The organism is Dyella sp., assembly GCF_036746095.1.
Lineage (GTDB): Bacteria > Pseudomonadota > Gammaproteobacteria > Xanthomonadales > Rhodanobacteraceae > Dyella_B.
Window position 1 is genome coordinate 57,672 of sequence record NZ_DAIOEU010000009.1, and the last position, 55,554, is coordinate 113,225.

General features: G+C 62.2%; 55 protein-coding genes (1 of these 55 cut by a window edge). 22 read left to right on the forward strand and 33 right to left on the reverse strand.

Annotated features, from left to right (window positions below):
* Positions 1-200, forward strand: partial view of a GNAT family N-acetyltransferase gene (locus V7M64_RS06300; protein ID WP_333677858.1) — the end only. It extends 343 nt beyond the left edge of the window; 200 of the gene's 543 nt are visible here — the last part of the coding sequence; its start codon lies beyond the left edge, outside the window; its stop codon occupies positions 198-200.
* Between the two features lie 96 nt (positions 201-296).
* Here V7M64_RS06300 and V7M64_RS06305 read toward each other — a convergent pair whose 3' ends face one another.
* Entirely contained in the window at positions 297-1,178 is an 882-nt protein-coding gene (locus V7M64_RS06305; RefSeq protein WP_333677859.1) for a hypothetical protein, read from the reverse strand.
* Positions 1,179-1,189: 11 nt separating this feature from the next.
* The gene (locus tag V7M64_RS06310) at positions 1,190-3,400 is read right to left on the reverse strand and encodes a M1 family metallopeptidase (protein WP_333677861.1); all 2,211 of its coding nucleotides are present in this window, start codon (positions 3,398-3,400) and stop codon (positions 1,190-1,192) included.
* 230 nt (positions 3,401-3,630) lie between these two features.
* Here V7M64_RS06310 and V7M64_RS06315 point away from each other — a divergent pair, with 230 nt between their 5' ends.
* Positions 3,631-4,314: a response regulator transcription factor gene (locus tag V7M64_RS06315; RefSeq protein ID WP_333677862.1), complete on the forward strand. Its 684-nt coding sequence runs from the start codon at positions 3,631-3,633 to the stop codon at positions 4,312-4,314.
* The gene (locus tag V7M64_RS06320; RefSeq protein ID WP_333677864.1) at positions 4,304-5,689 is read left to right on the forward strand and encodes an ATP-binding protein; all 1,386 of its coding nucleotides are present in this window, start codon (positions 4,304-4,306) and stop codon (positions 5,687-5,689) included. The genes V7M64_RS06315 and V7M64_RS06320 overlap by 11 nt, the downstream gene beginning before the upstream one ends.
* A gap of 178 nt (positions 5,690-5,867) precedes the next feature.
* On the opposite strand, the gene V7M64_RS06325 is transcribed toward V7M64_RS06320, so the two are convergent.
* Complete coding sequence (locus tag V7M64_RS06325; protein ID WP_333677866.1) at positions 5,868-7,277, reverse strand: aminotransferase class III-fold pyridoxal phosphate-dependent enzyme; 1,410 nt, start codon at positions 7,275-7,277, stop codon at positions 5,868-5,870.
* Between the two features lie 133 nt (positions 7,278-7,410).
* Positions 7,411-8,112, reverse strand: coding sequence for an HAD-IB family phosphatase (locus V7M64_RS06330; RefSeq protein ID WP_333677868.1), 702 nt, complete (start codon positions 8,110-8,112; stop codon positions 7,411-7,413).
* A 214-nt stretch (positions 8,113-8,326) separates the two neighbouring features.
* Between V7M64_RS06330 and V7M64_RS06335 the strand changes: the two genes are divergently transcribed.
* The 4 genes from V7M64_RS06335 to V7M64_RS06350 are packed head-to-tail and all read left to right on the forward strand — an operon-like array spanning position 8,327 to position 12,596.
* Positions 8,327-9,772 carry an efflux transporter outer membrane subunit gene (locus V7M64_RS06335; RefSeq protein ID WP_333677870.1) on the forward strand — a complete coding sequence of 482 codons (1,446 nt, stop codon included), beginning with the start codon at positions 8,327-8,329 and terminating at the stop codon, positions 9,770-9,772.
* Positions 9,772-10,905 carry an ABC transporter permease gene (locus tag V7M64_RS06340; RefSeq protein WP_333677961.1) on the forward strand — a complete coding sequence of 378 codons (1,134 nt, stop codon included), beginning with the start codon at positions 9,772-9,774 and terminating at the stop codon, positions 10,903-10,905. Before V7M64_RS06335 ends, V7M64_RS06340 begins: the two co-directional genes overlap by 1 nt.
* A gap of 7 nt (positions 10,906-10,912) precedes the next feature.
* On the forward strand, positions 10,913-11,659 hold the full coding sequence (locus V7M64_RS06345; protein ID WP_333677871.1) for an ABC transporter ATP-binding protein: 747 nt from the start codon (positions 10,913-10,915) through the stop codon (positions 11,657-11,659).
* A gap of 10 nt (positions 11,660-11,669) precedes the next feature.
* Positions 11,670-12,596: an HlyD family efflux transporter periplasmic adaptor subunit gene (locus V7M64_RS06350; protein WP_333677873.1), complete on the forward strand. Its 927-nt coding sequence runs from the start codon at positions 11,670-11,672 to the stop codon at positions 12,594-12,596.
* 132 nt (positions 12,597-12,728) lie between these two features.
* Here the strand turns inward: V7M64_RS06350 and V7M64_RS06355 are convergent, their stop codons facing one another.
* Positions 12,729-12,953, reverse strand: coding sequence for a hypothetical protein (locus V7M64_RS06355; protein WP_333677875.1), 225 nt, complete (start codon positions 12,951-12,953; stop codon positions 12,729-12,731).
* 21 nt (positions 12,954-12,974) lie between these two features.
* The gene (locus tag V7M64_RS06360) at positions 12,975-13,361 is read right to left on the reverse strand and encodes a hypothetical protein (RefSeq protein ID WP_333677876.1); all 387 of its coding nucleotides are present in this window, start codon (positions 13,359-13,361) and stop codon (positions 12,975-12,977) included.
* Positions 13,362-13,486: 125 nt separating this feature from the next.
* On the opposite strand from V7M64_RS06360, the gene V7M64_RS06365 reads away from it, so the two are divergent.
* Genes V7M64_RS06365 through V7M64_RS06375 form a run of 3 tightly spaced genes read left to right on the forward strand, consistent with a single transcriptional unit; the run spans position 13,487 to position 17,321 of the window.
* On the forward strand, positions 13,487-14,788 hold the full coding sequence (locus tag V7M64_RS06365) for a dicarboxylate/amino acid:cation symporter (protein WP_333677878.1): 1,302 nt from the start codon (positions 13,487-13,489) through the stop codon (positions 14,786-14,788).
* Positions 14,789-14,817: 29 nt separating this feature from the next.
* Positions 14,818-15,990: a porin gene (locus V7M64_RS06370; protein WP_333677879.1), complete on the forward strand. Its 1,173-nt coding sequence runs from the start codon at positions 14,818-14,820 to the stop codon at positions 15,988-15,990.
* A 23-nt stretch (positions 15,991-16,013) separates the two neighbouring features.
* Entirely contained in the window at positions 16,014-17,321 is a 1,308-nt protein-coding gene (locus V7M64_RS06375) for an MFS transporter (RefSeq protein ID WP_333677880.1), read from the forward strand.
* A gap of 59 nt (positions 17,322-17,380) precedes the next feature.
* Here the strand turns inward: V7M64_RS06375 and V7M64_RS06380 are convergent, their stop codons facing one another.
* From V7M64_RS06380 to V7M64_RS06405, 6 genes are all read right to left on the reverse strand, one after another.
* Positions 17,381-18,367, reverse strand: a complete 987-nt coding sequence (locus tag V7M64_RS06380; protein WP_333677881.1) for a hypothetical protein — start codon at positions 18,365-18,367, stop codon at positions 17,381-17,383.
* A gap of 140 nt (positions 18,368-18,507) precedes the next feature.
* A complete protein-coding gene (locus V7M64_RS06385) occupies positions 18,508-19,488 on the reverse strand; it encodes a hypothetical protein (RefSeq protein WP_333677883.1) in 981 nt (326 codons plus the stop codon).
* A gap of 518 nt (positions 19,489-20,006) precedes the next feature.
* Complete coding sequence (gene acpA / locus V7M64_RS06390) at positions 20,007-21,761, reverse strand: acid phosphatase (protein ID WP_333677885.1); 1,755 nt, start codon at positions 21,759-21,761, stop codon at positions 20,007-20,009.
* A 27-nt stretch (positions 21,762-21,788) separates the two neighbouring features.
* Positions 21,789-22,106, reverse strand: a complete 318-nt coding sequence (locus tag V7M64_RS06395; protein WP_333677887.1) for a non-heme iron oxygenase ferredoxin subunit — start codon at positions 22,104-22,106, stop codon at positions 21,789-21,791.
* The gene (locus V7M64_RS06400; RefSeq protein WP_333677888.1) at positions 22,103-22,642 is read right to left on the reverse strand and encodes a GNAT family N-acetyltransferase; all 540 of its coding nucleotides are present in this window, start codon (positions 22,640-22,642) and stop codon (positions 22,103-22,105) included. Before V7M64_RS06400 ends, V7M64_RS06395 begins: the two co-directional genes overlap by 4 nt.
* A gap of 46 nt (positions 22,643-22,688) precedes the next feature.
* The gene (locus V7M64_RS06405; protein ID WP_333677890.1) at positions 22,689-23,060 is read right to left on the reverse strand and encodes a hypothetical protein; all 372 of its coding nucleotides are present in this window, start codon (positions 23,058-23,060) and stop codon (positions 22,689-22,691) included.
* A 210-nt stretch (positions 23,061-23,270) separates the two neighbouring features.
* Here V7M64_RS06405 and V7M64_RS06410 point away from each other — a divergent pair, with 210 nt between their 5' ends.
* The 3 genes from V7M64_RS06410 to V7M64_RS06420 are packed head-to-tail and all read left to right on the forward strand — an operon-like array spanning position 23,271 to position 24,607.
* Positions 23,271-23,609: a hypothetical protein gene (locus tag V7M64_RS06410; protein ID WP_333677892.1), complete on the forward strand. Its 339-nt coding sequence runs from the start codon at positions 23,271-23,273 to the stop codon at positions 23,607-23,609.
* A 12-nt stretch (positions 23,610-23,621) separates the two neighbouring features.
* A complete protein-coding gene (locus V7M64_RS06415) occupies positions 23,622-24,191 on the forward strand; it encodes an RNA polymerase sigma factor (RefSeq protein WP_333677893.1) in 570 nt (189 codons plus the stop codon).
* Positions 24,188-24,607, forward strand: coding sequence for a hypothetical protein (locus V7M64_RS06420; protein ID WP_333677896.1), 420 nt, complete (start codon positions 24,188-24,190; stop codon positions 24,605-24,607). The genes V7M64_RS06415 and V7M64_RS06420 overlap by 4 nt, the downstream gene beginning before the upstream one ends.
* A 67-nt stretch (positions 24,608-24,674) precedes the next feature.
* Here the strand turns inward: V7M64_RS06420 and V7M64_RS06425 are convergent, their stop codons facing one another.
* The 8 genes from V7M64_RS06425 to V7M64_RS06460 are packed head-to-tail and all read right to left on the reverse strand — an operon-like array spanning position 24,675 to position 30,928.
* Positions 24,675-25,922 carry a cysteine desulfurase gene (locus V7M64_RS06425; protein ID WP_333677898.1) on the reverse strand — a complete coding sequence of 416 codons (1,248 nt, stop codon included), beginning with the start codon at positions 25,920-25,922 and terminating at the stop codon, positions 24,675-24,677.
* Positions 25,919-27,235, reverse strand: coding sequence for a Fe-S cluster assembly protein SufD (sufD, locus tag V7M64_RS06430; protein ID WP_333677900.1), 1,317 nt, complete (start codon positions 27,233-27,235; stop codon positions 25,919-25,921). Before sufD ends, V7M64_RS06425 begins: the two co-directional genes overlap by 4 nt.
* Positions 27,232-28,005 carry a Fe-S cluster assembly ATPase SufC gene (gene sufC, locus V7M64_RS06435; RefSeq protein WP_333677902.1) on the reverse strand — a complete coding sequence of 258 codons (774 nt, stop codon included), beginning with the start codon at positions 28,003-28,005 and terminating at the stop codon, positions 27,232-27,234. The genes sufD and sufC overlap by 4 nt, the downstream gene beginning before the upstream one ends.
* A gap of 1 nt (position 28,006) precedes the next feature.
* Positions 28,007-28,456 carry a lysozyme inhibitor LprI family protein gene (locus V7M64_RS06440; RefSeq protein WP_333677904.1) on the reverse strand — a complete coding sequence of 150 codons (450 nt, stop codon included), beginning with the start codon at positions 28,454-28,456 and terminating at the stop codon, positions 28,007-28,009.
* The gene (locus tag V7M64_RS06445; RefSeq protein WP_333677905.1) at positions 28,453-28,833 is read right to left on the reverse strand and encodes a DUF2442 domain-containing protein; all 381 of its coding nucleotides are present in this window, start codon (positions 28,831-28,833) and stop codon (positions 28,453-28,455) included. Before V7M64_RS06445 ends, V7M64_RS06440 begins: the two co-directional genes overlap by 4 nt.
* A complete protein-coding gene (locus tag V7M64_RS06450) occupies positions 28,743-28,961 on the reverse strand; it encodes a DUF4160 domain-containing protein (protein WP_333677963.1) in 219 nt (72 codons plus the stop codon). Before V7M64_RS06450 ends, V7M64_RS06445 begins: the two co-directional genes overlap by 91 nt.
* Positions 28,962-29,006: 45 nt before the next feature.
* A complete protein-coding gene (gene sufB / locus V7M64_RS06455) occupies positions 29,007-30,473 on the reverse strand; it encodes a Fe-S cluster assembly protein SufB (protein WP_333677906.1) in 1,467 nt (488 codons plus the stop codon).
* Positions 30,470-30,928 (reverse strand): SUF system Fe-S cluster assembly regulator, encoded by a 459-nt coding sequence (locus V7M64_RS06460; protein WP_333677907.1) that lies wholly within the window; start codon positions 30,926-30,928, stop codon positions 30,470-30,472. The genes sufB and V7M64_RS06460 overlap by 4 nt, the downstream gene beginning before the upstream one ends.
* A gap of 320 nt (positions 30,929-31,248) precedes the next feature.
* On the opposite strand from V7M64_RS06460, the gene V7M64_RS06465 reads away from it, so the two are divergent.
* The 4 genes from V7M64_RS06465 (at position 31,249) to murU (ending at position 34,859) form a co-directional block, all read left to right on the forward strand.
* Entirely contained in the window at positions 31,249-31,587 is a 339-nt protein-coding gene (locus V7M64_RS06465) for a P-II family nitrogen regulator (protein WP_188794688.1), read from the forward strand.
* A 25-nt stretch (positions 31,588-31,612) separates the two neighbouring features.
* Positions 31,613-32,950 (forward strand): ammonium transporter, encoded by a 1,338-nt coding sequence (locus V7M64_RS06470; RefSeq protein WP_333677913.1) that lies wholly within the window; start codon positions 31,613-31,615, stop codon positions 32,948-32,950.
* 176 nt (positions 32,951-33,126) lie between these two features.
* Positions 33,127-34,170: a phosphotransferase gene (locus V7M64_RS06475; protein WP_333677914.1), complete on the forward strand. Its 1,044-nt coding sequence runs from the start codon at positions 33,127-33,129 to the stop codon at positions 34,168-34,170.
* Positions 34,167-34,859 (forward strand): N-acetylmuramate alpha-1-phosphate uridylyltransferase MurU, encoded by a 693-nt coding sequence (murU, locus tag V7M64_RS06480; protein WP_333677915.1) that lies wholly within the window; start codon positions 34,167-34,169, stop codon positions 34,857-34,859. The genes V7M64_RS06475 and murU overlap by 4 nt, the downstream gene beginning before the upstream one ends.
* A 162-nt stretch (positions 34,860-35,021) precedes the next feature.
* On the opposite strand, the gene motB is transcribed toward murU, so the two are convergent.
* The 7 genes from motB to queA form a co-directional block, all read right to left on the reverse strand.
* Positions 35,022-35,948 carry a flagellar motor protein MotB gene (motB, locus tag V7M64_RS06485; protein ID WP_333677964.1) on the reverse strand — a complete coding sequence of 309 codons (927 nt, stop codon included), beginning with the start codon at positions 35,946-35,948 and terminating at the stop codon, positions 35,022-35,024.
* A 17-nt stretch (positions 35,949-35,965) separates the two neighbouring features.
* Positions 35,966-36,838 carry a flagellar motor stator protein MotA gene (gene motA / locus V7M64_RS06490; protein ID WP_333677917.1) on the reverse strand — a complete coding sequence of 291 codons (873 nt, stop codon included), beginning with the start codon at positions 36,836-36,838 and terminating at the stop codon, positions 35,966-35,968.
* 284 nt (positions 36,839-37,122) lie between these two features.
* On the reverse strand, positions 37,123-38,088 hold the full coding sequence (gene secF / locus V7M64_RS06495; RefSeq protein ID WP_333677918.1) for a protein translocase subunit SecF: 966 nt from the start codon (positions 38,086-38,088) through the stop codon (positions 37,123-37,125).
* A gap of 277 nt (positions 38,089-38,365) precedes the next feature.
* Complete coding sequence (gene secD / locus V7M64_RS06500) at positions 38,366-40,285, reverse strand: protein translocase subunit SecD (RefSeq protein WP_333677920.1); 1,920 nt, start codon at positions 40,283-40,285, stop codon at positions 38,366-38,368.
* A gap of 76 nt (positions 40,286-40,361) precedes the next feature.
* Positions 40,362-40,691, reverse strand: a complete 330-nt coding sequence (yajC, locus tag V7M64_RS06505) for a preprotein translocase subunit YajC (RefSeq protein ID WP_333677922.1) — start codon at positions 40,689-40,691, stop codon at positions 40,362-40,364.
* A 198-nt stretch (positions 40,692-40,889) separates the two neighbouring features.
* Positions 40,890-42,017, reverse strand: a complete 1,128-nt coding sequence (gene tgt, locus V7M64_RS06510; RefSeq protein ID WP_333677923.1) for a tRNA guanosine(34) transglycosylase Tgt — start codon at positions 42,015-42,017, stop codon at positions 40,890-40,892.
* A gap of 153 nt (positions 42,018-42,170) precedes the next feature.
* Entirely contained in the window at positions 42,171-43,202 is a 1,032-nt protein-coding gene (gene queA, locus V7M64_RS06515) for a tRNA preQ1(34) S-adenosylmethionine ribosyltransferase-isomerase QueA (protein WP_333677925.1), read from the reverse strand.
* Positions 43,203-43,345: 143 nt separating this feature from the next.
* Between queA and V7M64_RS06520 the strand changes: the two genes are divergently transcribed.
* Entirely contained in the window at positions 43,346-44,725 is a 1,380-nt protein-coding gene (locus V7M64_RS06520; RefSeq protein WP_333677926.1) for a M28 family metallopeptidase, read from the forward strand.
* 134 nt (positions 44,726-44,859) lie between these two features.
* Here V7M64_RS06520 and V7M64_RS06525 read toward each other — a convergent pair whose 3' ends face one another.
* From V7M64_RS06525 to V7M64_RS06540, 4 genes are read right to left on the reverse strand one after another with little or no spacing between them, the layout of a single operon-like run.
* Positions 44,860-45,462 carry a response regulator transcription factor gene (locus tag V7M64_RS06525; RefSeq protein WP_333677927.1) on the reverse strand — a complete coding sequence of 201 codons (603 nt, stop codon included), beginning with the start codon at positions 45,460-45,462 and terminating at the stop codon, positions 44,860-44,862.
* Positions 45,459-46,655, reverse strand: a complete 1,197-nt coding sequence (locus V7M64_RS06530; protein ID WP_333677928.1) for a sensor histidine kinase — start codon at positions 46,653-46,655, stop codon at positions 45,459-45,461. Before V7M64_RS06530 ends, V7M64_RS06525 begins: the two co-directional genes overlap by 4 nt.
* A 44-nt stretch (positions 46,656-46,699) precedes the next feature.
* Positions 46,700-47,497, reverse strand: coding sequence for an ABC transporter permease (locus V7M64_RS06535; RefSeq protein ID WP_333677929.1), 798 nt, complete (start codon positions 47,495-47,497; stop codon positions 46,700-46,702).
* Positions 47,497-48,411 carry an ABC transporter ATP-binding protein gene (locus V7M64_RS06540; protein WP_333677930.1) on the reverse strand — a complete coding sequence of 305 codons (915 nt, stop codon included), beginning with the start codon at positions 48,409-48,411 and terminating at the stop codon, positions 47,497-47,499. The genes V7M64_RS06535 and V7M64_RS06540 overlap by 1 nt, the downstream gene beginning before the upstream one ends.
* A gap of 274 nt (positions 48,412-48,685) precedes the next feature.
* Here V7M64_RS06540 and V7M64_RS06545 point away from each other — a divergent pair, with 274 nt between their 5' ends.
* The 3 genes from V7M64_RS06545 (at position 48,686) to upp (ending at position 51,436) form a co-directional block, all read left to right on the forward strand.
* A complete protein-coding gene (locus V7M64_RS06545; RefSeq protein ID WP_333677931.1) occupies positions 48,686-50,182 on the forward strand; it encodes an aminotransferase class III-fold pyridoxal phosphate-dependent enzyme in 1,497 nt (498 codons plus the stop codon).
* Between the two features lie 193 nt (positions 50,183-50,375).
* Positions 50,376-50,690: a PsiF family protein gene (locus V7M64_RS06550; RefSeq protein WP_333677933.1), complete on the forward strand. Its 315-nt coding sequence runs from the start codon at positions 50,376-50,378 to the stop codon at positions 50,688-50,690.
* Between the two features lie 107 nt (positions 50,691-50,797).
* On the forward strand, positions 50,798-51,436 hold the full coding sequence (gene upp, locus V7M64_RS06555; RefSeq protein ID WP_333677934.1) for a uracil phosphoribosyltransferase: 639 nt from the start codon (positions 50,798-50,800) through the stop codon (positions 51,434-51,436).
* Between the two features lie 126 nt (positions 51,437-51,562).
* On the opposite strand, the gene pip is transcribed toward upp, so the two are convergent.
* Positions 51,563-52,525: a prolyl aminopeptidase gene (gene pip, locus V7M64_RS06560; protein ID WP_333677936.1), complete on the reverse strand. Its 963-nt coding sequence runs from the start codon at positions 52,523-52,525 to the stop codon at positions 51,563-51,565.
* A gap of 124 nt (positions 52,526-52,649) precedes the next feature.
* Positions 52,650-54,035, reverse strand: coding sequence for an FAD-binding oxidoreductase (locus V7M64_RS06565; protein ID WP_333677938.1), 1,386 nt, complete (start codon positions 54,033-54,035; stop codon positions 52,650-52,652).
* A 110-nt stretch (positions 54,036-54,145) separates the two neighbouring features.
* On the opposite strand from V7M64_RS06565, the gene serA reads away from it, so the two are divergent.
* A complete protein-coding gene (gene serA, locus V7M64_RS06570) occupies positions 54,146-55,378 on the forward strand; it encodes a phosphoglycerate dehydrogenase (RefSeq protein WP_333677940.1) in 1,233 nt (410 codons plus the stop codon).
* Positions 55,379-55,554 lie beyond the last annotated feature (176 nt).

A 55,554-nucleotide genomic window follows, 5' to 3' on the forward strand; every position in this document is an offset into this window, starting at 1 on the left:
TCATCCTCGATTACGCCTGGAATCAGCTGCAGTTGCAGCGCGTGATCAGCCTGGTACGCGTCGGTAACGAAGCCTCCGACCGCGTCGCCGAACGGCTTGGCGGCGAACACATCGAGGACATCGATTTCTTCGGCAGCGACAACCACGTTTTTGCGTATTACCCGCCGCATCGCGAATTGCGGCGCCACGCGTTTGCGTGACGTCACGGTTGTAATCGCAGGTTGGGTTGGCGCAGCGTAACCCAACATTTTCGAGCGACATTGGCGGGTTACGCTGCGCTGACCCCACCTACATCGTCATGCACGCGTAGGCATGACCATCCGGGCCACCTCCGCTAGCGCAAACAGCCGCGCCGTACGCATCCAGCCGGCCGCCAGCACGATCAACTGGCTCAGCAACAAAGCCAATATCACACCACCCAGGCCGACGGCAGTCACCTGGATGCGCAGCACACCGAACGCGAATGCCAGCGCCAGGCCGATCAGCGTGACTACCAGATAGAACAGCAAGGTCTTCACCGGCTGCTTGAACAACTGCGTGATGCCGCGCCACATCGCGCGCGTCGCCGAACGCAGGGATGTGTCGGCAATAAACGCCGCACGCGCCGATTCCACGATCGACTGCATCAGCACCAGCACGATCAACAGCACCCAGCGCGCGATGGCTTCGTACCGGTCCGCCTGTGATTCCAGCACGGCCTGCTCCGCGTGCTTGCCTGCCAGATGCATACCGAGAAAGTGCACACCGAACACCACACCGTAGGGAATCAGCGACCACAGCAACAAACGGAACATGCGGCCGTATTCCACCACGCCGCTCTGCAGCAAGGCGCCAAAGCCCAGCGCTCGCCCTGCGCGTCCGCTGCCGATCACCATGCCGGCAAGGAATGGCGACAACAGCAACGTGCACACCAGCGCGACGGCAAAGCCCGTCATCAGCCATTCCGGATGATTGAAAGAACTGGTGATCACATCACCGAACATGACCGCATTGAACTGTTGCGCCCATTCGGTCGAATGCACTGAGTTATCGAGCAGACCACCCAGCATGGTCCACAACGGGAAGGCGACCAGCGCGGTGGGAATCAACATGATCAGCAGCCATAGCAACAGCAACCGCCACTGCACAGCAGCGCGCATGCCGGACAACAGGGCTCCAATATTGACGGAACGAGACATGGTTGCAGCCCTCACAGGGTGGTCAGCAAGGCAGAGATGCTCTGCATCAATGCAGAGACGTCGAGGGTCCAGCGTCGTGATGCGGCGCCATTGGGTTCGGTGGTCAGGCTGTTGTTGAGCCGGTCGCGATCGAGCAGATTGTGCCGGTCCGGATCGAGTTCGGCCGACACCACCTTGCTGGGTTTGACGAATTCGAAGCGTGCCCAGCGGCGGTCGTCATCCCAGGTCATGTCCTGGTGCGTGCCATCTTCGAACGTCACCCGCAGCAACTCCGGTGCGGCAACGCCATCGCGGCGCACGGTGACGGTGCTATGCCAGGGGAACGGTCCGGGCGCGCCAGGCTTGGCATCCTTGTGGGCCTTTTCCCAATCGCTGCGCTGCTTGTCCACCTGCTTGTCGATATCTTTGGCATCGACTTCGGTCTGCTTGCCGTCCTTCCACGTAACGCCCGCCTGCGGCAGTACCTCATAGCTATCGATGTCCGCCACTTTGTCATCGATGAACGCCGTGCCGTAGACGTACTCGTTGAAGATCGCATCGACCTCCCTCGCGTTGCCCGAGCTGTCGATCAGCGCGGCCCGGAAATCCGCAACGGACGGATGACGGAATTTCCAGCGCTGGTAGTAAAGCTTGAAAGCCTTTTCCAGCGCCGGTCGGCCAAGACGCTCTTCCAGGTCATGCATGGCGGTGGCCGTGCGTGAATACACAGTGCCGTAACTGGTGCCGGAAAGGCGATCCCAGCTGTTCTGCGCCAGCGGATCGGCGGGATGGAACAGTGTGGCAGTCAAGCGCTCGAAGTCGAATCCGCCCATATGCGGCGTAATGCCCAGCGATTTGGTGAAATGGGTTGCCAGTACCAGATCCTGCTTGCGCTCACGCAGCATGCGGTTGTCCCAATATTCGTTGAGCCCTTCATCCAGGATCGGCTCCTCGAATTCATCGGAAGCCAGGATGCCGTAGAAATAGCCGTGGCCGAATTCGTGGATGTTCACGAAATCACAGAACATCTGATCCACGGTATCAGGCTCGACCTGCTTGAATCCTTCCGACGTGAAAAAGGTGGGATATTCCATGCCGCCCGCTTCCGACGCGTTGTACGGCGGAACGACCGCTGTCACGGTTTCATACGGATAAGCTCCCAGCGTGCGCGAGAAATAAGCGAGCGAATCGATGGTCGATTTCAGCGTCGGCGCGGCGCTGGCTTCGTATTCCGGCGGATAGATCACGCGCACCGCCACCTTCGGGCTGCCTGGCCCTTCGTACGTGCCGTCCAGGGTCTTGAAACCCTTCGCGGCGACCCACGCAAAATCGTGCACGTCGCCCTGCACGAAGTGATAGGTGGTCTTGCCGTTTTTCTGCTCCGGCGTGCCCTGCAACTTGCCGACGGCACCCACGGTGTAATCGCTAGGCACGGTCAGGTGCACATCGTACAGGCCAAAGTCCGCGTAGAACTCGCTGAGGAAATGAAATTCGTGTACGTTCCAGCGCACGGCGGTTGCACCGCGCTCACCGGGCAGCTCGAGCACGCCGATCTTCGGGAACCACTGCCCAACCAGGTTGAAATCGCCCCACCATCCGGTGCGTTCCACCACGCGCGGCAGCTGGCTGAGAAAATCGATATCCAGCGCCAGCGTGCCGCCCGCCGGTACCGGCTGGGCCAGGTCGATGCGCACCACCGTTTCATCCGTAGCCGGACCGCCGTCCGGATGCACGAAGCTCCATGTGAGTGGCGTGCCGCCCTGTTGCACGCTCTGCAGGCGAATCCAGCCCCACTGGCCTTTCTCCAGCACCGCGTTGCCGCGCGAGCTGCCGTGCGCGGTAAGCACCTTGCGCTCGGTGAAGAACGTGCTGCCTTCGTTCTGGAAGGCATTCAAATAAAGATGAAAATAGACGCTGTGCACCTCGCGATCGCTGCGATTGCGCCAGGTCATGTGTTCCTTGCCGGTCACGGCATGCTTGCCGGCATCCAGATCCGCATCGATGGTGTAGCTGACCACGCGATCGGACAGCGTCGGCTCATTGCTGGTGCGCTCGCCGCCCCAGGCATTGGGTGCGCTCTGCGTGCGAATGATGGTGTCGTGCGCGGGCGCAAAGGGAATCTCTTGCACCGCAGCCGCCGACGCTGCGCTGGCAGGCGCCGCGACCTGTGCCATCGCCTGGCATGACCACATCATCACGCAAGCCGCGAGCCATCGCCCGCCGTTGCCCATTGCAAAGCTCATGGATATCTCCCCTTCGCGAATTGATCGAGCGTGCGCTAAAGGCGACGGCAAGGGCATCAGCCAAACGTCATGCCGCGGGCCGTCAGCCCAGCGTAACCGAGCGTGTTCGATGCCGCATGGTTGGGTTACGCTGCGCAAACCCACCACCCGACGTTCAGACACCGCGACCGGAACTTGCTGAAAATCATGGCCATACTGCAACACCCAAGGACCGCCGGAGCCCTTCGACCATGCGCATCCTGATTGCCGAAGACGACCCCTCCATTGCCGCCGGCGTCAGCGCGGCGCTGCGCCAGGGCGGCCATGCGGTCGATCACGTGGTCGATGGCATCCGCGCCGATGCCGCGCTGAAAGACACGCCCTATGACCTGCTCGTGCTCGATCTCGGCCTGCCGGGCGTGGACGGCAGCGAAGTGCTGCAACGCGTACGCAAGCGTGGCAGCGGCTTGCCGGTGCTGGTGATCACTGCCCGCGAAGGCCTGCGCGAACGCGTACGCGTGCTCGATCTGGGCGCGGACGATTACCTGGTCAAACCCTTCGCGCTGGCCGAATTCGAAGCACGCGTGCGCGCCTTGTTGCGTCGCTATACGACCCAAGGCGCGCCGGAAATCACCATCGGTCGCTTGCGCCTGGACCTGCCCGGCCACCGTGCATGGGTGGACGACAAGCCGCTGGAACTCACCGCCCGCGAGTTCGGCCTGCTCGAAGCCTTGGCCGCACGCCCCGACCGCGTCACCAGCCGCGCCCAGCTGATCGAAGCCTTGTGCAGCTGGGACCAGGAACTCACCGACAACGGCCTCGATATCGCCATCTATCGCCTGCGCCGCAAGCTCACCGATTCGGGCACCCACGTGCGCACCATCCGTGGACTGGGCTATCTGCTGGAAGAGGTCAAGGAAGCCGATGCAGGCTAGGCGCCAAAGCCTGCGCAGGCGCCTGCTCACGACCTTGCTGGTGCCACTCACCGCACTGTTGTTGTTGAACAGCCTGATCACCTACATCGGCGCGCTGATCTACGCCAACCACGTGCACGACGTGAACCTGGTCAACGACACGCTGACCCTGGTGAAATTGATGGCCGACAAAAGCCCGGACGGCCGCATCACGATGCAAGCGCAATTCCTGCTGGAATACGAGCCGGAAGGGCGCAACTACTTCAGCGTATTCAGCGAGCGGCATGGCTTCATCGCCGGCAATCCGGCGGTGAAACCGCCGCGCGGCCTGTTTGCGGATGGCCGTGCGCCGCAGCTGTACGACATCCAGATCGAAAAACATGCCTTGCGCGCCGCCAGCATCCAGATGTCCAACCCGCACGAGCCGGATGACCAGCTTGAGGTCACCATCGCCGAAACCCTGCACGACCGGCACCAGGAAGCACGGCAAATCCTGCTGCTCAGCATTCCCGCGCAGGCCTTGCTGATCGTCGCCGCGTTTCTGCTGGTATGGGTTGGCGTCAGCACCGGCTTGCGTCAGCTCGAACCATTGACCAACCAACTGGCCAGCCGCGAGCACGACCTGGCGCCTATCGGCGATGCCGAGGTGCCGGTGGAAATCCTTCCGCTGACGCGCACCATCGATGGCCTGTTCGCACGCCTGCGCGGCATGCTGTCCTTGCACGAACGCTTCATAGCGGACGCCGCACATCAGCTGCGCACGCCCTTGGCCGGCCTGAGCGTGCATGCCGAACGCGCGCAAGCCAGCTCCGATCCGGCCACGATCAAGGACGCACTCAATCACATCCAGCGCCTGATCCTGCGCGCCAATCGCACTTCCAGCCAATTGCTCGCCCTCACACGCGCACAGACGGCACAGCACGAAGCGGGCGATACGGAGCGATTGAATCTCGCCACGCTGATTCCCGAACTGGTCGGCCAGCGTGTACACGAAGCGCTAGCCGCCGACATCGATCTCGGCTACGAAGGCCCTGCCGGCCCGCTGCTGATCGAAGGCGATCGCCATCGCCTGCAGGAATTGCTCGACAACCTGATCGACAACGGCCTGCGCTATGCCGGCCGCGGCAGCGTCATGACCGTATCGCTCGATCGCGAAAACAAGCACATCTGCGTTGCCGTGGAAGACAACGGCCCCGGCGTGCCGCTTGCGTGGATCGAACGTCTGGGCGAGCGTTTTTTCCGCGTGCCCGGCAGCGAAGAACAGGGCAGCGGACTGGGGCTGGCGATCGTGCAGCGCATTGCGGAATGGCACGAGGCGCGCGTGCGCTATCGCAGTGGCAGCAACGGGCGCGGCTTGCGCGTGGAAATCGTTTTCCCGCAAGCGCGGGATGTATGAAACCACGGCGGAATATCTCGTACGCCGGGATGGCAATCCAGCCTCGGCACACCATGACGAATGCCGGAATTCTCATCCGGGCCTGGAACGAGGGCCGAAAAAAAAGCGGCGCTGAGCGCCGCCGTGTTTGTCAGCTTCCCCTGCATGGGAACAACGACAAAAACTTGTATCGAAGAAGTCACATCGCCTTCTTTGCCTTCGTCAGCAACTGATCCAGCAACGCCATCGCCAGATCGATCTCTTCGTAACTGATATCCAGCGACGGCGCGAACGTGATCACGTTCTTGTACCAGCCGCCCACGTCCAGCACGAGGCCGATCTTCTTGCCGTTGTGTTCGAGATCCCCAGCGAGGCCGATGTCGACCATCTTGTCCAACAGTGCCTTGTTCGGCGTGAAGCCATCGTCAGTGCAAATCTCGGCGCGCAACGCCAGCCCCAAGCCGTCCACGTCGCCGATTTCCTTGTGGCGTTTCTGCAAATCCTTCAAGCCCTCGAGGAAGTAGGCACCCTTTTCCGGCACGGTCTTTTCGTAGTCCAGCTCGTAGCCCATCTTGATCACTTCCAGACCCAGCGACGTGCCGAGCGGGTTGGAATTGAAGGTGGAGTGGGTGGAACCGGGCGGGAAGATGGTCGGGTTGATCATTTCTTCGCGCGCCCACAAACCGGAGAGCGGATTCAGGCCGTTGGTAAGCGCCTTGCCGAACACGATGATGTCCGGCGTAACGCCGAAATGCTCGATCGACCACAGCTTGCCGGTGCGCCAGAAACCCATCTGGATCTCGTCCACCACCATCAAGATGCCGTATTGATCCAGCACCTTCTTCAGATCCTTGAAGAAATTGCGCGGCGGCACGACGTAGCCGCCCGTGCCCTGGATGGGCTCCACGTAGAAGGCGGCATATTCAGCCTGGTTGACCTTGGGATCCCACACGCCGTTGTATTCGGTTTCGAACAGGCGCGCGAACTGGCGCACGCAATGATCGGAATACTCCTCCGGCGTCATGCCCTTCGGGCGGCGGAACGGATACGGGAACGGAATGAACATCGCGCGCTCGCCGAAGTGGCCGAAGCGGCGGCGATAGCGATAGCTGGAGGTGATCGAGGAAGCGCCCAGCGTGCGGCCGTGATAACCGCCCTCGAAGGCGAACATCAGGCTCTTGCCGTTCTTGTAGTTGCGCACCAGCTTGAGCGAATCCTCCACCGCCTGCGCGCCGCCAACGTTGAAATGCACGCGACCCTTCAAGCCGAATTTCTTCTGCGCATCGACCGCAATGGTCTTGGCCAGCTCGATGCGCGTCTGGTGCAGGTACTGGCTGGCGACTTGCGGCAACACGTCGATCTGATGCTTCAACGTGTCATTGAGGCGCTTGTTGCTGTAGCCGAAGTTGACCGCCGAATACCACATCTGCAGATCGAGGAACGGCACGCCGGCGGTGTCGTACATGTAGCTGCCCTGGCCGTGGCGGAAGATCTTCGGCGGATCGACGTAGTGCACGGTATCGCCGAAGGAGCTGTATTGCGCTTCGTCGGCGAGCAGTTGTTCGTCAGGGATGACGTAGTTGGCGGCGTTGGAGTCGTATGTGTTCATGGAAAGCGAAATAGAAAGGACGAAAGGTGTGATGGCGCGGCGTTGCCTTAGTCGTCATTCCGACGCAGGCCGGAATGACGGCACGGAGAAGTCGAACATCACGAAGATGGTGCAGATACGCTTCGAGCAAAGGCTAAAAATTAGAAACGGCCGGCAACACTCGCGGCGCGTGTTCTTCCAGCAGGCTGCCATCCAGCAGGCGCGGCAGCAGTTCCAGCGCATCCTCGAAACCGGTGATCGGCACATAAGGAATGCCGGACGTACGGCAATGCTCGATCAGGCGGTGCTTGGCGAACACGAAATCCACCCGATCGGCGGCGCAGAAATCCGAAGCGCCATCGCCGATCAGCAGCGTCTTGCCGCCACCTTGGCGCGCCTGCGCCACGCACGCGCATTTGCAGGTGCCGCTGCGGCAACCTTCACTTTGGAACGGCGAAGTGAGCTGCCATTGGCGCGGCGGTATGCCCGGCGCCAGATGATTGGCGGCCAGCGGGAGGTGATCCAGATCGTAACGCCCAAGAATGCGATGGATGGCGTAATCGAGGCCATCACTGACGATGCGCATCGGTGTGCCGAGTTCAACGGTGCGCGCGACGAAGGCAGGAAACGCGTGGTCGATCCACAAGCCGTCCAGATGCGCATCCAGATCGTCGCGGCCCACGTCGAGCAAGGCCACCTGGCCGCTCATGCATTCGCGCGAACCGATGCGGCCGGCACGCCAATCCTGCTCCAACGCTTCCCAGCCAGGGCGGCCGAAACGATCCAGCAGCGAATCGATCACGTCCTCGACGGAGATGGTGCCGTCGAAGTCGCACAGGATGTTCCAAGCAGCCACTCGCGCCCACTCCCACACAAGATGACGTACATCTTGACGAGGCACCCCTTTCGGTCTCCTTTCCGTGATTTTTGGCTTCCTTGCGTTGCCCGTGCTGGCGAATCATGCAAAGAACAAACACGAAAGACAAACCGACGCGTACAGAAATAAGCCAAATCCGAGGCTGAACCGCTATGCTTAGCTTTTGCGCGCCTTTCATCGACGGTTCCAGCCCGTGCACCATCCCGCACCGCGTCATACCCTTCCCGCTCTGCTTGCCGCCCTGGTGCTGACCGTGCTGGCAGGCTGCACCGCGGCCCCCTTGCCGGACCTGAAGCCACCGGTACCGCAGGCATGGCGCAACGCGCCGGCGACGAGTGCGCCAAATCCGGTGCGCCCCGACCTTACCAACTGGTGGCAAGCGTTCCACGATCCGGAGCTGGATGCGCTGGTCAAGCGCGCGCTGGACAACAACCTGGACGTAAAGGCCGCGACCGAGCGGTTGATTGCGGTGCGCACGCTGTACCGGCATACCAACGACAAGTTCCTGCCCAACCTCACCCTCGACACCAACCAGGTAATCCAGCCCGACGCCAGCGCGTCCTACTTCATCGTCGGCCTCGATGCGTTGTGGGAAATGCCGCTGTTCGGTGCGCTGAAAAGCACGCATCGGCTCGCCGCGGGCGATCTCGATGCGGCGCGTGCGGGGCTGCAGAGCGCCGACGTCACCCTCGTGGCCGAGGTGGTGCGCTGCTGGATCGCGCTGCGCTCGGCGCAACAGCAAGCTGCGTCGCTGGCGGCCGTGCGCGACGCGTATCGGCAAAAACTGCACCTGCTCGAAGTACGCCAAGGCCTGAAGCTGGCCGCGCCCACCGATGTTGCCTCCGCCAAGGCCGAACTGGCCCGTGCGGACATGGCGCTGATCGATCCGCAGCGCGCCATCAACGCCAATGCGCAGCAACTGGCCGTGCTGCTCGGCCAAAGCGAACCCGATCCGGCGTGGCTGGAAAGCGGTGCACAGCCGCAATTGGGCGACTGGCAGATGACGCATGCCCCAGCCGATCTGCTGCGCACGCGTCCCGACATTGCCGCCGCCGAAGCCCAGGTGCTGCGTGCGGCCGGCGAAGCGGGCATCGCGCGAGCTGATATCTATCCGCATATCGGGCTCGGCGCCTCGTTGGACTGGTCGGTGAACCTGCTCAGCCATCACACCTTCATTCGCTCCGGCGACGGCATCTTTTCCGCCGGCCCGGTGATCAACATGCCGCTGTTCGACTGGGGCATGCGCGCGGCCAAGGCTCACGCGCAAACCCACCAACTGCGCGCGGCGGTGTATGCCTATCGGCAGACGGTGCTGCAAGGCGTGGCCGAAACCGAGACCGCGATGGGCGACCTGCAACAGACCCGGCTGCGCGAGGACTTGGCCGCGCAGGCCGTACAGGCCCAGGATGACAACCGCAGCGCGCTGGACAAACGCCGCAGCCTTGGCCTTGCCAGCACGCTGGAACTGCAGGACGCCATGATCGCGCAGCAAAACGCGCAACTGGCATTGGTCTCCGCGCGGGCCGAACGCGATCTCGCCTATGTATCGCTCTATAAGGCCTTGGGTGGCGCACCGCTGCCGCCGGTGAACGTCGCCACCGATTACCACAAGCTTGGCGACAAGCAGGGGACCCGGTGATGGTTGCGCTGGCACGCAAGACCCTGGTCTACGAATGGCGCCGTTTTTTGCCGGCCATTCTCGCGGTGGGTTTCGCCAGTTTGTTGCAGTTGCTGCAAGCGGCATTGGTGCTGGGTATTTTCGGCAGCGCCAGCGTGTACATCACGCGTTCTTCCGCCGACTTGTGGGCCGGCTATCCCGGCACGCAAAGCGTGAACCTCGGCCGGCCGATCAGCGAAGACGTAGCGATGCGCCTGCGCATGGACCCGGACGTGATGAAAGTCGAACCGTTCCGCTGGGTGGATGCCGACTGGCGCGGCCCGCGCGATACCGGCGGCGTGTCGGTATTCGTATCCGGCATCGACGCACGCCCTGACGGCATGATGTTCTCGCGCGTACTGCCTCCTTCCTTGCGCGCGCGCTTGAACGAACCCGGCGCCGTGATCGTGGATGAGGCGGACCTCGACAGCCTCGGCGTGAACGTGGGGGACGCCGCCGCCATCAACGGCCAGCGCGTGCGCGTGGTCGGCGTAAGCCGCGGCTTGCGCGCACTAGGTGGCGTGAACATCGTCGCCTCGCTGGAAACCGCGCGCGTGCTCGACGTGGCGCCCGATGACGCCGGCATGATGACGTACTTCATCGCCAAGGTGCGCCCTGGCGTGAAGCCGCGACGGGTGGCGAAGCGCTTGAACGGTTCGAATGCGTTCGGGCCGTACACCGTTTGGACGGCCAAAGCCTTTGCGCGCGAATCGAGCCTGTACTGGATGTTCGATACAGGCGCCGGCGCCGGCGTGCTGTTCCTGGCCGGCATCGTGTTCCTGGTCGGCTCGGTGATCACCAGCCAGACCCTGATTGCCGCCGTGATCGGTTCGATCCGCGAATACGCCACCTTGAACGCGCTCGGCGTCGGCCGCGGCTCGCTGCGCAAGGTGGTGCTGGAACAAGCGTTCTGGGTAGGTGCATTGGGTTTGGTATGCAGCATCGTGATCGGCTTCATCCTGCTCGCCATCGCGCGCAATCGCAGCGTGCCGATGGAATTGAATCCGCTCATCACTATCGTTTGCCTCGCGCTGAGCATGGCGCTGGCGATCGTGTCCGGCCTGGCGGCGGTGCGCACGCTGCGCCGCGCCGATCCGGCGAGCTTGCTGAGATAATCCCGCCGTGACGAGCATCCCCGCACCTGCCGCTTCTGCAACCACCGTCACGCTGCAAGCCCGCGACGTGCGCAAGACCTTTACCTCCGGCCGCATCGAAAGCACGGTGCTGCACGATCTCACTCTCGATGTGCATGCCGGCGCACTCACGCTGATTTCCGGCCCATCGGGCTGCGGCAAGAGCACGCTGCTGGCCATCCTCAGCGGCTTGCAACGCGCCGATGCAGGGCAGGTGCGCGCACTCGGCCACGACCTCAGCCACTTAGGAATGCGCGAACTGGAATCCTTCCGCCTGCAACACACGGGCTTCGTGTTCCAAGGTTTCAACCTGTTCCCGGCGTTGACGGCGCTGGAGCAAGTGGAATTGCCGCTGAGCTATCTCGGACTGGCCAAGGACGTGGTGCGCAAGCGTGCGGCGGAATCGCTGGAGGAAGTGGGCTTGGGTCCACGCATGAAGCTGCTCCCGGCCGAATTGTCCGGCGGTGAAAAGCAGCGCGTCGCCATCGCCCGCGCACTCGCCAAGCAGCCGGAACTCTTGTTTGCCGACGAACCCACCAGCGCGCTGGACGCCGCCAACGGCCAGATCGTCATCGACATTCTGCACCGCATCGCCCGCACGCATGGCACCACCGTGCTGTGCGTCAGCCACGATCCGCGCCTGGTCCATCACGCCGACCGCGTGCTGGCGATGGAAGATGGCCGCATTCTGAGCGACCATGTGCCGCCTTCGTCACCCACTAACGAGCCCCGCTGAGAACCCACGCATGACCCTGCGCCCGCTCCGTGTTCCGCTCACCCTGCTTGCCGCAGCATTGCTTGCCGGCTGCTCGCAGGACGACGCCCCGGCGGCACCGAGCAATGCCGCCATGCCGGCTTACGCGGCGGTGGCCCGCGGACGCATCGACATCGAAGGCGGCCTGCTCAAACTCACCATGCCCAGCGACGGCGTCGTGGCGCAGGTCGACGCGCATGAAGGCGATCACGTGCACAAAGGCCAGCTGCTGGTGCAGCTCGACCTGGAGCCGGCCAAGCTCGCCTTGGACACGGCGCTCGCCGAACAGCAGCAAGCCATTGCGCAGATCGGCACACTGGAAGCGCGTACCAAAGCAGCCGGACTGCGCGCATCGCGGCTGGAACAAGCCGCCAAGGCCGGCGCCGGCGACGTACAGAGCGCGGACGACGCGCGCGAGGCCGCACGGCAAGCGCAGGCCGAATTGACCAACGCGCGCGCTGCTGCGGCCTTGGCCGCGCAAAAAGTAGCCGGCGCGCGCTATCAACTGGCATTGCGCAGCCTACATGCGCCGAGCAATGGCGAGATCGTGCAACGCATGGTGCAACCCGGCGCCACGGTGTCGCCGGCCACCGGACCGCTGTTCGTGATGCTGCCCGATTCGCCGCGCATCGTGCGCGCCGAGCTCAATGAATCCTTCGTCGGCATGGTGCACGAAGGCATGTCCGCGGAGGTGGATGACGACAGCGGCAGCGGCCTGGCGCCGCTGAAAGCACACGTGTTGCGCATCGGCCGCGTGTTCGGCGCCAGCACCCTGGAAGACGATCCGCAGGTGCGCGCCAATACGCGTTCGGTGGAATGCGTGCTTACCTTCGATCAGCCGCCGTCGACACCACTGCGCATCGGCCAACGCGTGCTGGTGAAGTTCTCGCCCAGGCCGGCATCGACGACGCAGCACTGACATCCGCACCGCTGCGCCGTGCGCGTAACGATCGACGTGACGCGTCCCTCTTCGTCGACCGATCCTCTGCGCGCAAGCCCGGAAAACATCGCAGCCATCGCGATGCCCAGCTCAATAACGAATCAGCACATTTCATCCTGCGGCATCATCGGGGTTTGCGAAAGCATATTCGCTGATCAAGTGCTCGTGTAGTGACATAGCCGCTTGCAGTCGTCGTTCGGTCTCCCGTACCGCCGCCTCTGTTCGGACCACCATCTGCTCGTCAACCAATACCTTGGTATCCAAACGCCGCTCTTCATCGCCAGCCTTGCGCAAGCTGGCGCGTCGTGACTCAAGTTCGTCATAGACTTCGGCCAACGCTTGGCCGATGCTCTAGCGTCACGCAGGATCCAGTTCACGTTGATATGCGCTGCGCAGTTGACTGCGCTGGGCACCTCGCAAGGAAATCTCTTCGTAAAGACCGTGCTTGCACTCACTGGCTGCCGCCCGGCCTCGTTTGGATTCATCCAACACTCGCTCGGCATCCTGCGCCTCATTGCCGGCTTCGACAAACTCGCCGTTTTTCCTGACTACGTCTTCCCGTGCGTCAACGTCCAGCCGGTAGATCGGGCGGCTGCCATTTGCATCGATGGCGTCACTTGTCTGAACTTGCGCCATTGCCGGCGCAGCATGCATGGCATGTAAAAGACCTACATGAATGCCATTCGCTTTATCGGCTTGAATACCAACGGGCGCGAACCACACAGTCTGATTTTCGCTACTCATCGAGATATATGCCTACAAAACAAACCGTCCTTCACTGAGTGCTTGGCGCTGTCAAGCATGGCTTCCGTCCCGCAATTCAGCTGGCATTCTGCAAACAAGGGTCACTGCTTCGGGAGTCACAACAGATGCGCCGCATCTATCGTCATTTCTATTTCTGGGTGTTGCTCGCCATCCTGCTGGGTGGCGGCATCGGCCACTATTTTCCGGCAACAGGTGTTGCACTCAAACCGTTTGGCGACGGCTTCATCGCGCTGGTGAAAATGCTGATCGGCCCGATCATCTTCCTGACTGTCGTACTGGGCATTGCGGGCGTGGCCGACGTCAAGAAGGTCGGCCGCATCGGCGCCAAGGCCATTCTCTACTTCGAAGTGGTATCCAGTTTTGCGCTGGTGGCCGGCTTGCTGGTGGTCAATACGCTCAAGCCCGGCGCCGGTTTTAACGTCACGGCGGCCTCGCTCGACGCCAGTGTGGCAAGCAAGTACGCCAGCGCCGCGCACGAGCAGAACATCATTCACTTTCTGCTGCAGCTGATCCCCGCCACGTTCGCTGATGCGTTCAGCAGCCACGGTGACCTGTTGCAGATATTGCTGCTCGCGCTGCTGTTCGGCTTCGCCATGATCCACATCGGCGACCGCGCCAAGCCGGTGCTGACGTTGCTCGAAGCGCTATCAGGCGTATTCTTCCGCATCATGGGCCTGGTCATGCGCGTTGCACCGCTGGGCGCGATGGGCGCCATGGCCTTCACCATCGGCAAGTACGGCGTGGCAAGCCTGGGGCCTCTATTGAAGCTGATGGGGAGCTTCTACCTCGCCTGCGGCCTGTTCGTGCTGGTGGTGCTCGGTACCATCGCGCGCGCTACAGGATTCAGCATCCTGCGCTTCCTGCGCTACATCCGCGAAGAACTGCTGCTGGTGCTGGGCACTTCCTCGTCCGAATCCGCACTGGTTCCGCTGATGCAAAAGCTCGAGCGCCTGGGCTGCTCAAAATCGGTGGTCGGCCTAGTGGTGCCGAGCGGCTATTCGTTCAACCTGGATGGCACCAACATCTATTTGACGATGGCCGCGATCTTCATCGCGCAGGCCTTGAACGTGGAGTTGACGCTGACGCAGGAGCTGACCCTGCTCGCCGTGGCGATGTTGACGTCGAAGGGCGCCTCGGGCGTGACCGGCGCCGGCTTCATCACCCTGGCGGCGACCCTTGCCGTCGTGCCGTCGGTACCGGTGGCTGGCCTGGCCCTGATCCTGGGCGTCGACCGCTTCATGAGCGAAGCGCGTGCGCTCACCAACATCATCGGCAACGGCGTGGCCACCATCGTAGTGGCGCATTGGGAAAAAGAACTCGACCGCGCCAGCCTGCAGGCCGCTCTCAACGCGCCGCCAGCGCGCGCGACCACACGCAAGCAGGCAAGTATCCCCGAGACCCCGTAGACAAACTTTCTCTCGCCAAGGAGGCCGCCATGAAAGCTGTTCGCTTGTTGCTGCAATACGTCCTGGGCATGGGTGTAAGCGCTACCGCCAGCGCTTACGACCTCAATCGATGGCCGACACGCTATGTCAGTGCCGATGGCACGCAATGGAATGTCACCGGCAACTACCAGTATGACGGGATGTTCGCGCACCGCGGCGACACGATCGAGAATGCGCACACGCATCGCCGCAAGGAGTTCGGACTGAGCGCACGCAGGCCGGGGCAATGGGACGCGATCGCCTACTTCGACTTCCAGTCCAAGACGTGGCTGGATGTGTTCTGGCGCGTGGACAGCCAATGGTTGTTCGGCAAGGACTACGGCCAGGTCCGCCTTGGCCACAGCAAGCCGCAAGTCGGCTTCGAAGGCGGCACAGCCTCGCGCGCCAACAGCTTCGTGGAAATGGCCCTGCCGCTGCAGGCCTTCTTCGAGAGTCGCCGCACCGGCATCGACTGGGCCTTCGAACGGCCGCGTTACCTGCTCAATCTCGGGTATTACTTCGCGAGCGACCTGCAGGGCAAGAACGACGGCAGCACGCTGGTGGCACGCGCCGCCTGGACGCCGCACAAGCAACCAGGCGACGTATTGCACCTGGGCGTGTCCGCCTCGCTGGAGCATCCGCGTGGCAGCATTGATGGCCGCGGTATCTACACCGCGCCATCGATGCGCTGGCGTGCCCGCCCGGAAGCCGGGCTTACCGATGTGCGGTTGAACGATACAGGCAGCCTGAGCCAGGTGCACAGCAATCGCCGCCTGGGCTTCGAAGGCTTGTGGATCCATGGCCCGCTGTCGCTGCAGGGCGAATACCTGCAAGGACGCAGCCTACGCCGGCAAGGCTTGCCAGGTTATGTCGGGCACGGTTACTACCTGTTCGCCAGCTATGTGTTGACCGGCGAATCGCGCAGCTACGCCTCTGGCAATGTCGGCAACGTGGTGCCCGCTCGTCCATGGGGCGCGGTGGAGCTGCTGCTGCGCCACAGTGTGTTGGACCTCGACCATGCTGCAGCGGCGGGCGGACGTGAGCACGATCTCACCATGGGCATGAACTGGTATCTGACACGGCACTTCAAGTTCCAGGCCAACTACATTCAGGCACGCGCCACCCGGCAAGGCGTACAGCAGCGGCCGAACCTGACGGAACTACGCGCCCAACTCTATTTCTGAGCCTGCGCCAGCAGCAGAGGAGCATGATGGATACTCGGAATTCCGCCTGCCTGCAGGCACCCGCCATGTCGGCAGGCCAGCGTCTGCGCTCGATCTTCGGCGGCTCGATCGGCAACCTGGTCGAGTGGTACGACTGGTATGTCTTTTCGGCTTTCTCGCTGTATTTCGCCCAGGCGTTTTTCCCGCACAGCGACCAGACCGTGCAGTTGCTCAACACAGCGGCCATTTTCGCCGTCGGCTTCGTGATGCGCCCGCTCGGCGGCTGGCTGCTCGGCGCTTTTGCCGATCGCAGGGGACGCAAAGCTGCATTGCTGCTTTCGGTCTTCATGATGAGCTTGGGTTCGCTGATCATCGGCCTCACGCCCGATTACCAGCACATCGGTGTCGCCGCACCGGTGCTGCTGGTGCTCGCGCGACTGCTGCAGGGACTTTCCATCGGCGGCGAATACGGCACGTCCGCTACCTACCTGAGTGAAATGGCGCCCGCGCGGACACGCGGCTTCTGGTCGAGCATCCAGTACGTCACCCTGGTGGCCGGCCAGTTGTGCGCGTTGCTGCTGCTGATCGTGTTGCAGCAGTTCCTGCTCACGCCCGCGCAATTGCATGCGTGGGGTTGGCGCATTCCGTTCCTGGTCGGCGCCATGCTGGCCATCATCGCCGTGCTTATCCGCCGCAGCATGGACGAGACCGCGTCGTTCAAGCAGGCCACGCGCGTGGCCAGCCCGCTGCGCACCCTGCTGCGTCATCCACGCCCGGTGCTGACGGTGATTGGGCTGACCATGGGTGGAACGCTGGCCTTCTACACCTACACCACCTACATGCAGAAGTACCTGGTCAATTCGGTGGGCATCAGCAAGGCTGACGCTACCTCGATCTCCGCCGCCACGCTATTCATCTATGCACTGCTGCAACCGGCGTTCGGTGCACTTTCGGACCGGATTGGCCGCCGCCCCCTGCTGATCGGCTTCGGCGTACTCGGCACCCTGCTCACCTACCCCATCTTGTCCTCGCTCACTCAGGTGCAGGGATGGTGGGGGGCGTTTGGACTGATCATGCTGGCGCTGGTGGTGGTCAGCGGCTACACCTCGATCAATGCGGTCGTGAAAGCCGAGTTGTTTCCGGCCGAAATCCGCGCCATCGGCGTTGGCCTGCCGTACGCGTTGACCTTGTCGGTGTTCGGCGGTACGGCTGAATTCATCGCGCTATGGTTCAAGCAGATCGGCCACGAGGACTACTTCTACTGGTACGTGACCGCCTGCATTGCGTGCTCCCTGCTGGTCTATGTCGGCATGCGCGATACGCGCAAGCATTCACATATCACCGAAGGCTAGGCCACCGCGGCGATTGACGCCGGCTGCTTTTTCCGTTGCACGTGCCCCCATGCATTCGATCACGTCGCCGGAATCAGCGAGTTGATCAATATCTGCGTGTTCGAAGCCAGCAGGCTTACGTTGTGCGCCCGAGTGCTCAGGTCCGCCAGCGCCTCACCCGCAAGGGTATAGCCGCTTTCCTTCAACGCTGCCGCCAAGGCATGGCCCATGCCCGCGCTTGCTTCACTGAGGCCGTAAATCATGCCGACCCCATAGGCAGCGACATTGCGCAGGTTGAACGGCGACAAGGCATTGCTCAGGCCCTGCGCGTTGCGCTGCAGGTTCTGCCAGCCGCGCAGGGTGCTGCCCGAATTGGCCAACGCCATTTCGACGTTGTGCAACAGCACGTTGGGATTACCGGTGAGGGCTCCCACCGCGTTGCCCGACGCACCGGCGGTGTTGAGTATCGTACCCAGCGCATAAGCGAGGTCTCGTTGCCGCTCATAGGCGCTCTTGTTTGGATCGGCCAGCGTGGTCAGTGCCGTATTCATATCCCGCAGCACTCTGCCAAACCCTGCCAGCGGGCCGCCGCCGGCCCGAAAATAGTCCGCCCACTCCTTGAGCTGCTTGCCGATGCCGTTCTGTCCATTTGCCTTGGCAAGATTGGAAAGACCGTTGAAGGCCTGGCTGACCCCGACCAGAAAATAGCCGGGCGCGCTCGCACCATAGTGCAGGCCGAGCAGGTAGTTGCCATGGCGGAAGTTGCTGAGCGCCGCGAGGCCGTGGGTAAGACCCGTCTGCAGGGAAACGGCCGAGGATGCGAAATTCAGGCGTGCCTGTTGCTGGAGGTGTGCCGTGTCGGTGGATACCGGACGCGCGGCCGGGCGCGGCGGCGGCGGGCTTCCCCATGGACCCGCCGTCGGTCGCCACGGCGACTGGCTCGCTTCGCTGCTGAAGGCGGAACGACTGGATCGGTCGCCTGCTTGTGAATGCGCCCAGAGTTCCGGTACGCGCGACGTGATCGAGCTTGGCCTTATATTTTCTCGCGTGTCCGCCGCATGGCTCATGGAAACCCCCGTCGAAGACAGGCCCCGAGAATCGGGCGCATTCAAACCAGCCTCAATATGCCAAGTGCTCTGGTCCAGCTTTTCAATCGCCATGATCAACCTCGCAAACAAATGTGCCCACCAACATGGACGAAGGCAGGTCAGGTAGATTTGTGATCCTTCGCGTCATCACTGCTCGACTTACTGCCGGTCAACATCGAATAAAGACGATCCACGGCAAGCACAAGCGTGCCGACGAAACTCAAAGAGCCCAAAACGGCGTAGGTGGCATAGCGCCGCCGATAGTACTGCTCCCTGCGCAACCGCTTGTCGTCCACATATTTCTTGATGATGTCGTCCAGGTCTTTCTGCCGCCTGCTCCGAAAATCGGCCGTGTCGCCATAGCTACGTCCGGGATTTTTGCTATAAGTTTTAACCTGCTTTTCAAAGTCCGCTCTTCTACCCTCGATCAGGTTGTAATAATTGCGGTACTTCGCGGGGACGTCTTTGAAGCCTTTCCATCGAAGATAAAACGCGTCCCGTTTGACTCCGATGGGAAACTGGTAATCCCTTTGCAGCAGATACTGGGCCGCCCCAATATCCAGCTTGTACAAGCCGTCTGTCGCGGCATCACGCAACTGTATGGTGTCGCGCTTTTTCGCAAGAACGTCTCGAAGTTCGTGAAATACCTGGGTGACGTGATGCGTCTTGTCTCCGGCTTGGATACCTTCGGCGACCGTTTTATAAGCCGCGTCCAGCAGTTGCCGATGCTCGGCGTTTTCGCGCAGGAAAGGCGGATCCGGAAAGAAAAATCCCTTACTAACCGCCAGCTCCCTTGCCCAAGCGGTGCTATCCGCATTTGTCTGCGCATGCATCACTGCATCACCGGCTGGCGAGGGGAACTGCAGCACAACGTCACGTTGGTAGGCATCCGCCGAAGCGGATCCACGGTCGGTAGCAACGGAATCCTCTGTCGCGGGCAGCCTGGCCCCCTTTACGCCGGGCGGTGGTGGAGCCACCCGGCGTACTGACTGGATGGCATGAGTATCGCTCACGATCTTCCAGCGCCCATCGGCATCTTCCTTTGCGCGCCTGCCGCTCGGCACAGGTGCACCGGTTTCAGGGTCGAGCGTGTAGGCCATGCGCGTCCCGTTCGCATCCGGGGTATCACTCTTCCTTACGACGTAGTCAGCTTTTCGATCTGTCCAGGTGACCTTCTGCAGCGGAGATGTGACCGGACTGCTACTCGCTGGAAGTCCACTGGAGGACGCTGGGAATGGATTGGGCTGCGGATTGACCCCGAGTGGATCGGATACGCCGCGCCTTTCGCCTTCAGGCCTTCCACTCGGCGAATGCGGCGAGTCGCCAGGGTGCGGTTCGTGGGCGATTGAATGCGAGACCGCATGAAAGCTAGGCATCATCGGCACCTTTGTTCGAGGTAACGTGTGTTTTATCGGGCCACAGGTGCCTTCCAGGTCCGATGAAAACCGCGTCCTGGCGACCAGCTTCCAACCGCCCCATGAAGGCAGCCCCAAAATAGGGAAATGACACGCGCCTACGGTGGTATTCGCCTATGCAAACGTTGGTGGAGTGGATGGCGTCAGTGCGGTCTCGCGACAGGTAGTGATGCGGCCGTGCAGCCGGCGTGGCCCGCGGTTACTCAGGTATCGAACTGGAGTGCGCTGGTGAGATCGCCCATCGGCGCTTGCCCGCGCGCCGCCATGGCCTCGTCCCGCTCGCGGATGCCGTCGAGTTTTTCCAGTTCGAACACACGGGTGATCAGGCGCAGGATGGATCCCGTGTCCTGGATCGTGTGGTCGACATGTCCTTTTTTTGCAAACGGCGAAATGACCAGTGCCGGGATGCGCGTGCCCGGTCCCCAGCGATCGCCTTGGGGAGGTGCCACGTGATCCCACCACCCTCCGTTTTCGTCCACGGCGACGATCACCACCATGTGTTGCCATTGCGGGCTGCCGCGCAGCATCTTGACGGCGTGCACGATGTGGCGGTCGCCGGCGGCGACGTCAGCGTAGCCGGCGTGCATGTTGAGGTTGCCCTGCGGCTTGTAGAAGGTGACCGCAGGCAGCCTGCCGGCCTTGGCGTCGGCGAGAAAGTGATTGCTGCTCACGTCATCGCCCAGGCCGCCGTCGCGCAAGTGTCTGGCGCGCGCGGCCGTGCCTGGCGCCAGGTTGCGAAAATAGTTGAAGGGCTGGTGGTGGTATTGGAAGTTCGGCACCACCGGCACGCTGCGGGAAAAATTGGCGCCCTGCGTATCCAGGGTTTCCTGGTAGGCACCGGCATACCACGCCCAGTCGATACCGCGCTGGTCCAGCTTGTCGCCAATCTGTTCATGAGTTTGCGGCGGCAGCGCCATCGCGTTGCCGGGCTGGGTGAAGTCCACCACGCCATCCGCGCCCAGCTTCATCGGCGTCGGCGCATACGGCGGCAGCATGGTGTTGACGGCATAGCTCAAGCGCCGGCCATCGGCCAGCGTCTCGATCGGCGTCAGCGCGCTGGGACCAAATTGCGGTGGACCATCCATCGCGCTGGCCGGCGAACGCGCCAGCGGCTTGAGCCTGGGGTCGTCGGCCCGGCCGCTGACGGTCTGGGCAATCTGCGATTGGGCGATGCTGGTATCCGCGTCGGGATAACGCGGCACACCCGCGCAGACCAGGTACTGATGATTGAGGAAAGAACCGCCGAACGCGCCCTGGAAGAAGTTATCGCATAGCGTGAATTCGCCGGCGAGGTCCCACAGCCGCAGACCGTAATGGGCGTTGGCGTAATGCCCCATCGTGAACGCCGCCGAATCGGCCCAGGCAACGAACATGTCGTTCTTGCCGCCATTGATCTGCATCTGGTTCTGGTAGAACACATGCCACAGGTCGCGTGTGACCAGGGACAGCGGCAGATGCTCGCCCTTGGGGCCCTTCAGTGCGAACGGCGCGTTCGGCAACCCGGTCTGGTATTGCTGGCCGCCAGGGTAGCTGATGCCGTCGGCAACCTGGTCGCTGGGCAACCAGCCACGCGGTACTTCCGGCAAATGCGGCAAGATGGTCTTGCCGTCGCGGTCGCGCTGTACGTAGTCCTCCGGCTTGAGCGATGACAGCGGCTTCTCGACGCCCGGAAAGTCCGCGAACAGATTGTTGAAGCTGCGGTTTTCCGCAAAGATCACCACGACATGCTTCACTTTGTCGCGAAGCACACGATCCAGTTCAGCGCCGGCGATCGCCTTTGGCGCGCCCGGGCCGTGGTCGTCGGGGCTGTCGCAGCCAGCGAGACCGCCCCCGACGGCAACGGCTGCGACGCCGATACCTGCCAGGAACGAACGCCGGCCAAGATCAGGCGTTTCACCGGAGGTGGACTTGGCCTCAGCCGTGGCGTCGGATGAGGGCGGCGGAGGCTGCTGTTTCATGTCTTCTCTCGCAACAATCGAGCGGTATTAGCGATCGTCTCGCGTCCAGATCAGGCCGCTCTCTTCCTTGACCGGAAAACGGTGAATCGGCTCATACGCCGGCGGGCACGTCGGCTCGCCAGTGCGCAGATCGAAGCGCGCGCCGTGGCGCGGGCATTCCACCTCATGGCCGATGATCTCGCCACCAGCCAGCTCGCCGCCGTCGTGTGTGCAGATATCCTCGACAGCATACAGGTCACCGTCGATGTTGAAGACGGCAATGGCGGTATCGCCATCCCACACGACTTTGAATTCGCCCGGCAGCAGCTCCGAACGCGTGCCGACTTCCACCCATGCTTCGCTCATACAGCCAGGTCCTTCACCATCAATTCGAACTTCAGATCGGCGCGGCGAGGAATGCCGAAGCGTTCGTCGCCATAGGGGAACGGCGAGTATTCGCCGGTGCGGCGATAGCCGCGGCGTTCATACCAGGCCATCAAATCGCGGCGCACGTCGATCACCTTCATGTGCATGGCGCGACATTGCCAGGTTTGCTGCGCATATCGTTCCGCTGCCTGCAGCACCAGCCGGCCCAGCCCGCTGCCCTGGCGCGGCGGATGCACCGCGAACATGCCGAAATACGCCGCGTCGCCATGCCGTTCCACGTGGCAGCAAGCAAGCAGCGCGTTGTCCGCATGGGCCAACAGCACGGCACTGTCCGGCGCGGCCAGCACCTGCGCCACGTCGGCAGGATCGGTACGCTGTCCATCAAGCAGGTCGGCCTCGGTGGTCCAGCCCTGGCGACTGGCCTCGCCGCGATAGGCGGATTGAACCAGGGCGACGATAGCGTCGATATCGGTCTCGACGGCCTGGCGGAAAGCGGGCGTGATGACGGTATTCATCCGCGCATGATAATCCGCCGCACGATGCCGCCAAAGCCAGGTGGCGCTACGGCATCACCCACGAGCCAACGTGATCGTTGCGATAGAAGGTTCCCGGCCGGTAGGCGTGGTGCCTGCACACGTTGAAGTTGCGCACGAGGATGCGGCGGCCGTCCGACAATACGGTGCGCAGATCGCGAAGGCAGCTTTCGTCGTGGTCGTGAAACGCCAGGGTTACGGCAAGCTCATAGTCGAACCATGAGTCCTGCATGGAATCCCTGAAGTCCATCTCGGTCCATCGCCCGCTTCCCGCCGGAGCCATCGCGAACGTATCGATACTGCCGCGGGTATCGTTCACCACCTCGATGGTATGCACCGAATCCGCCAGCGCGGCGAGAGGAAAACAGGCGAAACACAGCGCAGTTAGACATGGACGCATGACGTTCTCCTTTTGAAAGGCGCAGCAAACCCCGGGCCGGCATACATGGCATGCAGCAGGACGGATGACGGCAAGGGATAACGGATGGCACAGGGGTAGATGCGCGGGGCCAACAAACGGTTGCAAGGCAGTGCCTGCAACCGATCAGCGAGCGACCGTATCTCTATATTCGTGGGCGTCCAGCTCGACGCTGCTTATCGGGAGTAGATGATGGAAAAAACCGAGATCATTCCGATCGTGCTTTTCCTCTGCGTCACCTTCGGCATTACGTACATCGTCAGGCTGCTGGTTACGGCGCGCCTGCGCATCAAGATGCTGCAGGCTTGCGGCTCCAAGGAGCTGGTGGAGGCCGTGGTGCAGGGCGACGCGCAGCGCGACCAGATGTCGGCATTGCGCTGGGGCATTCTCACGCTGGTGGAGGCTATCGGCTTCGGCATCATCCAGCTGGTGGGTTGGGACGACGTCAATCCCGGCGTGGTGGCGATGCTGCTGGGCGCTTTCGGCCTTGGGTCCCTCCTGTTCTTCGTGCTCGCGCGACGTTTCAGCTGATCGCAGGCGCGAATGAGCCATCAGGATCGCCAGTTGGTCGACGCCGTATTGGCGAACGCGCCCGGCGCGTTCGAGCGGCTGGTGCGCGAGCATCAAGCGTTGTGCTGGCACATCAGCTATCGCATGGTGCGCCATCCGGAAGATGCGCGGGATCTATGCCAGGAAGCATTCCTGCGCGTGCATCAGCACCTTCGGCAATACCGCTACGAAAGCAGCCTGAAGTCATGGATCGGCCGTATCGCCTACAACGTGGCGCTGCGCTGCCTGGAACGCAAACACGTCGTGGTATTCGACCTGGGCGAAGGCGAGGACGGCTTCGATCCCATCGAGAACCTGGCCGACGGCTTCGACCTGGAAACCGCTTATGCCGACCGCGAAACGGCCGCGCGCCTGCACCAGGCCATCGAAGCCCTGCCGCCGCTGCAACGCACGCTGCTTACGCTCTACCATCTGGACGAACTTTCCATTGATGAGATCGCCAGCATCACCGGGCTTGCCGGCGGCACAATCAAAAGCCATCTGTTCCGCACGCGGCTTCGTCTGCGCCAACAGTTGGAAACCGTCTATGGGGTATCGCCATGAATCACGAACCATCCAGCGATGACGGCATGGAACGCGAATGGGTTTTGCAGGAACGCGCCGTTCGCGCCGAGCGGCTCGGCTTGGACGTCCGCGATGCGGCGAAACTGCAGCGCTATCGTGCTGTCGCACGCGCCTTGCGGCAACCGTTGGATGAAGATCTGCCGCCTGATTTCGCCAGCGAGGTCGCCAGGAATGTTCGGCAACAGGCAACCGACACCATGCGTCTGGAGCTCTACCTGAGCTGGACCCTGCTCGGCGTGTTGGCCGTGCTGCTGCTAGGACTGGTCGTGCGTTACAGCAGCCTGTTGCAGGCGTGGCTGTCGAACCCGTGGCTGATGGCACTGATAGCTTGCGTCGCCTTGCCTGCCTTGCTGGGCAAGCTGCCCGCGTTGAATCGCCTTCGTCGGCCGGGATGAAATCCCGGCAGCTGCGCCATCTCAGCCAGGCAGGGGGTTGGCGCGGCGTACCCGACAATGCCCGGCCCTACATCAGCAGCTTGCGTACCTTTAGAAGCGCTGCGATAAACGTGTCGATTTCCTCGCGCGTGTTGTAGAACGCGAGCGATGCGCGCAGCGTGGCCGGCACGCCATAGAACTGCATCAGCGGATGCGCGCAATGATGGCCCGAGCGCACCGCCACGCCTTCCAGATCGAGCAGCGTTGCCATATCGGTGGCTTGCGCGCCCTCGATCAAGAAGGAGATCACCGGTTCTTTTTCCCTGGCTTCGCCGAAGATTCGCACGCCGGGAATTTCACGCAGGCGCTCGGTGGCGTAGCCGAGCAATTCATATTCCCACGCGCGAATCGCTTCGTAACCAAGGCCCTGGTAGTATTCGATCGCCGCGCCCACCCCGGCAAAACCGGCAATGTTCGGCGTACCCGCTTCGAACTTGTGCGGCGGATCGGCAAAGGTGGTGCCATCGAAACGTACTTCGCGAATCATCTCGCCGCCGCCGAAAAACGGCGGCATCGCCTGCAGATGCTCGCGCTTTGCCCACAGCGCACCGGTGCCAGTGGGCGCCAGCATCTTGTGCCCGGTGATGGCGTAAAAGTCGCAGCCCAATGCCTGCACATCTACAGGACGATGCGGCAGCGCTTGCGAACCATCGACGACCAACGGGATGCCACGCTTGCGGCATTCGCGCGCAATCTCGCGCACCGGGTTCACCGTGCCGAGCACATTGGACACATGCGCCACGCAGGCCAGCTTCACTTCCGGCGTAAGCAGCTCAAAGAATTTCTCCAGGATCAGTTCGCCGTTCTGATCGATCGGCGCCGCCTTGACCGTAGCGCCCGCACGCGCGGCGACCAGCTGCCACGGCACGATATTGGCGTGATGCTCCATCACCGTGGTGACGATGGCATCGCCCGGCTGCAAACGTGGCAGTGCGTAGCTGTATGCCACCAGGTTCATCGACTGCGTGGTGCCGGAGGTGAGAATCAGCTCATTGCGCGACGTCGCATTGATGAATGCGGAAAGCTTGTCGCGAGCGTTTTCGTAGGCCTCCGTTGCCTCTTCGCCCAGTTGATGCACGGCACGCGCGACGTTCGCATTGTGCTCGCGGTAGTGGTTATCGACCGCCTCGATCACCTGCCGCGGCTTCTGGCTGGTATTGGCATTGTCGAAATACACCAGCGGCTTGCCATGCACGCTGCGTGACAACAGCGGAAAATCCGCGCGCACGCGCTGAACATCGAAGTCGACGGAAGGATGGCTGGGCTTGACGGTCATGATGGCAGATGCGCGAGCAGCGCGTCGGAGAAATGATCGCGCAGGGTGTCATTGGGAAGTGCGGCGAATACCGCACGGCAGAACGCCGCAGTGAGCAGCGCGCGTGCTTCCGCATTCGGCAGGCCGCGCGAGCGCAGGTAGAACAGCGCGCGCTCGTCGAGCTGGCCGACGGTGGCGCCGTGTGCCGCCTTGACCTCGTCGGCGTAGATTTCCAGTTCCGGCTTGGTGTCGATCTCGGCCAGCGGCGACAGCAGCAGGTTCTTGTTGCTGAGGCTGGCATCGCTGCCATCTGCGCCCTGGGCCACTACGATCGCGCCACGGAACACGCCGCGCGCACGTTCATCGGCCACGCCACGCCAGATGGATTCGGAAACCGTGTTGACCGCTTGATGATTGATCGACAGTTGCGTATCGGCATGCTGGCGTCCGCGTAACACGAACACGCCGCGCGTATCGAAACGCGCCTCGTCGCCACGCAATTGGGCGTGCAGATCATGACGCACCAGGGCGCCGCCCAGTTCCAGCACGTGCAACATGGCCCGCGACCTGGCACCGAGATGCACGCTGCCACGGCGGATCAGCGTGCTTTCTTCGCCGGCATTCTGCAGCAGCGTGTGTTGTAGCGTGGCGCCATCGCGCACCACGATCTCGCTGACCAGTGTGCCCAGATGCCTGTGCTGCGCGGTGGCCAGGTGATGCTCGACCAGGTCGAGCTCGGCGCCCTCGCCCACTTCGATCACGTTGCGCACGTGCCATGCCACATCGGCCTGCGCTGGCGTACCCGCGAAGCACACGTGAATCGGCTTGGCGATGCGCACACCGGCTGCGACGCGCAGCACCACGCCGTCGCCAGCCAAGGCGGCATTGAGCCGGGCGAACACGTCGGCGTTCTCGCGATAATGGCGGCTGAGCGCGAAGCGCAGCGGTTCCGGGTCGCTCTCCAGCACCTTGGAAAGCGGGTGCAGCGTCAGCCCTGGCGGAAGTGCGTCCAGCTTCGACAGATCGGCGCGGAACACGCCGTTGACGAACACCAGGCGCGGGCCATCCATGCCGGGCAATGTCAGCGCATAGGCGTCGACCGGGTGAGATGCCGCGGCGGCATCGCCCAATGCGAAACGGCGTTGACCCAACGCGCGCAGCGCGGTGTACTTCCATGCTTCGGCACGCGTATCCGGCAGGCCGGCGGCGATGAACGCTTCCAGGTTTTCACGCCGCACCGCATCCAGCCACCCCAACCCGCTACCGGGCAGGCGCAAGCCGGGTGCATCGCGCAACGCGTCGATAAAAGGCAGCGATGCCGGCGACTGGCTCATGCACGCGCCCCGTTCGCCAGCGCCGGATCGCGTTCGTTGACCCAGGCGTAACCGTGTTCTTCCAGCTTCAGCGCCAGCGCCTTGTCGCCGCTTTCCACGATGCGGCCATCGGCCAGTACGTGCACGAAATCCGGCTCGATGTAATCGAGCAGGCGCTGGTAGTGGGTGATGACCAGGAATGCGCGATCCGGCGAACGCAGCGCGTTCACGCCTTGCGCCACCTGCTTGAGTGCGTCGATGTCGAGGCCGGAATCGGTCTCGTCCAGGATCGCCAGCTTCGGTTCCAGCACGGCCATCTGGAAGATCTCGTTGCGCTTCTTCTCGCCGCCCGAAAAACCTTCGTTGACGGCGCGATGCAGCAGCTCGTCGGAGATCTGCATGATCTTCAGCTTCTCGCGCACCAGCTTGAGGAACTGCATGGAATCCAGCTCCGCCTCGCCGCGCTGCTTGCGCTGCGCATTGAGTGCGGCGCGCAGGAAGTAGGTATTGTTCACGCCGGGGATTTCCACCGGATACTGGAACGCGAGGAACACGCCGGCCGCGGCGCGTTCTTCCGGTTCCAGTGCGAGCAGGTCGCGGCCTTCGAAGCTGACGGAGCCGGCGGTGACTTCATAGCCTTCGCGACCGGACAACACGTTGCCCAGCGTCGACTTGCCGGCGCCATTGGGCCCCATGATGGCGTGCACCTCGCCCGGCTTCACGGTGAGCGTGAGGCCCTTGAGGATGTCCTTGCCCTCGACGCGGGCGTGCAGGTTTTCGATCTTCAGCATGTCACTTCAAATCCGCAGAATTTTTGATGGAACCCGCGCACACATCGCCTTCCTGTGCGCCCTTTAGCCAAGCTTGCAGTTGCTCGATGCGCTGCTGCGTGAGCTCGGTTTGCAGCTGGCTGACGCACATGGGGTAAGCCGAACCGTATTGCGTGCCGGCATCTTCGCCTTTACCCAGCGGAAAATGCGCGGCTACTTCCGCATCGCGGAATTGCAGCCACAGCTTTTGCGATGCCTTGAGTTTTTCCAGGAACACCGGCTGGTCTTTGTATTTGACCTGGATGGCCTTCCACACTGTGTTGAGTTGCTGGTCTGCCTTGGTCAATTCGGAAGCCGCACAGGCATTGAGGCCGGCTTGCGAACCCGTTGCATAGCAAGCGACGTCTGCGCCTGCAGCAGGCGCACTGATGGGGAGTGCAAGACCTAAAAGAAACCACCATGACGCCCTCATTGCATGACTCCTCCTGCAGAAAGAACGCAACCACCCTTCGACTTGATTGACGCATAGAGCGCGTCGGGCGCGAGATCAATCTCGCCTGGCCAAGTCACTGCACCTAGCTCGACTCGCACTGCCGAGAACACAGTTGGCTCACGAAGGGACAGAAACACCCCCGCCGAATCGCTGTTTACCAAGGCAGACATATCGACGATGCCCGATGTTCCATCGCGGAAACGCACATCCAAGCGGTAAGCAGGCATGGCCGTAACCGCCACTACTCGCCATGGCGGCGCTGCGTTCAATCCAGCGGACTGATCGGGTTTGGAGACTTGCGCGCTGCACATAGATCCCAGTCCTCTTGCAACTCCGCACGATGGAGTGCGGCCCATTCGAGTACGAACGCCATCGCTCGGCGTGGCAACTGCCCTTCGATGACCTCTAACGTACGTATGTCAAATAAAGCTTCCGACTCGCGGTAGATGGCATGAATAGTGAAGTGGCGCGTGATCAGCGAAATACATCCTGATAAGGATGCCGTAGAAACTGCTGATAGTCGGCATCCTTAACCCACCGCCCCTTCCAGCGAAACCTCCAGCAGCTTCTTCGCCTCCACCGCAAATTCCATCGGCAGTTCGCGGAACACCTGCTTGCAGAAGCCATCCACGATCATCGACACGGCATCTTCCTCGCCAATCCCACGCGAGCGGCAGTAGAACAGCTGGTCGTCGGAGATCTTCGAGGTAGTAGCTTCGTGCTCGACGATGGCCGAAGGATTCTTCACTTCCATGTACGGGAAAGTGTGCGCGCCGCATTTCTTGCCGATCAGCAGCGAATCGCACTGCGTGTAATTGCGCGCGCCTTCGGCGCCCTTCTCCACCTTCACCAGGCCGCGGTAGCTGTTGGAACTCTTGCCGGCACTGATGCCCTTGGACACGATCTTGGATTTGGTGCCCTTGCCGATATGGATCATCTTGGTGCCGGTATCGGCCTGCTGGCGATGATGCGTCAGCGCCACCGAGTAGAACTCGCCGACCGAGCGATCGCCGCGCAATACGCAGCTGGGGTATTTCCAGGTGATCGCCGAGCCGGTTTCTACCTGCGTCCAGGAAATCTTGGAATCGTCGCCACGGCAATCGCCACGCTTGGTGACGAAGTTATAGATGCCGCCGCGGCCTTCCTCGTCACCCGGATACCAGTTCTGCACGGTGGAATATTTGATCTGCGCTTTTTCCTGCGCGACCAGTTCGACGACTGCCGCATGCAGCTGGTTCTCGTCGCGCATCGGTGCGGTGCAGCCTTCCAGGTAGGAAACGTAGGCGCCCTCTTCAGCGATGATCAACGTGCGCTCGAACTGGCCAGTGTGGCCGGCGTTGATGCGGAAATACGTGGACAGTTCCATCGGGCAGCGCACGCCCTTGGGGATGAACACGAACGAGCCGTCGGAGAACACCGCCGAATTCAATGCAGCGAAATAGTTGTCACCAACCGGCACCACGCTGCCGAGGTACTTCTGCACCAGATCGGCATGTTCGCGGATCGCTTCGCTCATCGAGCAGAAGATTACGCCGGCTTCGGCCAACTCCTTGCGGAAAGTCGTGCCGACGGAAACGGAATCGAACACCGCATCCACCGCCACGCCGGCCAGCCTTGCCCGCTCGTGCAACGGCACGCCAAGCTTGTCGTAGGTTTCCAGCAGCTTGGGATCGACTTCATCGAGCGACTTCGGCTTGTTCTTGGGCGAGGCGTAATAGCTGATCGCCTGGAAATCGATCGGCGCGATATGGAGCTTGGCCCAGTTCGGCATCGGCATGGTGAGCCAGTGGCGATAGGCCTTCAGGCGCCACTCGGTCATCCACTCCGGCTCGTTCTTCAATGCCGAGAGCTGGCGCACGATGTCTTCCGACAAGCCGGGCGGCAGGCTGTCGGTTTCGATGTCGGTGACGAAGCCGGCTTCGTAGCGACGGCCGAGCGCGGCAGCGACTTCTGCGTTGTCGCGCAGCACGACGGGGCTATCGTTCTCGATGGTCATGATGCTGTCCTGCCTTTCAATTCGGTAAGCGCCACAGTGGCGACGGCCGTGGGCGCGGGGTGCAGCATGTCGGCCAGGCTCATCGCGCGCAGGGCGTTGTCGAGTACGTGGTTGATGCGTTGCCAGCTGCCGCGCACGCCGCATTGGGCTTCGCGCTCGCATTGGCCCTCGCTCAAGGTGCATTCGGTCATGCCGAGCGGGCCTTCGATCGCCTCCACGATGTCGGCCAGGCTGATCTCTTGCGCCGGCCGTGCCAGGCGGTAACCGCCGTTGACGCCGCGGAAGGAGTCCACCAGCCCGGCGTGGCCCAGCGACTTCAGCAGCTTGCTGACGGTCGGCAGCTCCAGGTGCGCCTCCTCGGCGATCTGGGCTGTGCTGAGGACATCGCCCGGGTGCGTGGCGATGCAAGTCATCACCAGGGTGGCGTAGTCCGTCAGTCGGCTGACACGAAACATGGGGAAAGGAGGACACCAGTTAATCAGGACCGAAATGGTACTGATTAGAAAGGAGTGGGTCAAATTTCCTGCGCTCCGTCACCCGGCGAAAGCCGTCTTTGCCTAGCGGCCGGAAAGTCGCTGAGCCCGGCTTTCGCGGGGTGAGGGGTTCAGCACTATTTGCACCATTACGATGCAAGACATGCACCAAATTGATCGTAGCGCACGTCCGCACCCCTCACCCGATCGTCTGGAATCAAGGCCTGGCGCGACACGACACTGGCTATCCAGACTTGGCATGCATTCTGCTGTCTTGCAACAAACCACTGGAGCCGCCGCGCATGAAATGGGTTACCGCGATCATCAAACCCTTCACCCTGGACGATGTGCGGGAGGCACTCGGCGAGGCCGGCGTGCAGGGCATGACGGTGACGGAAGTAAAGGGCTTCGGCCGACAGCGCGGCCACACCGAGCTGTATCGCGGTGCCGAGTACGTCGTCGATTTCCTGCCCAAGCTGAAGATCGAGATTGCCGTGGCCGACGACCAGGTCGAGCTCGCGGTCGAGGCGATCATCCGCGCGGCGAAGACCGGCAAGGTGGGCGACGGCAAGATTTTTGTAAGCGACCTGGAACAGGTGATTCGCATCCGCACGCAGGAAGTGGACGCGGATGCACTTTGACATGCGGGGAAACGGGGAACGGGGGATGGGCAAGTATCGAGTGGTTTCGCGGCTCATCGCCGCCATGCTGGCAGCTGGCTTGGCCATGCCGGCCTTTGCGCAGGCCACGCCTGCACCGACGCTCAACACCGGCGACACCGCCTGGATGATCGTCGCCAGCGCGTTCGTGCTGATGATGACGATTCCCGGCGTAGCGCTGTTCTACGGCGGCATGGTGCGGGCGAAGAACCTGCTGTCGGTGATGATGCAGTGCCTGGCACTCACCGCCTTGGTGACCGTGTTGTGGATGGTGTACGGCTATTCGCTGGCCTTCAGCACGGAAGGCATGCACGCGGGTGTCACCAACTGGCATTCGTTCCTTGGCGCGTTCGATCGCGTGATGTTGGCAGGGCTTACGCCTGACAAGCTGTACCAGACGGTGCCGGAAAGCGTTTTCGTGATGTTCCAGCTCACCTTCGCGATCATCACGCCAGCGCTGATCATCGGCGCCTATGCCGAGCGCATGAAGTTCAGCGCGATGCTGTGGTTCTCCGGCCTGTGGCTCACTTTCGTGTACCTGCCGATCGCGCACATGGTGTGGAGCGGACCGGGCTCGCTGCTGGGCGACCTGGGCGTGCTCGATTTCGCCGGCGGCACGGTGGTGCACATCAATGCCGGTATCGCAGGCCTGGTCGCGTGCATGGTGATCGGCAAGCGCCGCGGTTGGCCGCATACGCACATGCCGCCGCATAACCTGGGTTACACGGTGATTGGCACGGCCATGCTGTGGCTGGGCTGGTTCGGTTTCAACGCGGGCTCCGCGGTCGCCGCCAACGGCAGCGCAGGCATGGCGATGCTGGTGACGCAGATCGCCACGGCTGCCGCGGTGATCGGCTGGGTGGCAGTGGAGTGGCTGGTGCACAAGCGCGCCAGTGTGCTGGGTGCAGCTTCCGGCGCCGTGGCCGGATTGGTCGCCGTCACGCCGGCTGCCGGCACCGCAGGACCGGCCGGCGCGCTGATCATCGGCTTTGTTGCCGGCGCGGTGTGCTTCTTCACGGCGACGCGCCTCAAGCACAAGCTGGGCTATGACGACACACTGGATGTGTTCGGCGTGCACGCGGTGGCCGGCATCATCGGCGCGCTGCTGACCGGCGTATTCGCGGCGCCCAAGCTGGGCGGTTTCGACAGCGCGGTGACCTCGCCGCTGCTGCAGCTGTGGATTCAGGCGAAAGGTGTGGGCTTCACCATCGTGTGGAGCGGCGCGTTGAGCTGGGTGATCCTGAAACTGGTGGATATGACGCTAGGGCTGCGCATCGAACCCGAGCACGAGCAGGTGGGCCTGGATATCGCCGAGCATGAGGAGCGGGCGTACAACCTGTCTTGATGGTTTCTCGCTCCCCGCCCTTCGGGGAGCGAGCCTCCTAGGCAACGATGAAATCCCAGCTTCACCGACATGGCGGTGCCGCGATGTCATCCCGGCCTGCGCAAGCCAACGCGGCATACGGTGCGTTTGGTACAGGCAGGCTCTAAGCTTTGCGCGTGTCCGTCACGAAGCCCCTCATGCAAAGCACCACCGATCGCGCCACCGCCCGCCTCGCCTGGACGCGGGCCGCGCTTGGCGACTCTTCGCTTGGCCTCGAACCCGCCTCCGCCGACGCCAGCTTTCGCAGCTATTGGCGCACCCATCACGATGGCCGCAGCTGGATCGTGATGGACTCGCCGCCTGCGCAGGAAGATCCGCGTCCGTGGCTGAAGATCGGCCAGCAACTCGCCGCTGCCGGACTGCATGTGCCCGCCGTGCAGGCGCAGGATCTCGAACAAGGCTTTTTGCTGATCGAAGATCTCGGCACGAGGCTTTACCTCAACGAACTTAACGACGACAACGCTGATGCGCTCTACGGCGATGCGATGGATGCCTTGCTGCTCATGCAGACGCGCATGGCCTATGGTGATCTGCCGTCGTTCGATCGCGATGTCCTGGTGCGCGGATTGGAGGTGATGCCGGAATGGTTTCTCGGCCGCTACCTCCATCACACGCCTGCCTGCGCCGAATGGGATGTGCTGGAAGCGGCGTTCAACGTGATCATCCACAACGCGCAGGAACAGCCACGCTGCTTCGTGCATCGCGACTATCACAGCCGCAACCTGCTGGTGGTCGGGCAGAACAATCCCGGCGTCATCGCTTCCGGGCTCTTGAGCCCGGGAATCATAGACTTCCAGGGCGCACTCGCCGGCCCGATCACCTACGATCTCGCCTCGCTGTTGCGTGATGCCTATATCGTGTGGCCACGCGAGCGTGTGGAAGCCTGGGTGGAGTCTTACCGGCAACGCCTGCGACTTGCTGGCGTGATTGAGGAGGATGTCGACAGCAAACGCTTCCTGCGCTGGTTCGACCTTACCGGGCTGCATCGCCACGTACGTGTGCTCGGCCAGTTCTATCGCCTGTGGTATCGCGACGGGAAGGGGGGCTATCTCGCCGACGTGCCGCGCGTCTACCACTACGTGGTATCGGTAGCGCGCAGCTATCCTGAGCTGGCCGACTTCGCCGCATTGATTGGGCGATACGCCGAAGGCCGTGACCTCACCGAGGTAGCCAACGCATGAGGCATGCGTTGATCTTTGCGGCAGGTCTGGGCGAACGCATGCGCCCGCTGACCAACCACACGCCCAAGCCGTTGCTGCTTGCACGCGGCAAGCCACTGATTGTGTGGCATCTGGAAAAACTTGCGGCGCTCGATGTGCGTTACGTGGTGATCAATACCTCGCATCTGGCGGAGCAGTTCCCGGAAGCGCTCGGTGACGGTTCGCAATGGGGTCTGCGCATTCGCTATGCGTATGAAGGAGCCGTGCCGCTCGAAACCGGCGGCGGCATGCTCAACGCACTGCCGCTACTGGGGCCGGAACCGTTTATCGTGATCAACGGCGATGTATGGACGGATGCAGACTTTGCTGCGTTGCCGGCGGAACCCGCTGGCCTTGCGCATCTGCTGATGGTGGACAATCCATCGCACCATCCGCAGGGTGATTTCGCGCTGGACGAGCACGGCAAGCTGCATGACGCAGGCGACCAGCGACTCACTTATAGCGGCATCGGCGTGTATCGGCGCGAGCTGCTGAACGGCTGGCAGGCTGTTGTCGGCCAGCCTGATTCAACGGACGACAAACATCCCCGCTTCAAGCTCGCACCGCTGTTGCGGGCGGCGATGCAGCGGGATGAGGTGAGCGGAAGCCATCATCGTGGCGAGTGGACGGACGTGGGTTCGCCCGAAAGATTGGCAGCGTTGAACGCGTAAATCCTGAAAATGCGCGCTATCTCATGGCCATCATTCCCGCGAAAGCAGAGGCGCTTTACAACGCCAATGCCGATCAATCCATTTCAACGAGGCATCAGGGCAACGTAGATTCCCGCTTTCGCGGGAATGACGGCCTCAAGGTGATGTCGGTAGCGCCACCACCTACGGCGCACCCGCGGCAAGCGGCTTGATCGACACCGGCGTGGGCAACGCTGGCGGCGGCACTGCCTCGGCCTCCTCCTGCGACAACGCCGCATCCTGCGCCTGCTTGGTCATCATGATGATGCTGATGCGCCGATTGATCGGATCGGCCGGGTTGGCCTTATCGAACGGCACCGAATCCGCCAGCCCCACCACGCGCGCAATCTTGCCTCCTTCCAGGCCGCCATCCAGCAAGGCACGCCGCGCCGCATTCGCGCGGTCGGCGGAAAGCTCCCAGTTGCCGTACTGGCTTGTGGTGCTGTATTTCGCATCATCGGTGTGGCCGGAAATGCTGACCTTGTTGGGCGCCTCGTCGATAAAGCTCGACAACTCGTGCAGGATCGCCACGGTATAGGGCTCCAGCGTGGCGCTGCCGGTGGCGAACATGGGACGATTCTGTTTATCCACGATCTGGATGCGCAAGCCTTCCGGCGTGATGTCGAGCAGCAGTTGATCCTTGAAGGGTGCCAGCGCCTGGCTTTTTTCGATGGCGGCGCGCAGTTGCAGCATCAGGTTTTCCAGGCGCTGTTTTTCGCGCTCGCGCGCCAGCTTCTCCACGTCCGCAGGCGTTGCCGGCGTGGCGGCACGGCGGTCCTTGCCGGCACCATGCGAAATATCCATCGCGCCGCCGAGCTTGATCATGCTGTCGCTTGCGCCACCGGGGCCTATCTTGCCCGGCGGCGCTATGGTGGCAGTGCCGGGCGTCATGCTGGGATTTTTAAAGTATTCGGCAATTGCTGCGCGCTGCTGCCTGGTGCCGACGCCGAGCAGCCACATCACCAGGAAGAACGCCATCATCGCCGTGACGAAGTCGGCGTAAGCGACTTTCCAGGCGCCGCCATGGTGGCCGTGTTTCTTGCGCCGCGACCGACGCACCACGATCAGCATGTCGCGCCCTTGCTCGCTCACGCCGTGGCTCCAGCGCGCGCAGCATCCTTCAGGTGATCCTCAAAGTCCTGGAAATTCGGCCGCGTGTGCGGCGATAGGGATTTGCGCGCGAACTCCACCGAGACTTTCGGGTTGTAGCCGCGCAAGCAGGCGAGCAACGCTACCTTGACGCATTCGAACGCTTTGCCGTCTTCATGCACGCGGCTTTCCATGGCGGCGGCCAGCGGGCCGATGAAGCCGTAGCACAGCAAGATGCCGAGGAAGGTGCCGACCAACGCACCGGCAATGTGTTCACCGATCTGCGAAGTATCGCCACCCAATTGCGACATGGTGGTCACGATGCCAAGCACCGCAGCGACAATGCCGAAGCCCGGCAGGGCATCGGCCAGTTTCATCACCGCCAGCGCGGGCGCTTCCGCGTCGTGCTGGTGGCTTTCCAGCTCCACTTCCAGCAATTGCTCCAGCTCGTGCGGATTCATGTTGCCGCCTACCATCAGCCGCAGGCAATCAGTGGTGAATTCGATCAGGTGGTGTTCTTTCACCAACCGCGGATAAGCGCTGAAGATGGCGCTCGATTGCGGATCTTCGATATGCGATTCCAGGCCAAGCAGGCCTTGCTTGCGCATCACGCCGAAGATGTCATACAGCAGCGACAGCAGGTCGACGTAGTCCTGCTTGCGATATTTGGGCCCCTTGAACAGCGCGACGACGTTTTGCAGCGCGCCTTTCACGATCTTCAGCGGATTGGCAGACAGGAACGCGCCGATGGCGCCGCCACCAATGATCATCAGCTCGCTCGGCTGCCACAGTGCGAGAAGATGGCCGTGCGACAGCAGATAACCGCCCAACACGCAGGAAAGCACCACCAGGGAACCGATCAAAACAAGCATGGGGACTCCATTCGGGACGGGAGCGTCCTACCTGCTTATCGACCGGCGCCATGCAAAATTTAGATTGAAGGGTGCGCGTAATGTGATGCGGTTCAAGCGCAATCTTTTGTCATATGCGCACCGATCGCGTCAGCTACGTGACACAAACGCAGGCTGCCATGAAGGTATGTGCTTTCCGTCCAGCCGCCCATCCTGCTCGCGCTGCAATCACGGCCAGGAGCGGGCGCTCAAAAACAGAACGGCCCGGACAGCCGGGCCGTTCCACATGCATACATCGCAATGAATTACGGACGACGCGCCAGTTCCGGATTTTCCTTGGACACGGGCATCAAGTCCTTCTTAGACACGCCCAGCCACAACAGAATCGGGCTGGCCACGAAGATCGACGACAAGGTGCCGACCAGGATGCCGATCAGCATGGTGATGGCAAAACCATGCACGGTGGGGCCGCCGAAGAAATACAGCGCAGCCATCGCGATGCCGGTGAACAGCGAGGTGATGATGGTTCGCGACAACGTGCTGTTGATCGAGCGGTTGAGGATTTCCTCCGGATCGCCCTTGCGCGAGGAACGGAACAATTCGCGGATACGGTCGAACACCACCACCTTGTCGTTGATGGAGTAACCGATCACCGCCAGCACCGAAGCCAGCACGGTCAGGTCGAACTCGCGCTGCACCAGCGAGATCACGCCCAACGTCACCAGCACGTCGTGCACTTCGGTAGCCAGCGCGGCCACGGCGAAGCGGCGCTCGAAGCGGATCCACAGGTATAAGCCGATGCCGATGATCACGAAGATGGCGGCGGTGACGCCATCGCTGCGCAGCTGCTCGCCGACCTGCGGGCCAACGTAATCCTTGCCAGCGATCTTGGCGTCGGGGCGCGGCCCCTGCAGCGCCTTGGCGACGTCGTTGGAGATGACATCAAGGTTGGGCGACTTGCCTTCCTGCGCCGTGTAATGCTTGTCGTCCTTGGGCTGGAAGCGGATCGACACATGACGCGTACCGCCCACGCTCTGCACGACGGCGTTCTCGATGCCGCCTTGAACCAGGGCACTACGCACGTCTTCCACCGATACCGGGTTGCCGTAGGTGACGTCGACACTGACGCCACCGGTGAAATCCAGTCCGTAGTTGAGGCTGCGCGTGGCGAGCAGGGCAATCGACGCGACCATCAGCAAGATGGCGAGGCCGATGCTGATCTTGCGCAACCCGAGGAAATGGACGTTGGCGTTGTGATTGAAAATTTCCATGGGAAGCTCCTAGAGCCTGAATACGGTCTTGGCGTGGCCCGCGTTGTCACGGTGCGTTCGCCAGGTGGTAGTGCGCGGCGCAGCGCTTGCCTGGCTGGCAAGCCAAGCCGCGCGCTGCCGCATGGTGGACGCACCGTGGCAACCCGAAGGGCCGGGACTGTTTGCCGGCCGGGCTGCGTCCTCACTCAGTTGTGTATCGACATACACGCCTTCGTTCCTCCTTGCCCGTCAGGCAAACAGTCCCGGCGCGGGCCACGCCAAGACCGTATTCAGGCTCTTACACCGACAGCGTCTTGAGCTTGCGCCCGTGATGGATGAACGCAGTAATCGCGTGGGTGACCGTGACCGAGGTGAACATCGAGGTCAGGATACCGATCAGCAGCGTGACGCCGAAGCCCTTGATCGGGCCCGAGCCCATCGTGGTCAGCGCCAGCGCGGCGATAAGGTGGGTGACGTTGGCATCGAGAATGGTCGCCCAGGCTTTCTCATAACCGGCGCGGATCGCTGCCAGCGGCGTGGAACCGTTGCGAAGTTCTTCTCGCACGCGCTCGCAGATCAGCACGTTGGAGTCGATCGCCATGCCCAGCGTCAGCACGATACCGGCAATGCCTGGCATGGTGAGCGTCACGCCGATCGCCGACATCACCGCCACCAGAATCACCAGGTTGAAGAACAGGGCGACGTCCGCCACCAGGCCGAACAGCTTGTAGTAGATCGCCGCCGCCAGCAGCACCAGGCCCAGGCCGAGCAACACGGCCTTCAGGCCCTTGTCGATGTTGTCCTGGCCAAGGCTTGGGCCGATCACGCCTTCCTGCACGATATCCATGCGAGCGGCAAGCGAACCGCCCTTCAGCATCAACGCCAGGTCCGAGGCAGCCTTGTTGCTGGCCAGGCCGGTGGTCTGGAATTTGTTGCTGAAGACGCCCTGGATGGTGGCGTAGTTGATCACCTGGTAGGTGGTCTTGGGCGTGTGCACTTCCTTGCCGTCGACGATCTTGGTGTCGGTGGTGCTTTCCACGTATACCACGGCCATCGGCTTGCCGACGTTGCCACGGGTGAAGTCGAGCATCTTGGCGGCGCCGACCGAGTTCAAGGTGACGTTCACGCTCGGCGACCCGCTCTGGGAGTCGTTGCCCGACGAGGCATCCACCAACTCGTCGCCGCTGGCGATGATGTTCTTGCTGACCAGGTAGGCGATCGTGTTGTCTGCGTTGTAATAGAGATGCGCGTCAGGAGGAATGTTGCCGGTATGGATCGCGTCGGCCACTGCCTGGTCGCCCACCCAATCCCTACCGTTGAAGCGTGCTTCACCGATTCCCGCCACGTACTGCAAGGTTGCCGTCGCGCCGATCACCTTCTTCGCCTCGGCAGGGTCCTGCACGCCGGCCAGTTCGACCGAGATGTGGTCTTCACCCTGCTGCTGGATCACCGGCTCGGACACGCCCAGCGCGTTGATGCGGTTGCTCAGCGTGGCGACGTTCTGGCGGATCGCGTTGACCTGCAGGTCACGCAGCTTGTCCGGTTTGATGGTGGCATTGAGCACAAAGCGGTCGCCGGTGCTCTGGCCATCCGCCACGGCGAGGTCGGTGTATTCGGTGGCGATGGCATCGCTGGCTGCCGTGCGGTCGGCGGCGGAATTCAGCACCACGTTGACGCCCTGGCCACGCGTGGCGTTGCGCGATACGGAAACGAAGGGAATCTTCTTTTCCTTGAGCAGGGCGGTGATGTCCTGTGTATAACGGTTTTCCTGCCGGTCGATGATGTCGTTCTGGTCGACCGCCATCAGGAAGCGCACGCCGCCCTGCAGGTCCAGGCCCAGCGGCATGGCGCGGCCGCCGATGGCGCTGAGCCATGCCGGCACGGTGGATTCGAGGTTGAAGCCGATGTTGAAGTTTTCGCCCAGGGCGACCTTCAGCGCGTCAGCGGCGTTCTTCTGCAAGTCGCCGTTGGCAAAGCCGACCACGATGTAATCGCCGCGGCTGGGATCGTGCTTCAAGCTTTCGTTGATATACGGAAGCTTCGCCGTCTGCAGCGTGGTGATGACCTTCTGCTGCACCGTTGGATCGAGCGTCGTGCCCTGGGCCGGCGCTACCTGCACCGCCTGCAGCGGCGGATAGGCGTTTGGCAGTGCGTACAGGATGCCCGCCACCAGTACGATGGCAACCAGAAAGTATCTCCAGCGTGGAAAATCACTCATGCCTTGCATCCGAATGAACCGCGGCGCCGCGCCGCGGGTAACGTGAATAGATAAGTTGGACAGGATTGCCCGACGATCAGGACGACTTCAACGTGCCCTTCGGCAGCACCTGCTGAACTGAGCCCTTTTGCACCTTGATCTTCACGTTCGGCGCGATCTCGACCGTGATGAAGGTCTCGCCCACATCATCGACGCGACCGGCGATACCGCCGTTGGTGACCACTTCGTCACCCTTGGCCAGGCCGGACATCATCTGGCGGTGTTCCTTCTGCCGCTTCATCTGCGGGCGGATCATCATGAAATACATCAGGCCGAACAGCACGATCATCATGATCAGCATGGACAGGCCGCCATTGGCCGCTCCCGGCGCTGCCTGCGCCAGTACGAAAGTCATCGGAAGAGTCATCTACTTATCCCGCAAGTTGTGGTTGCGACTGGAGTTTTTTGTCGCAAGCCCAAGAAAAGACGTCGAATTATGCCATGAGTACGGCTTTTTGCGTTTGCCCCGCCCGATGCGGAACAGGGCGCCCCAGCCATACACGTGCGTGTTTGTCCCCAAAGCAGGCCGAAAGTTCTCACGCCGGTGCAGCCACCCCATTCCGGGCTACTCAGCCTGCCCGCCCTGCCGCCGGGCATAAAACTCCGCCGCGAAGGCCTCGAGTGCCCCGGCGGCAATGGCCTCGCGCAAACCGGCCATCAGGCGCTGGTAATGATGCAGGTTATGGATGGTGGCGAGTTGGCTGCCGAGGATCTCGTTGCAGCGGTCAAGATGGCGCAGATAGGCGCGACTGAAGCCCTGGGCGCACGCGTAGCATTCGCAGCCTTCCTCGATCACCCGGGTGTCGTTGGCGTACTTGGCGTTGCGGATGCGCAGCGTGCCCTGCGAGGTAAACAGGAAGCCATTGCGCGCATTGCGGGTAGGCATCACGCAATCGAACATGTCGATGCCGCGACGGACGGCCTCGACAATATCCTCCGGCCGGCCCACGCCCATCAGGTAACGCGGACGATCCTGCGGCAGCAGCGGAACGGTGACGTCCAGCGTGTGATTGCGTTCCGCTTCCGGCTCGCCCACGGCCAAGCCGCCCACCGCGTAGCCGTCGAAACCGATTTGGATCAATCCTTCGGCCGAGCGCTCGCGCAGGTTCTGGTAGACGCTGCCTTGCACGATGCCGAACAACGCATTGGGGTTTTTCTGCTCATCGAAAGCGCGGCGCGAGCGCTCCGCCCAGCGCAAACTCAGCTCCATCGACTCGGCCGCAATCTTTTCGGTGGCCGGATACGGCGTGCATTCGTCGAAGATCATGGCGATGTCCGAATCCAGCACAGTCTGGATGCGCATCGATTCCTCCGGCGACAGAAACACCTTGGAGCCGTCCACCGGCGAGGCAAACGTCACGCCCTGCTCGATGATCTTGCGCTTGTGCGCCAGCGAGAACACCTGGAAACCGCCGGAGTCGGTGAGGATGGGCTTGTTCCAGCCGATAAAGCGATGCAGCCCGCCGAACTCGCCGACGACGTCCAGGCCCGGGCGCAAAAACAGATGGAAGGTGTTGCCCAGGATGATATCGGCGCCCACCTCGAGCAGGTCGCGCGGGGTCATGGCTTTCACCGAGCCATAGGTGCCCACGGGCATGAAAGCCGGCGTTTCCACGGTGCCACGATCGAAGGTGAGACGGCCGCGGCGGGCGGCGCCGTCGGTGGCGAGGAGGTCGAAATGCATGGAAGTCATCGGGCGATTATGGCATCCCGTAGCGCTCTCTCCGCCAAGGCCATGGCACTCACTTAAGGCAACACTGAATAAGTATCGCCGTGACCAGTTCCCTCCCCTGCGGTGGCAGGGGAGGGAACGTGTCCTCGCGAGCATCGAGATACAAACTCACAATCACGAACCATGCGGCAAAATCAACATCGCATCCCCATACGAGAAAAACCGATACCGCTCCTGCACCGCATGCCGATAGGCATCCAGCATGTATTCCCGCCCCGCCAGCGCAGACACCAGCATCAACAAGGTCGACTGCGGCAGATGGAAATTGGTGATCAGCGCATCGATGCTGGTGATGCGATAGCCGGGGAAGATAAAGATCTGCGTTTCACCCGCAAAAGGACGCAATTCGCCGTCCACGGTGGCGCTTTCCAGCGCGCGCACTACGGTGGTGCCGACGGCAATCACCCGCCCGCCCGCACGGCGCGTATGCTGGATCTGCTCGACCAGGCTTGCGCCCACGTTCAACCACTCCCGATGCATGGAGTGGTGCGCAAGCTCTTCGGTGCGCATCGGCTGGAAGGTGCCTGCACCCACATGCAGGGTCACGTAGCCAAAACGCACCCCCAGCTCGCGCAGTTGATTGAGCAGTGCCTCGTCAAAATGCAAACCGGCCGTCGGCGCCGCCACGGCGCCAGGCTCGCGCGCGTACACCGTCTGGTAGCGTTCCAGATCGCTAGCATCTGCGTGTCGCGAGATATAGGGCGGCAAGGGCATTTCGCCCAGTCTCGCCAGCAAACGTTCGAGCGGCTCGGGCGATTCGAATCGCAGGCGAAAAAAACTCTCGTCGCGGCCCAGCACCGTGGCATGGCTGCCATCCGCCAGGATGATCACCGTGCCTTCGCGCGGCTTTTTGCTTACGCCCAGTTGCACGGTCGCTTCGTGCGCACCCGTCACGCGCTCGATCAGGATTTCCACGGCCCCGCCGCTCGGCTTTTGTCCATACAGGCGCGCCGGCAGCACGCGCGTGTCGTTGAAAACCAGCAAATCGCCCTTGCGCAGCAGCGCAGGCAAGTCGCGAAACATGCGGTCCTGCCAGGTACGCGTCGGCACATTGAGCAACAGCAGCCGGCTGGCGCTGCGCTGGGCTAACGGTTCTTGCGCGATCAACTCGGGCGGCAGATCGAAGTTGAAATCGGATTTCTTCACGGCATGGCGCTGGACGGGGGTGGGGCATTATCGCGCAAACGCCGTGCCTCGCTTCTTTGCTGAGCCGACAGAACCGGCAGCTGGCGTATGGTGCACAATCCCTGCCCATCACCGGCCCTCTGTCAAAAGCACAAGGAAAGCTTATGCCCCGCCATGCCCTTCCCTGCTCGCTGGCCCTGCTCACCGCCTTGTATGGCCATGCCTGCCTGGCGCAGAGCGTGCCGGTTTTTCCGCACGAACAAGCCGATCTGCATGCGCTGGCCGCGGCACCGGATGAAACCCAGTTGCGCAACACCATCACCACGCTGGTTGGCTTTGGCACCCGCCACACCCTTTCCGATACCACTTCGCGCACGCGCGGCATCGGCGCCGCGCGGCGCTGGGTACAGTCCCGCTTCCAGGCCATGTCGCACGCATGCGGCGGTTGCCTGGAAGTCGTTACGCCCTCGCAAGTATTCACCGGCAAACGCGTACCCAAGCCGACCGAAGTGATGGATATCGTGGCGATCAAACGCGGCAGCGGCGATCCGCAGCGGGTGATCGTGATGACCGGCCATCTGGATTCGCGCGTCAGCGACGTCATGAACGCCACCAGCGACGCGCCCGGCGCGAACGACGATGCGTCCGGCGTGGCGGCGCTGATGGAGGCTGCGCGCCTGCTGTCGAAGCAAGACAACCGCGCCACGCTGGTGTTCGCGGCACTTTCCGGCGAGGAGCAAGGTTTGTACGGCGGCAAGGTGCTGGCCGACTATGCCAAGGCACAAGGTTGGCAAGTCGAGACCGATCTCAACAACGACATCGTTGGCAACAGCCGTGGCCAGAATGGCGTGCGCGACAACACCAGCGTGCGCGTTTTCAGCGAAGGCACGCGCAGCACGGAAACACCCGAACAGGCCAAGGCACGCAACTACTTCGGCGGCGAGGTCGATTCGCCCTCGCGCAACATTGCCCGCTACATGGCAGCGCTCGCCGATCAATATCTGCCTGACCTGCGCGTACGCATGATCTACCGCACCGACCGCTACGGGCGTGGCGGCGATCAAGTGCCGTTCCTGGAAGCCGGCTATCCGGCTGTGCGTGTGACGGAAGGCCACGAGGATTACACGCACCAGCATCAAGACTTGCGTGTGGAACATGGCGTGACATACGGCGACACCATCGACGGCATCGACTTCCGCTACCTCGCTCGCGTCACGGCGTTGAACGCCATCACGATGGCATCGCTTGCGCGCGCACCGGCACCACCCGCGCATGTTGCGGTTAGCGGCGCACTGGCCACCGACACCACGCTCAGCTGGCAGAAAGTCGTCGGTGCGCAAGACTATCGGGTGCATTGGCGCGACACGACTGCACCGCAATGGCAATACAGCCGCAACGTGGGCAATGTCGATCGCCATGTGCTGAAGGATGTGGTGATTGACGACTGGTTCTTCGGGGTTTCGGCGGTATCGGCCGATGGGTATGAAAGCCCAGCGGTGTTCCCGGGGGATGCGGGGAGTTTTGCTGCGCCGGCTACGCGATAGCAAAGCGGCACCGTAGTGCGAAGCCCTGAGAACAAATTGAATTGACCAGCTTCGCTGTTGCAAAGCACTTCCGCTTTCGCGGGAATGACGGCCACCAGGAAAAGCACGTCCATGACAACCTGCGTGGCGGGCAATTACAACCAGCCCTTCTGCCGCGCCAACCGATACGCCTCGATACGATTGGCTGCACCCAGTTTGCCGATCGCTTCGGAAAGATAATTCCGCACCGTGCCATGCGAGAGGTTGAGGCGGGTGGCGATGTCGCTGGCGGACTGCCCTTCCCCGGCAAGGCGCAGTACTTGCCGCTCGCGATCATTCAAGGGGTCGGCTTCCGACCATGCCTCCAATGCAAGCTGCGGATCGATCGAGCGGCCACCGCGATGCACGATACGCAATGCTTCGGCGAGATTCTCGGCCGGCGCATCCTTCAACAAATAGCCGGACACGCCCGCATCCAGCGCTCGACGCAGAAAGCCGGGACGCGCGAAGGTCGTGACGATGACGCACTTCACCGGAAGCTCTTGCCGATGAATGCGCTGGGCCAGTTCCAGGCCGGTGATGCCGGGCATTTCGATATCCGTCACCAGCACATCCGGCTTCAATCGTTGCACTTCGCGCCAGGCGGACTCGCCATCGGACGCGGAACCAAGTACTTCGATATCCGATTCCAGGTTGAGCAGCGCCGACAGCGCTCCGCGCACCATCGCCTGGTCTTCGGCCAGCAAGACACGGATCATGCAGCAGCGCTCCCAGCAAGCTTGTCTTGGACAGATGTCTCCGGCAGGACATGCGTTTTCTGCGTTGCCCGTAACGGCGCGTTGATCAGCAGGCGCGTGCCGCGGCGTGGTGGCGAGTCCACCTGCAGGCTGCCGCCAATGGCTCGCACGCGCTCACACATGCCGCTCATGCCGTTGCCGTGAGCGACGAGCCCACCTTTGCCGTTGTCGTGGATCTGCATTTCCAGGTTGTCCGCCGTACGGATAAAGCGAATGCAGGCTTCGGTAGCGTCCGCATGCCGATGGATGTTGGTCATCGCCTCGCGAATCACCAGGGCGAACGTTCGCTCGACATCCTGCGGCAGCGAATCGGGCAGATTGCCGTAATCGAGATGCACGGCGGACGACTCCAGCAGCAGCCGCGCGGACGCCAGCTCCGCCGCAAGGTCCGTCGAGCGGATGCCGGTGACCGCGGCGCGCACCTCCGCCAGGGCGTGGCGGGCAACGCGTTCGGCTTCTTCCAGCTCGCGCCGCGCAGCACCGCTATCGCGGTCGAACAGCTTGCGTGACAACTCCAGCTTCAAGGTGATCAAGGACAAGGTGTGCCCGAGCAGATCATGCAAGTCGCGGCCGATACGTTCACGCTCGGCGGTTGCCGCCAGACGGCGCACTTCTTCTTGTGACAGGCGCAATGCCGCATCGCGTTCCCGGTTCTTGAACTCGACGATGATCACAGTGCAAATGATGAGGACCATTGCGGGTATGGAGACCAGCATCGCCCATGGATAACCTGTCCGCCATGCCAAGGCGACATAGACCGCATTGGCCAGCAGCAACAGGCCCATCCTGGCGCGAAAGCTTGCCCGCCATTTCAGGAACATGGTGCAGCCGAAGATCAAATAGCTGAGGCCGCTTGGATACCACGGCAGGGTGAGCAGGCAGAGACTGGCGACCACCAGGCCGTAGAAGTGCATGTGACGGCAAGACGCGTAATGCGCCTTGAGATACACCGCAATGAAGATCGGATATGTGGCCAGGGTAAAGAGGAGCCATGCAAGCGTATAACCCTGGGGATCGAGCAGCGGCGTGATGAAAATCCAGGCCGACCACAGCAAATGAATGGCCCATGGCGATTTGCCTTGCCGCAATTCATCCGCCGCGCTCGAATCCGGCGCCGGCACGAACCAGCTGCGCATGACTGTGGTGATGTTCATGGCCGCGCTCCCCGCGCTGCGAACTGCCCTCGCAACATCGTACTTCAACCGTAGCGCCGCAGCCTGCGCGCGGCGATGGAGAAAAACACCGCAGCGAACCCCGCCAGCACGACCAGGTGCTGCACCACGCCATCGTGCCGCATACCCAAGACTGCCAGCCCCAGCTGGTGCAGGTGGTAGCTCGGCCAGATCGGGGCGATCTGCCGTAGCGCTTTTGGCAGCGCATCGATCGGTACCCACAAGCCGGACAGGAACGACATCGGCAGGTACACCATGTTGAGCATGCCTGGCGCGCCCTGGCCCTTGATGATGGTGCCGATCAGCATGCCCAGCGCACAGAACGGCAATACGCCCAGCGTGCCCGTCAACAGCATCAAGCCTGCTTGTGATAGCGACAGCGGGAGATGGCCCAGCATTGACGCCATCCCGAGCAACAGCAGCATCACGACCGTTGCCGCCACCATCGCCATCAACATCTTGCCGAGCAGATAGGCACCGGGTGGCATCGGCAAGGCGCGCTTGTAGGTGAGCAAGCCACCATCGCGCTCCAGCGCCAGCGACACCCCGAAACCGAACAGGCCTGGGCTCATCACGCCAAACACGCCGTAGCTCACCAGCAGATAGCGCAAAACATCGGCGCCTTTGGAACCATTCATGACGATGCCGAACAACAAATAGAACATGGTCGGCAGCATCATGATCGGCAGCATGAAGCCGGGCGCCCGCATGTAGCGCAGACATTCGCTGCGCGCTTCGGCCAGGTAAGCACCGAAAACGCGTCGTCTGCTCATGCCATGCATGGACGGCGCTACCGGCACCACGGGAATCGATACGCTGTTCATTACGCAGCCTCCTGTTCAGCCGTCTCTTCGCGGGTCAGTTCGGTAAATGCCTCGGCCAGTCCCGCGCGCTGAACTTCCAGTTCGCAGAGCGACATGTCTGCCTCCAACAGACGTCGCAACACGTTTTCCGGCGCGCCAGTGCTGATGCGCAGGCGCGCTCCGTCGCGTTCGGCGGATGCCACGTTCGGCCAGGTCGACACGGCCACGGCGTCGAGATCGGTAAGGCAGCGAATGCGCGACAGCGGCACTTGTGCGCGCAACGCATCGACACTGCCCTCGCTCAGCACGCGCCCTTTCGCCATCACCACCACGCGTTGCGCCAATGCTTCAGCCTCCTCCAGGTAATGCGTGGTCAGCACGACCGAACAACCTTCGGCTACCAGGTTGCGCATCGCGCTCCAGAGTTTGCGGCGCGCATCGATATCCATGCCCACCGTCGGCTCATCCAGAAACACCAGCTCGGGCCGGCCACATAGCGCCAGCGCAAATTGCACGCGGCGCTGCTGGCCACCCGAAAGCTTGCCGTAAGGACGATCGAGCAGGTCATTGATACCGGCGAGTGCCGCGCTCTCCTTGAGCGGACGCGGATGCGGGTAGTAGCTGGCCACCAGGCGCAAAAGCTCCCCGACGCGCAGCGTGGGCGGCAGCATGGCCGATTGCAGCATCACCCCGATGCGACGGCGCGCGTCGATGTGCTGAGGATCCATGCCGAACAATTCCGCCCTGCCGCCATCCGGGCGGATCAGGCCAAGCAGCAGGCCGATGCTGGTGCTTTTGCCGGCGCCGTTGGGCCCCAGCACGGCCAGCAGTTCGCCGCGCCGCAACACAAGATCCACGCCATCGAGCGCCACGAGATGGCCGTAACGTTTCACAACCCCGCAGAGACGGGCTACCGCATCGGTTTGGGTATGCATGAGTGTTCTCCTTGCACTGCAGCGTAAGCACGGCAAGCCTGTTTCTGCAGTTGTCCGCGTCAGCGATTGGAGATGACAGCCGTCATCCTCGGGGGTACCGCCGCCCAGTTTCAGCGGTTATCCTGATGCACGAAACGCCAGCGGTTTCCCCCATACGCGGCGAGTGCGAACGGGCGCCCTGCCCTGGGTTTTCACCCTTAAGCGCACAAAAAAATAACCTGCCGGCCTGCTTCGCGTTGGGCGCGAGGCGCTGTCAGATTCGAGGAGAGTAGTCATGGGTGTCATCGATCAGCTGCGCGAATTGCGCGAATTTGGCGGCAAGCCGCGGACCACTGGCCTGGACGACGCCATCATCGAGCGCATGGCCGCGCTGGACCCTCAACTCACCCAAGCCATTGCCGAAGCCGTTGCGCGCCATCGCCAATTGCGTGCGGAACTCGGCGATTTCCTGAAGCTGGATGAAGCCGAGCAGCTGACCCAGGCACAGCGCGACCTGGTGAATTTCTATCCGGACGATGCCATCAATCCGTATATGCCGGCCGCTGCGCGCGGCCCGTGGATCGTCACGCTGAAGGGCGCGGTGGTGCACGACAACGGCGGCTACGGCATGCTCGGTTTCGGTCACAACAATACGGCTATCGACGCTGCTCTTGCGCGTCCCCAAGTGATGGCCAATGTGATGACACCGAGTATTTCGCAGATGCATTTTGCGCAGGCGATGAAGCGCGAACTGGGTCGCCATCGCGGCAACAATCCGTACACGCGTTATCTGTGCCTGAACTCCGGTTCGGAATCGGTGGGCCTGGCTTGCCGCATCGCCGACGTGAACGCCAAGCTGATGACCGATCCGGGCGCACGCTATGCCGGACGCACGATCAAGCGCATCGCGGTGAAAGGCGCGTTCCATGGCCGTACCGATCGCCCCGCCCTGTATTCGGATTCCTCGCGCCGGACGTATGTGCAGCATCTGGCGAGCTATCGTCACGAAGATTCCGTGCTCACTGTTGCGCCGTATGACATCGCGCAACTGGAAGCGGCGTTTGCCGATGCGGACAAGCATGGCTGGTTTATCGAGGCGATGTTCCTGGAACCGGTGATGGGCGAAGGCGATCCGGGCCGTTCGGTGACCCCGGCGTTCTACCAGGCGGCACGCGAGCTGACCGAATCGCACGGCTCGCTGCTGCTGGTCGATTCCATCCAAGCCGGCCTGCGCGCGCATGGCGTGCTGTCGATCATCGATTACCCCGGCTTCGAAAAGCTGGCGGCGCCGGATATGGAAACTTTCTCCAAAGCCCTTAACGCGGGCCAATATCCGCTGTCGGTGCTGGCGGTGACCGAGCGCGTCGCCGGCCTGTATCGCAAGGGCATCTACGGCAACACCATGACCGCCAACCCGCGCGCGCTCGATGTAGCGCTGGCGACGCTCGACCAGCTTACCGATGGCGTGCGCGCGAACATCACGGCGCGCGGCAGGGAATTCGTCGAAAAGCTCAATGCGCTGAAGGACGAGCTGGGTGGCTTGATCACCAAGGTGCAAGGCACGGGCCTGTTGTTCTCCTGTGAGCTTGCGCCGCAGTTCAAGTGCTACGGCGCGGGTTCTACCGAGGAATACCTGCGCGAGCGTGGCATCGGCGTCATCCACGGCGGCGCCAATTCGTTGCGCTTCACGCCGCACTTCCAGATCACCGGTGCGGAAGTGGACATGGTGATCGCGCACGTGCGGCATGCGTTGCTCGAAGGGCCGCGCAAGAGCGAGGCGCAGGCGGCTTGATGTTTTTCCCTTGATCGTAGGCTGGCGTGCCAACCTCAACATCGGATGCAGGCATGCATGGCGATGTCGGGGTTTGCACCCAGTCTACGAAGCCGCCCGAAATAGTGGGTGCTTCCCGTTCCCCTGCTTCCTCGCAAGGCATAGACTGCTCCAGCCGGTACCATCACCGGCCATAACTTCAGGAGGAAGCATCATGTCCATGCGTCTGAATCTGCTCGTCGCCAGTGCTGCATTGGTATTGGCCAGTGCCGCCTTCGCCGCCGCACCGCAAAGCAAACCCCTTACCTCGTCGCAACAGAAAATGGCCGATTGCAGCCACGCCGCCAAAGGCCAGACTGGCGCTGCCTACAAGGCCGCCGTCAGCACCTGCATGAAGGGTGACACCACCGCCGCCGCCCCTGCGAAGATGACTTCACAGGAGCGCATGTCTGCCTGCGCCAAGCAGAATGCAGGCAAGAAAGGACCCGCTTACAAGAGCGCGGTCAGCGCGTGCATGAAGGCCCATTGATGCGTTGACCTAGCCGAAGGTCTCACTGAAGTTCGAAGCGCCGCCCGTGGGCGGCGCTTTTTTTGTTTCCAGCTATGCTTGCCACCACCCTCTTCTGCGTGGCCACCATGAAGATCGTCGAAGTCCGCCACCCGCTCATCCAGCACAAGCTCGGCCTGATGCGCCGGGCCGGCATCAGCACCAAGGAATTCCGCGAACTGGCTTCCGAGATCGCCTCGCTGCTGACCTATGAGGCCACCAAGGACCTGGAAACCGCCGACGCGCAGATCGAAGGCTGGGCCGGCCCGGTGTGCGTGCAGCAGATCAAGGGCAAGAAGATCACCATCGTGCCGATCCTGCGTGCAGGTCTCGGGATGCTGCCGGGCGTGCTGGAGTTGATCCCATCGGCAAAGGTAGGCGTGGTGGGACTGCAGCGCGATGAGCAAACATTGCAGCCGACGGCCTATTACGAAAAGCTCACCGGCCGCATGGACGAGCGCATCGCGCTGATCGTCGATCCGATGCTGGCCACGGCAGGTACGCTGGTGGCGACGGTGGAGATGCTCAAGGCGGCCGGCTGCAAGCGCATCAAAGGGTTATTCCTGGTGGCCGCGCCGGAAGGATTGCGGCGCATCGAGGCGACGCATCCGGATATCGAAATCTACACCGCGGCGATCGATGAAGGCCTCAACGAGCACGGCTACATCCTGCCCGGGCTGGGCGATGCCGGAGACAAGATCTTCGGGACGAAGCAGTTGCCGGCGTAGCCCATCACGTGCGGGTTTATGACAACGGCATAGGTGGGGGAGCGAGACGCGAACCCGAACATCGTGGATGCTTGCATGCCATGTTGGCTCTGGCTGCGCCTCGCTCCCACGTCCTCGCGCGAGGGGTTACGTGCGACGCGCAAACCGGTCTGTCGCCTCTACCAGTTCATGCGTGATGCCTGGCTCGAACGCCGAATGCCCCGCATCCTGCACCACGTGCAACTCCGCCTCCGGCCACGCGCGGTGCAGATCCCACGCGCTGCGCATCGGGCACACTACGTCGTAGCGCCCTTGCACGATCACCGTTGGAATACGACGGATACGATCAACGTTGCGCAGCAGTTGATCGTCATGCTCAAAAAAGCCGCCATTCACGAAGTAATGGCATTCGATGCGCGCAAAGGCGAGCGCGAATTCATCTTCACCGCTACTGTTGATGTAGCCCTCGTCCTGATGGAGAAAACTCGTCGCGCCTTCCCACACGGACCACGCGCGCGCTGCCTTCAACCGCACGTGCGGATCGGTGCTGGTAAGGCGTCGATGGTAAGCGCTCATCAGGTCGCCGTGCTCGGTTTCGGGGATAGCGGCCAGATACGTTTCCCATGCATCCGGATACAGCGCATCGCAACCCTTCTGGTAAAACCACTCCAGCTCCCAGCGCCGCAGCATGAAGATGCCGCGCAGCACCAGCTCAGTCACTTTGTCCGGATGCGTCTGCGCATAAGCCAGCGACAGCGTGGAGCCCCACGAACCGCCGAACACTTGCCAGCGCGCTATACCCAGGTGTTCGCGCAGACGTTCAATATCGGCCACCAGGTGCCAGGTAGTGTTGTCGGTCAATTCGGCGTGCGGCGTCGACTTGCCGCATCCGCGCTGGTCGAACAGCACGATGCGGTAGACCGAAGGATCAAAAAAGCGCCGGCACTTGGGATTAGTACCGCCGCCCGGGCCGCCATGCAGAAACACCACCGGCTTGCCGTTCGGGTTACCGCTCTGCTCGTAGTACAGCGTGTGCAGGCCGGAGACCTTGAGCTGGCCGACATCGTAGGGCTCGACTTCGGAAAACAAGCTGCGTCGGTGCTGGGACATGGTCTTCGGCATCCTTTGGATGGGGAAGCACATGGTACGGGGAAGTTGCATGCGACCCAAGATTACCGGCCGGGTCCTGCGTAGGCGGGATGAAGTCCCAGCTCACTGAAATGGCGATCCCGGCCTATGGGAACAACTTGCCGGGATTCAAAATGCCATTGGGATCGAACACGGCTTTCACGCCGCGCATCAACGCGATTTCCGCCGCGCTGCGCGTGCTTTCAAGATACGCACGTTTCACCAGGCCGATCCCATGCTCGGCCGAAATGCTTCCATCATGCCGCTGCAAAGTCTCCGCCAGCAGTTGGGTGACGTGCTCGCATTGCGTAATGAAATCCGCATCCGTCAGCGAGGTCGGTTTCAACACATTGATGTGCAGATTGCCATCGCCGATATGCCCGAACCATACGACTTCCATGTGCGGATATTCACGCATGAGCAGCGCTTGGATTTCCTCCAGAAAACCTGGCACGGCACTGATACGCACCGAAATATCGTTTTTATAGGGCTTATGCACGGAGAGACTTTCCGTAATGCCTTCGCGCAAGCGCCATAGTGCGGCAGCCTGCGCGTCGCTCTGCGCCATCACGCCATCGGCAATCAGCCCTTGTTCCATGCCTTGCTCGAACACGGCCAATGCAGTTTCTTGCGCGCGCTCGTCGGCGGCATCGAACTCGGTGACGACGTAATACGGATAGTCGCCATCGATCGCACGCTGCGCACCATGCGCCAACACGTGCTTCAGTGCGACGTCGGTAAAGAACTCGAACGCCTGCAGCGACAGCCGTGCTCGAAACAATGCAAACACCTGCATCAGCGCATGCATGTCCGGCAACGCCAGCAGCATCACCTGCGAAGCGGGCGGCGGATCGGTAAGGCGCAGCGTCGCTTCCACCACGATGCCCAGCGTGCCTTCCGAGCCGATCATTAATTGCCGCAAGTCATAACCACTGGAGTTTTTGATCAAAGCGCGGTTGAGATCGAGCAGCTCGCCATTCCCGGCCACCACCCTGAGGCCAGCGATCCACTCGCGCGTATTGCCATAGCGGATCACCCGGATGCCGCCCGCATTGGTGGCAATGTTGCCGCCGATGGCGCAGGAACCGCGCGCCGCAAAATCCACGGGATAAATCAGGCCATGCTCGCGCGCCGCGGTATGCACGGCCTCCAGCGCGATGCCCGGCTGCACCGTCAGCGTGCGATCGACCGCATCGAAACCCAATACCCGGTTCATGCGCGCCAGGCTGAGCACCAGCTCGCCATTGGCGGCCACGGCGCCACCGGACAGGCCGGTGCGGCCACCGGACGGCACGATCGCCACCTTGTGCTGGTTGGCCCAGCGCACGATGCCCTGCACCTCGTCGATGGACGCGGGCAGCGCAATCGCGAGCGGTGCCGGAGGCCAGCGCCGGGTCCAGTCGCGGCCGTAATGCTCCAGGTCCCCGGATTCGGTAAGCAGGCGCAGGTCGGGCAGACGACTGGAAAGATCGGCGAGGACGGACGGGTTCATGGCGGCTCCGGAAGGGAAGCGCCCAGCGTGCCAGCGCCTGCCGCGCGCGTCTAGTGCTGCGACGCGACAAAATCTGGCATAGTGTTTGGACTTCCAAACGCGATGCCCTCATGAAAACCTCGTTTCCCAAGCAAGACATCAAGGTGCTGCTGCTCGAAGGCGTGAGCCGCACGGCGGTGGAGACATTTCAGCGTGCCGGTTATAGCCAGATCGAATATCACGCCAAATCCTTGCCTGAAGACGAATTGAAAGCACGCATTGCCGATGCGCACATCCTCGGCATCCGCTCGCGCACGCATCTGACCGCGGACGTGCTGGAGCATGCCAAGCGCCTGATCGCCGTGGGTTGCTATTGCATCGGCACCAACCAGGTCAATCTGGACGCCGCGGCCAAGCATGGCATTCCGGTATTCAACGCACCCTATTCCAATACGCGCAGCGTGGCCGAACTGGTGATTGCCGAAGCGATCATGCTGTTGCGCGGTATTCCGCAGAAGAATGCGTTGTGCCATCGCGGTGGCTGGACCAAGTCCGCCGCCGGCAGTTTCGAAGTGCGCGACAAGGTGATCGGCATCGTTGGTTACGGCCATATCGGCACGCAGGTAGGCGTGCTGGCTGAAAGCCTCGGCATGCGGGTGATCTTCCATGACATCGAAACCAAGCTTTCGCTGGGCAATGCACGCGCAGCGGCAAGCCTGGAAGATCTGCTCGAACGCGCGGATGTGGTCACGCTGCACGTGCCTGAAACACCCGCGACGAAATTGATGTTCGGCAACAGCGAAATCGCACGCATGCGCAAGGGTGGCATTTTAATCAATGCCTCGCGCGGCACGGTGGTCGATATCGATGCACTGGCCGATTCGCTGCGTACGGAGCATCTTGCTGGGGCAGCCATCGATGTATTTCCGGTGGAACCGAAAGGCAATGACGATCCCTTCGTCTCGCCGCTGGTCGGCATGGACAACGTGATTCTCACCCCGCACATCGGCGGCAGCACGCTGGAAGCGCAAGACAACATCGGCATTGAAGTGGCCAGCAAGCTGGTGCGTTACAGCGATAACGGTTCCACGCTGTCGGCCGTCAATTTCCCTGAGGTGACGCTGCCCGAGCATCCGCGCAGCCGACGCTTGCTGCATATCCATCGCAATGTGCCGGGTGTGTTGTCGCGCATCAACGAATTGTTCTCCGCCGGCAACATCAACATCGATGCGCAGTTCCTGCAGACGAACTCGGATGTGGGTTACGTAGTGATCGATGTGTCCGCCGATGAACAACAAGCGGCGGAGCTGAAGGAACAGCTGGCGGCGATTTCGGGGACGCTGCGTACGCGCGTGCTTTATTGAGCCGAACCGTATTCGCGGGCTGGATTAGCGCAGCGTAACCCTACGATGTTTCAAGATTCCGCCGGAGGTTCGGCGGTTTCGCTGCGTGCGCTGGGATTTCATTCCATCCTACGATGTTCATCGATGGCATTGGGCGAATCGAGGCATCCGCCTGAATATGCCCCCAAAAAAAAGCG

Excerpts from the sequence above, each read along its gene's own strand:
- V7M64_RS06520 (WP_333677926.1), top strand. The coding sequence starts at position 43,346 with ATGCCCCGCCATGCCCTTCCCTGCTCGCTGGCCCTGCTCACCGCCTTG.
- V7M64_RS06460 (WP_333677907.1), bottom strand. The coding sequence starts at position 30,928 with ATGTTTCGTGTCAGCCGACTGACGGACTACGCCACCCTGGTGATGACT.
- yajC (WP_333677922.1), bottom strand. The coding sequence starts at position 40,691 with ATGACTCTTCCGATGACTTTCGTACTGGCGCAGGCAGCGCCGGGAGCG.
- sufC (WP_333677902.1), bottom strand. The coding sequence starts at position 28,005 with ATGCTGAAGATCGAAAACCTGCACGCCCGCGTCGAGGGCAAGGACATC.
- V7M64_RS06395 (WP_333677887.1), bottom strand. The coding sequence starts at position 22,106 with ATGAGCGAAGCATGGGTGGAAGTCGGCACGCGTTCGGAGCTGCTGCCG.
- V7M64_RS06365 (WP_333677878.1), top strand. The coding sequence starts at position 13,487 with ATGCGCCGCATCTATCGTCATTTCTATTTCTGGGTGTTGCTCGCCATC.
- V7M64_RS06385 (WP_333677883.1), bottom strand. The coding sequence starts at position 19,488 with ATGGCCTACACGCTCGACCCTGAAACCGGTGCACCTGTGCCGAGCGGC.
- V7M64_RS06410 (WP_333677892.1), top strand. The coding sequence starts at position 23,271 with ATGGAAAAAACCGAGATCATTCCGATCGTGCTTTTCCTCTGCGTCACC.
- tgt (WP_333677923.1), bottom strand. The coding sequence starts at position 42,017 with ATGACTTCCATGCATTTCGACCTCCTCGCCACCGACGGCGCCGCCCGC.
- secD (WP_333677920.1), bottom strand. The coding sequence starts at position 40,285 with ATGAGTGATTTTCCACGCTGGAGATACTTTCTGGTTGCCATCGTACTG.
- sufD (WP_333677900.1), bottom strand. The coding sequence starts at position 27,235 with ATGAGCCAGTCGCCGGCATCGCTGCCTTTTATCGACGCGTTGCGCGAT.
- motA (WP_333677917.1), bottom strand. The coding sequence starts at position 36,838 with ATGCTTGTTTTGATCGGTTCCCTGGTGGTGCTTTCCTGCGTGTTGGGC.
- secF (WP_333677918.1), bottom strand. The coding sequence starts at position 38,088 with ATGGAAATTTTCAATCACAACGCCAACGTCCATTTCCTCGGGTTGCGC.
- V7M64_RS06540 (WP_333677930.1), bottom strand. The coding sequence starts at position 48,411 with ATGCATACCCAAACCGATGCGGTAGCCCGTCTCTGCGGGGTTGTGAAA.
- V7M64_RS06530 (WP_333677928.1), bottom strand. The coding sequence starts at position 46,655 with ATGAACATCACCACAGTCATGCGCAGCTGGTTCGTGCCGGCGCCGGAT.
- V7M64_RS06525 (WP_333677927.1), bottom strand. The coding sequence starts at position 45,462 with ATGATCCGTGTCTTGCTGGCCGAAGACCAGGCGATGGTGCGCGGAGCG.
- V7M64_RS06325 (WP_333677866.1), bottom strand. The coding sequence starts at position 7,277 with ATGAACACATACGACTCCAACGCCGCCAACTACGTCATCCCTGACGAA.
- V7M64_RS06425 (WP_333677898.1), bottom strand. The coding sequence starts at position 25,922 with ATGACCGTCAAGCCCAGCCATCCTTCCGTCGACTTCGATGTTCAGCGC.
- V7M64_RS06405 (WP_333677890.1), bottom strand. The coding sequence starts at position 23,060 with ATGCGTCCATGTCTAACTGCGCTGTGTTTCGCCTGTTTTCCTCTCGCC.
- V7M64_RS06340 (WP_333677961.1), top strand. The coding sequence starts at position 9,772 with ATGGTTGCGCTGGCACGCAAGACCCTGGTCTACGAATGGCGCCGTTTT.
- V7M64_RS06475 (WP_333677914.1), top strand. The coding sequence starts at position 33,127 with ATGCAAAGCACCACCGATCGCGCCACCGCCCGCCTCGCCTGGACGCGG.
- murU (WP_333677915.1), top strand. The coding sequence starts at position 34,167 with ATGAGGCATGCGTTGATCTTTGCGGCAGGTCTGGGCGAACGCATGCGC.
- V7M64_RS06350 (WP_333677873.1), top strand. The coding sequence starts at position 11,670 with ATGACCCTGCGCCCGCTCCGTGTTCCGCTCACCCTGCTTGCCGCAGCA.
- V7M64_RS06535 (WP_333677929.1), bottom strand. The coding sequence starts at position 47,497 with ATGAACAGCGTATCGATTCCCGTGGTGCCGGTAGCGCCGTCCATGCAT.
- V7M64_RS06470 (WP_333677913.1), top strand. The coding sequence starts at position 31,613 with ATGGGCAAGTATCGAGTGGTTTCGCGGCTCATCGCCGCCATGCTGGCA.
- V7M64_RS06370 (WP_333677879.1), top strand. The coding sequence starts at position 14,818 with ATGAAAGCTGTTCGCTTGTTGCTGCAATACGTCCTGGGCATGGGTGTA.
- V7M64_RS06305 (WP_333677859.1), bottom strand. The coding sequence starts at position 1,178 with ATGTCTCGTTCCGTCAATATTGGAGCCCTGTTGTCCGGCATGCGCGCT.
- V7M64_RS06400 (WP_333677888.1), bottom strand. The coding sequence starts at position 22,642 with ATGAATACCGTCATCACGCCCGCTTTCCGCCAGGCCGTCGAGACCGAT.
- upp (WP_333677934.1), top strand. The coding sequence starts at position 50,798 with ATGAAGATCGTCGAAGTCCGCCACCCGCTCATCCAGCACAAGCTCGGC.
- V7M64_RS06360 (WP_333677876.1), bottom strand. The coding sequence starts at position 13,361 with ATGAGTAGCGAAAATCAGACTGTGTGGTTCGCGCCCGTTGGTATTCAA.
- V7M64_RS06465 (WP_188794688.1), top strand. The coding sequence starts at position 31,249 with ATGAAATGGGTTACCGCGATCATCAAACCCTTCACCCTGGACGATGTG.
- V7M64_RS06320 (WP_333677864.1), top strand. The coding sequence starts at position 4,304 with ATGCAGGCTAGGCGCCAAAGCCTGCGCAGGCGCCTGCTCACGACCTTG.
- V7M64_RS06565 (WP_333677938.1), bottom strand. The coding sequence starts at position 54,035 with ATGAACCCGTCCGTCCTCGCCGATCTTTCCAGTCGTCTGCCCGACCTG.
- V7M64_RS06550 (WP_333677933.1), top strand. The coding sequence starts at position 50,376 with ATGTCCATGCGTCTGAATCTGCTCGTCGCCAGTGCTGCATTGGTATTG.
- V7M64_RS06440 (WP_333677904.1), bottom strand. The coding sequence starts at position 28,456 with ATGAGGGCGTCATGGTGGTTTCTTTTAGGTCTTGCACTCCCCATCAGT.
- pip (WP_333677936.1), bottom strand. The coding sequence starts at position 52,525 with ATGTCCCAGCACCGACGCAGCTTGTTTTCCGAAGTCGAGCCCTACGAT.
- V7M64_RS06375 (WP_333677880.1), top strand. The coding sequence starts at position 16,014 with ATGATGGATACTCGGAATTCCGCCTGCCTGCAGGCACCCGCCATGTCG.
- serA (WP_333677940.1), top strand. The coding sequence starts at position 54,146 with ATGAAAACCTCGTTTCCCAAGCAAGACATCAAGGTGCTGCTGCTCGAA.
- V7M64_RS06415 (WP_333677893.1), top strand. The coding sequence starts at position 23,622 with ATGAGCCATCAGGATCGCCAGTTGGTCGACGCCGTATTGGCGAACGCG.
- motB (WP_333677964.1), bottom strand. The coding sequence starts at position 35,948 with ATGCTGATCGTGGTGCGTCGGTCGCGGCGCAAGAAACACGGCCACCAT.
- V7M64_RS06315 (WP_333677862.1), top strand. The coding sequence starts at position 3,631 with ATGCGCATCCTGATTGCCGAAGACGACCCCTCCATTGCCGCCGGCGTC.
- acpA (WP_333677885.1), bottom strand. The coding sequence starts at position 21,761 with ATGAAACAGCAGCCTCCGCCGCCCTCATCCGACGCCACGGCTGAGGCC.
- sufB (WP_333677906.1), bottom strand. The coding sequence starts at position 30,473 with ATGACCATCGAGAACGATAGCCCCGTCGTGCTGCGCGACAACGCAGAA.
- V7M64_RS06380 (WP_333677881.1), bottom strand. The coding sequence starts at position 18,367 with ATGAGCCATGCGGCGGACACGCGAGAAAATATAAGGCCAAGCTCGATC.
- V7M64_RS06545 (WP_333677931.1), top strand. The coding sequence starts at position 48,686 with ATGGGTGTCATCGATCAGCTGCGCGAATTGCGCGAATTTGGCGGCAAG.
- V7M64_RS06310 (WP_333677861.1), bottom strand. The coding sequence starts at position 3,400 with ATGAGCTTTGCAATGGGCAACGGCGGGCGATGGCTCGCGGCTTGCGTG.
- V7M64_RS06445 (WP_333677905.1), bottom strand. The coding sequence starts at position 28,833 with ATGGGCCGCACTCCATCGTGCGGAGTTGCAAGAGGACTGGGATCTATG.
- V7M64_RS06420 (WP_333677896.1), top strand. The coding sequence starts at position 24,188 with ATGAATCACGAACCATCCAGCGATGACGGCATGGAACGCGAATGGGTT.